Below are 53,951 nucleotides of genomic sequence, written 5' to 3' on the forward strand. Positions count from 1 at the left end.
CGGCGGGGAGGAAGGCGGCGAGTAGGGATTCGAGGTCGTCGCGGCGATTGAGCAGGTGGTCGGTTTGGGGGGAGTCGTTGCGGAGGGCGGCGCGGGCCAGGCGGGCCCGTACCAGGGCGAGGTCTTCGAGGATGGGTCTGCCTGAGCCGCGGAGGGCGCCTTCGCGTTCCAGGCGGAGTTGTTCCGAGTCCTGGCCCAGCCGGCGGACCAGCAGTTCCCAGGCCCGTGTGGCGTGTCCCGGCGTGGCCAGCGTCAGGTACGCGTCGACGGTGGTCCACAGCTTCGCGAAGAACCCGCCGCGTCGTCGCTCTGGCGTCGCGGCCGCCATGACGTCGCGGAGGGTCTCGTCCTCTCGCTGGATGAGCAGGTCGAGTAGGTCGAGCGCGGCCTCCCGGTTCCCTCGGGCGGCCTGGAAGTAGGCGTAGAGGCGCAGATTCTCGGTGCCCTCCGGGTGCAGAGTCAGCCCCCGCTCGAACAGCCGGGCCGCCTCGTCGAGGTCGCCGGCGACGGCCGTGCATCTGGCCAGCACGATCAGCGGTGCGGTCTGGAGGGGGCTGGCGGGGCCGTGGGCGGCTTCGGCGATCGTCAGTGCGCGCCGGGCGAAGGCGGTCGCCGTGTCGTCGGCTCCGATGCCCAGGTACAGGGTGGCCAGCGAGCAGAGGGGGCCGACCAGGCTGGGATGGTCGTCGCGGGCTGCCTCGATCGTCGTGATCGCGTTGCTCAGGGTGGTCGCCGCCGTCCAGTCCCCGGTCTTGAACCGCAGCCTTCCCAGGTGTCCGAGCGCCACGCCGTAGCGCGCCGAGTCGCGGCCCACCGACTCCTCCAGCAGGCCGAGCGCCTTGGTCACCAAGCTGATGGCGCGCTTGGCGTCGCCCAGTTCCTCATACCCGTGCGCTTGGTTGAGCAGCAGTGTCGTCTCCTCGACGACATCGCCGCGCGCGGTGGTCGCGGCCCGCCGGAACCAGGTTCCCGCCTCGGCGGACCTGCCCTGGCCGGACAGGCCGAGGCCGATTTCGTTCTCCGCGTCGGCGCGGCCGGAATCATCCACGCCCAGCAGGTGCAGGGCCGCGAGGGCGATCCGCTCGGCGTCGCGGAAGTCGCCGCGGTGGCGCTGGATCTTCGCGTGCGGCAGCAGGGCCCGGCCGATCCGGGGGTCGTCGGCGCCGTACCAGGTCAGGGTCAGGCCGATCGTCTCTTCCGCGAGGTCGTGGGCCTCGTCCAGGCGGCCGGCCTCGATCAGCAGCAGGGTGAGGTTCTTGCGGCTGATCAGCTGGTTGTCCTGGCTCTCGGCGAGGTCGAGGGCCGCACGGTAGTGCTGTTCCGCCGCCCCGAGGTCGCCGCGCCGCTGCGCGATGAGGCCGAGGGCGCTGCGCACCCGCCCGAGCACGTCACCGTCGCTGTCGTCGATGGCGTCCGCGAGCAGCGCCCGCGCCTCCTCGTCCCGGTGCTGCTCGACGAGGAACAGGCCCAGTTCGCGCCGGGCCGGGAGCAGTGCTTCTTCGCCCGGCGGGAGGATGTCGATCGCCTCCCTGATCAGCTCCTCGACCCCGGCGACGACGCCGTGGTCCCGGCGGACGGCCGCGAGGAACAGTTTGAGCCGCGCGGCGTCGATGCTGTCCGGGCCGGGGTCCAGTGAAACGATCCGCAACGCCTGCCCCAGCAGCCGCTCGGCCTCGTCGTAGTCTCGCGCCGCCCTGGCCGTCCTGGCCTGCTCGACCAGCAGCCGGTACGGCTCCGCCGCCGACCCGAGCCCCGGCACGTCCAGGCCGAACTCCGCCGCCACCGAGGCGGCTTTCGCCCGCAGCCGGGCGTCCAGGTGGGGCTCGGCCTCGGCGATCAGCTCCACTGCCCGGCCGGTGTCCCCGGTGGCCGCGATGATCCCGGCCACGTCGACGAGCGCGTGGAGCAGGTCCGGATCGTCAGCCGGTAACGCGGCGCGCATCTCGGTCAGCGCCCGCTCGTGCTGCCCGACCGCCTCGTCGATCCGGTCGAGGCTGTGCAGCGCGTTCGCCAGGTTGTGCCGGACCAGGAAGATCTTGTCGGGGGTCGCGCGGGCGAGCGCTTCGCCGTACCAGTGCGCGGCCTCGTCGAATCGGGCGGCGCGGTAGTGGATGTCGGCGAGGTTGTTCATTTCCGCGCCGTCGCGGTCGAACGCCGCCAGCCGCTGCTGGGCGGCCAGTTCGTTCTCCAGGTCGCCCAGGTCGTGGTAGGCCGCCCGGACCCGGGACAGGATCTCGGGTGCTTGCGGGTGCGTGTCGCCCGGTTCGAGGGATTCCAGTGCCCGGGTGGCCGCCTGCCGGGCGGTGCCGGTCGCGCCCGCGCGGGCGTAGAGCCCGGCCAGGTCGCTGTCCGTCAGAGCCGTTTCCATGGGGTTGTCGAGTGCGCGCCAGGTGTCGGCCGCGCTCAGCAGCCACCGTTCGGCCTCTTCGAGGTGCCCGGCGGCGGCGTGCACCCGGCCGAGGCCGCGGGCCGTGGCGGCGACCTTCGGGTGGGTGTCGCCCAAGGTCTCGCGGTAGAGGTCGAGCCCTCGTTCGCATAGCTGGGCGGCCTCGCCGTACTCCTCCTGGGCGAACAGCGACTCGGCGAGCGCGACCAGCAGGCGGGCCAGCGATGCGCCGGTGAACCGTCGTTCGTCCAGTGCGGCCCGGATGACCTGTTCCGCCTCCGTCGGCCGGTTCGCGGTGTTGAGCCGGGTGGCCAGGTCGGCGGCCACCCGCGCCGCGTCGAACTCCGGCACGTCGGCGTCGACGCGCTGCGACGCCAGCGTGAGCAGGGCCAGCGCCCGGTCAGGATCGGACTGGACGTTCGCGAAGCTGACCACCAATCCGGGCACCAGCTCCGGGGCGGCCTCGTCCAGGACCAGGACGGCGTCGGTGAACAGCTCCTCCTGGTTTTCGAGGACGGCCTGCTGGGCCAGCTGCTGTCCGAACTCGGCCGAACCCGCGCCGAAGACCCGGCGGGCCAGCTCGACCAGCTCGGCGGCCAGGCCGCGCGCGCCCTCGGTGTCGCCCTGCTGGTGCAGCAGGACCTGCTGGGCGGCCAGCCGCCGGTACTCGGCCTCGCCCGCCGTCTGCGGCTCGACGGCGGGCTCCCGCCCGGCCGCGAGGCGGCGCAGGTCGGCCAGCCGGTCGGGGGCGTCCGGCGGCAACTGCCCGGCGCTGTCGCGCAGCGTGCCGTCGAAGAGTTCGATCAGCTCGTCGGAGAGCAGGTAGGGGGCGGTGGCCACGAGCGTGGCCACCTCGGCGGGGGACCGGGCGTAGATGACGTCGGTGAGGGTTTCGACGATCTCGTCGCGTCCCGTCTGCGCGTAGTGCTCCAGGCGGGTGCGGCGCAGGGCGGTGACCGCGCCGGGGACGCGCTCCCTGGCCGCGACGGTGAGATGCTCGTGGGCTTCGACGTACTGGCCGGCGGCCAGCAGGGCCGAGCCCAGGTTGAGCCGGATCGTGGCCTCCGCCGGCGCGAGTTCGAGCGCGGCGCGCAGTTCCGCGACGGCTTCGTCCAGCCGCCGTTCGCGGACCAGCAGGCCGCCACGGTCGGAGCGGAGGTACCAGGCCCGGGGATCGTCGGCGATCAGCAGGTCCAGGTCGGCGAGGGCGGCCGGGGTCTGGCCGGTGTCGGCGTAGGCCAGCGCCCGGTTGTAGCGGGCGTCGGCTTCGTCAGGTCGCCGGTCCAGAACCCAGGTCAGCTCCCGGATCGCCGCCGCCGGGTCGCCCGTCCCGAGCAGAGCGAGCCCACGGCCGAGCCTGGCGGGGAGGTCGTCCGGATGCTGTGCTAGGTGCTCGTCGTAGGCCGCCTTCGCCTCGGCGAACCGGCCCATGCCCTGCAGCCTTCGTGCGCGCTCCAACGTCATGATTCATGGTGGGCGCACCCGTACGGGCGAGGGAAGAGCGGGCTTTCGCCCGGTAACGCAGCACCTGCCACACAGCGATCCCCCAGATCGGGTACTGCGCGGCCAGCGCCAGCCGGAAGTTCCCGTGCAGGTCGAGGCCGACGCCGATCAGCCCGAGCACCAGCACGGTGACCAGGAAGCCGCCGCCGTTGACGATCCCGGCGGCGACGCCGATCCGTTCCGCGGGGTTGAAGGTCCGCGCGTAGTCGAAGCCGACCACCGAGCCGGGGCCGTTGGCGGCCAGCACCGCCATGTGCGCGACCAGCAGCCAGCCCGGCGCGTGCCCCGGCCAGAGCAGCAGGACCGTCCAGGAGATCGCCGTGCTGCCGACGATCACCAGCACCATCCGGGACCGCCGGGTCGGGAAACGCCCGGCGATCCAGCCGAACAGCGGGTTGTACGCCAGGGACAGCACGGTCAGCGCGGTGATCATCCCGGCCGCCGCCTGCGGGCTCAGCCCCTGGTCCTTGACCAGGTACGGATGCCCCCACAACATCAGGAACGCCGCACCCGACGACTGGGTGGCGGCGTGCGCCCACATGCCCAGCCGGGTGCCGGGCTCCGCCCACGCGGCCCGTACGCCCCGGGCCTCCCCGGCGGCGGCCGGACGGGTCTCCCGCAGCCCCAGCAGCACGACGATCAGGGCGACCGCGCTGAGCCCGGCCGCGCCGAGGAAGGTGGGCGTCCAGCCGTACCGGTGCAGGGCGGTGATCAGGGGGACCGCGGCCGCGATGGCGCCGATGGCGCCGAGCAGGCCGGTGAGCTGGACCATGAGCGGGTTGCGGCGGGGCGGGAAGTAGAGGTTGATCATCCGGATCACGCTGATGAACGCCATCGCGTCGCCGCCGCCGACCAGCACCCGGGCCGCCACCGCGCCCACCAGGTCGGCGGCGAAGGCGAAGATCAGTTGCCCCGCGCCCATGATCAGGGCTCCGGCCAGCAGCATGCGCTTGGAGCCGTACCGGTCGACCAGGATGCCGACCGGGATCTGCATCGCCGCGTACACCAGCAGCTGGAGCATGGCCAGCATGGACAGGCCGGTCGCGCCGAGGGTGAAACGTTCGGCCGCGTCCAGGCCGCTCACGCTGAGGGTCTGGCGCTGGAAGACGGCCACGGCGTACCCGAGAACGCCGATCAGCCAGAAAATCAGCGCCTTCCATCCCCCCGCCATAGCGACAACTTTACCTTTAATATATTTTTTCGGGATAAACGGGGTGGCCGTTTGGCACTGTCGTGGGGAATCCAGCAGGATCGGGCAGATGAGAACCCGGATCCTGGCCGTCGTGGCGCTGCTGGCCCCGCTCGCCGTCCCCGCCACCGCGGCCGCCGCCACCGCCGCGCCCGTTTCCGGGGCGGTCTTCTACCGTTTCACCGACAAGGTCAACGTCTACCGCTACCTGGCGGGCAAGTTCACCAAGACCAGCGTCGGCGGCGCCGGCCAGTTCGCCGCCTCGCCCGACGGCAAGAAGGTCGCCTGGGTCGACTACAACAGCAAGCTGCACGTGACCTCCGGCCAGACCGACAAGATCGTCGCCAAGAACGTGATCTTCGGCGCGCCGTGCGCCACACCGGTCTGGTCCGCCGACTCCAAGCGCCTGGCCTTCCCGATGACCGGCACCGAGGGCATGGCCCCGATCGGAGTCGTCAACGCCGACGGCACCGGTGCCAGGAAAGCCGGCAAAACCTACGGCGTCTGCCACCTGGCCTGGTCCGCCAACGGCCGCTACCTGGCCGGCTACGCCGGCACCACCGAAGGCGTCTACCTACTCGATCTGACCAGCGGCAAAACCCGCAAATCCGCCGGCATCAAGCTCGCCAACCACGTCCAGAGCCTCTCCCCGGACGGCCGCAAAGTCGTCATCCACACCCTCAAGCCATCCGACCCCGGCGGCGACGGCGCCTGGCCGACCTGGTTCCCCCCGACCGTGGTCGACACCGTCACCGGCGCGAGGATCGCCCTCCCCGTCAAAGGCACCCTGATCGGCGCGATCTACCTCCGCGACGGCCGCCTGGCGGTCCGGGTCAAGGGCGCCACCCGCAACACGGTCGTCATCCTCAGCCCCGCGCTCAAGCAGCTCCAGCGCTTCGCCGAACCCGCCAACACCCGCACCATGGGCCTGCTTCAGCTGCTCTGAGCCGCACCCGACAGATAGACGCACTCACCGCTCCGCCGGGCCCGCTGCCCCGCCACTAACCTCTCCAGCAGGTAAGGCGGCAGCAACCCCGCCGCCTCCTCCGCCGTGAAGAACCCGTACGCGTCCAGTTCGTCCTCCTGCAGCACGATGCCATCCCCATCAGGCAACGTCCCACAGTCGAACAGAAAGTGCACCAACGCGTACGGCCGATCGCTCAACTCCGGCACCCAGTGCACGGTCAGCAACCGCCCCACCGCCAACTCCAGCCCGATCTCCTCCCTGATCTCCCGCCCACACCCGACCTCAGGGCTCTCCCCGTCATCCACATGCCCCCCCGGCCACCCCCAATGGTCCCGATAGTTCGGCTTGACCAGCAGGACCCGGTCGGCAGGATCGGTGATGAACGCCCCAGAGGCGGGGATCACGCGATACAGCCCGGCGTAGAACTCATCAGCGGGGATCACGCCCACGACTGTAGCCGGAGATTCGGTCCGTGCCCTATCTGGATAACTGGACCACCCGATACTCGAACGGATCCGCTCTGGCACACCCAGCGCCGGTACTTATTCGGTTTCGTCGCCATTTCCCATGCCGTGCCGCCGCCGTCGGATCCGGCCGGGGGTATCCCCTACTCCGATACTCGGGTTTACCCCTAGACCTCACGAATGAGGGATGTACCCCTCAGGCAGTACGGGGGATTTGGCTTTTGCGGTGGAGGTTTCTTGGGGTTCCGATTCCTAACGTTAAAGGAAACGTAAAGGGGATCGGATATGAGAATTCGTAGGAATCTCGCTGCGACGGTGGGTGGGTGGAGTGCCCGGCATCGGTGGTGGGCGTTGCTGATCTGGGTGGGGTTCGTGGCTGCCGCGACCTTCGCGGGGAGCGTGGTGGAGACGGGGGAGATGCGGGGGTACGAGGGCTCCAATGGGGATTCCCGGGTCGCGGAAGAGATTCTGGACGGGGCGAAGTACAAGGATGTGGCCAGCGAGATCGTGTTCGTGCAGAGCGACACGCTGGTGGTGGACGACCCCGAGTTCCGGGCGGCGGTGGAGGCGGTTACCGCGGCGGTGAACGGGACGGGGCAGGTGGAGCATGTGCGCACGCCGTACGACGCCGAGCCGTCGCCGGTCAGTGGGGACAAGCGGACCACGCTCGTGCAGTTCGATATGAAGGGCGCGGGGGAGAGCGCGGACGAGCGGGTGCAGCCGGTGCTGGACGCGGTCGCGGGGGTCGCCAAGGCGCATCCGGGGCTGCGGATCGAGCAGGCCGGCGGGGCGAGCGCGGACAAGTTGATCGGCGAGGCCATCGAGCAGGACTTCGTCCGGGCCGAGCAGCTGTCGCTGCCGATCACGATCGGTATTCTGCTGGCCGCGTTCGGGGCGCTGCTGGCGGCGCTGATCCCGGTCGCGCTGGCGATGACGGCGATCTTCTCGGCCACCGGCCTGCTCGCGTTGACCAGCCAGTTGCTGCACGTGGACAGCGCCACCACGAACGTGATGCTGCTGATCGGCCTGGCCGTCGGGGTGGACTACTCGCTCTTCTACATCATGCGGGAGCGCGAGGAACGGGCGAAGGGCCGGGACAAGCGGCGGGCCATCGAGATCGCGGCGGCCACCTCGGGGCGGGCGGTGCTGGTCTCCGGGATCACGGTCATCGTGGCCATGGCGGGGATGTTCCTGACCGGCAACGGCGTCTTCATGGGCTTCGCGGAGGGCACCATCCTGGTGGTGCTGACCGCGGTGGTCGGCTCGCTGACCGTGCTGCCCGCGCTGCTGTCCCTGATCGGCGACAAGATCGACGCTCGGGTCGTGCACGGAACCGTCCGGGTCGCGACGCGGGGGCGCGTGACATGGCGGCGAATCCTGGGCGTGCGCGGCGGCGAGAGCAGGTTCTGGCACGCGGTGCTGCGCCCGGTGCTCAAGCACCCGGTGATCGCCGTGGTGGTCTCCAGCGGCCTGCTGATCGCGCTGGCGATCCCGGCGCTCGGCCTCAAGCCGGGCCCGACCACCATCGACGACCTGCAGGGCGACTACGCCATCGCGGACACGTTCAAGTCGATCGACAAGGCGTTCCCCGGCGGTAACGAGCCGGCCGTGGTCGTGGTCAAGGCCGCCGACGTGACCAGCCCCGAGATGACCGCCAAGATCGAGGACTTCAAGCGCGAGGCGTTCGCCACCGGCGAGGCCAACGAACCCTTCAGTGTCTCGATAAATCCGGATAAGACGGTGGCGCGGATTGATATCGCGATCAAGGGCACCGGCACCGACGAGGTCTCCGAGCAGGCCATCCACACGCTGCGCGACAAGGTCATCCCGGCCACCCTGCCCGGCGCCCACGTCACCGGCAGCACGGCCGGCTCGATGGACTTCAACGACCAGATGGTCAAGACTCTCCCGCTGGTCTTCGGCTTCGTGCTGCTGCTCGCCTTCCTGCTCCTGCTGATGTCCTTCCGCTCCCTGGTGGTCGCGATCAAGGCCATCCTGCTCAACCTGCTCTCCGTCGCGGCCGCCTACGGCGTCCTCGTCCTGATCTTCCAGGACGGGTACGGTGAGAGCCTCCTCGGCTTCGAATCCACCGGAACCATCACCGACTGGCTCCCGCTGTTCCTGTTCGTGATCCTGTTCGGCCTCTCGATGGACTACCACGTCTTCATCCTGAGCCGGATCCGGGAGGCGTACGACAAGGGCATGCGCACCGAGGACGCGGTCACCCACGGCATCACCAGCACCGCTGGCGTGGTCACCAGCGCCGCGCTGATCATGGTGGCCGTCTTCGCGGTCTTCTCGACCCTGTCCCTGCTGTCCTTCATGCAGATGGGCGTCGGCCTGGCGGTGGCGATCCTGCTCGACGCCACCATCGTCCGCGCGGTCCTGCTCCCCGCCACCATGAAGCTGCTCGGCGACTGGAACTGGTATCTGCCGCGCTGGCTCAACTGGCTCCCGGAACTCTCCCACGGCGACGACGACGACCAGATCGCCCCGGCCCGGAAGGAACCCGCACTCGTCTGAGAAACGCCGAGAGCCCCGGAGCGATCCGGGGCTCTCGTGCTGTCTCAGGCCTCGACGGTGGCCGGGCGTTCGATCATGCTCTCCGGGATGACCACGATCGCCGTGGTGCCGCCGTACGGGGACGGGCGCAGGGTCACCGCGATCTTGTTGCGGTGGGCCAGCCGGCCGACCACGAACAGGCCGAGCCGGTCGCTGTCGGCCAGGTTGAACTCCATCGGCCCGGCCAGCCGCTCGTTCATGGCCGCGAACTCGCCCGCGTTCATGCCCAGACCCCGGTCCTCGACCTCGACGATGACCCCGCCCCGGCCGGGTTCGGCCCGCACGTAGACCTTCGTGTACGGCGGAGAGAAGATCGTCGCGTTCTCCAGCAGCTCCGCGATCAGGTGGGTGACGTCGGCGACGGCAGCCCCCGTCAGCGACACCGCCGGCATCGGGAGCACGTTCACCCGCCCGTAGTCCTCCACCTCGGCCAGCGCGCCGCGGACCACGTCCAGCATCGGGACCGGCTTGCGCCAGCCGCGGCCGGGCACCGCGTCGGAGAGGATGATCAGGTTCTCCGCGTGGCGGCGCATGCGGGTGGTCAGGTGGTCCAGGCGGAACAGGTCCTCCAGGGCCTCCGGGTTCTCCTCGCGGCGCTCCATCGTGTCCAGCTGGGTCAGCTGCTTGTGCAGCAGCGACTGGCTGCGCCTGGCCAGGTTGAGGAAGACCAGGCCGACGCCCTTGCGTAGCCGTACCTGGCCGGCGGCGGCCTCGATCGCGGTGCTCTGCACCGAGTTGAGGGCCTTGGCGACGTGCTCGATCTCCAGGATCGCGTCCGGCATGGCGGGCACCTCGCCGGGCTCCTCAAGCTCCTGGCCCTGCTGGAGCTGGTCGACCGCGCGCGGCAGCCGGACGTGCGCCAGGTTGAGGGCGGCGGTGCGGAGCTGGGTGAGCTCGCGGGTGAGGCGGCGGGTGAACCGGAGCGAGATGATCACCGTCATCACGATCGCGATCAGGCCGAGACCGCCGGTCAGGCCGATCCTGAGCAGCACGCCGATCGCGGCCGGGATGACCCGGGCGATCAGGCGCTCCACCGAGGCGACCTGGTTGCGCTCGACCTCGGTCCAGTAGAGGTCCACCACCACCTGTGCGTCGGGGGGCGCCTCGCCCTTGGCGACCTTGTCCTCCAGGGCCAGGAAGTTGGCCTGGGCCTGGGTCGGCGCGTACGGCGCGGCCAGTTCGGCGTCGAGTTCGGACAGGGCCTTGCCGTACTGGAACCTGCGGGTGGCGGCGGCGTCGGTGAAGGCGGCGCGGGCGGGCGGGTCGAAGCCGCCGACGATCAGGGCGCGCTGCCGGGCCAGCAGTTCCTTGGCCTGGCCGAGCGAGGTGACCGCGCGGGCCTGCCGGTAGATGGGGGTGTCGGGGACCAGGATCATCGTGTCGTACATCCGGAACGTGACGTCCACGATCCGGTTGTACGCCTCGATCACCCGGAGCCGGGTCGCGCCCTGGTCGGCCTCGGTCCTGATCGCGGGCAGGTCGTCGAGCTGGTCGAAGACGGCGGTCAGGTGCGGCCGGAGGTCCTCGTCGACGTCGATGTCACCGGCCAGGCCGCGGAAGGTGGCGACGGCCTTGTCGGTTTCGGCGCGCTGCACGTCGAGCGGGCTGCCGGCGACGGTGAGCAGCCGCTCGTGCTGGAGCTCGATGATCACTTGCTCGGACGGGTTGGCGATGGCGTTGGTGATGGCGTTGATCTGGAGCAACCGCAGGCCGTCCACGCCGGTCAGACCGGCGGCGAGCGCCCATAGGGCGATCAGTGCGATTAGCGGAGGAACGACCAGGGTCACAACCTGGAACCGGATGGGTCGAGTACGCATACCGTCCCTGACAGTTTGTGGTGGAATGCACCCCCAGAGATCATCGTTGAGGTTACACCCATTGGAGCTCCCGTGCCCCGGTCATCTTCGGGCTGGACCATCGCCGTTTTCGGCGTTCTCGCTTTCATCCTCGGTCTGGTGGGGCTTTTCTCCCCGTCAACCCTGCTCGGCATGCTGGGCTTCGAGGCGCTTGAGCAGCGCGCTCCCGGCGACTACACGCTTGTCTATATGGCGGCTTCCTCGATGGCCGCCATCAACATGGGGGTTTACTACGTTTTCGCAGCGGCCTCCGAATTCCGTTCCTTCTACCTTTGGACGGTTCCATTCCGTCTAGTCACCTTTAGCGTCTTCACCTTTCTGGTCGTCACCGAGGCCGCTCCGGCGGAGTTCATCGGCGTCGGCCTCTGGGAGGGCGTCGGCGCGCTGATCACCGGCGTGGCGCTGTGGATCGAGTCCCGCCGTGGGGTCACGACCCGGTGGATCCCCGAGAGACAACTGGTCGCCTAGCCCAGGTCTCGATGAGCGCGCGGTCGCGTGCGGGCAGCCGGAGCGTGGCGGGCAGGCTGTCCGGCGGCGGTGTGACCTCGAAGACGAAGCGGCGGCCGGTGACTCCGGTCGCGCTGGTGTAGTCGGCGGCCCCGGCGTAGGTCGGCGGACCGGGATGCAGGCGCGCGATCGCCTGTTCCAGGCTTTCGCCGGGGCCGACGATCGTGGCCGGCAGCCGGTCGGTCTCCGCGTCGGAGACCAGCAGCAGGCCGCCGCCGGCCGCCGCGAGCACGGCCACGGTGAGCTCTTCGCAGCTGGACCTGGCCGCTTCCGCGCGCAGTTCGTCGAGGCGGGGGCGTTCCCAGCCGTGCAGGGAGAAGAACGTGTCGCGCTGGGCCTCGATGGCCGCGGCCACCCGCGGGACGGTGTTCGAGGGGAGCTCCCCCACCGGAAACCATGCGATTTTTTCGCATTTATCGGGTTCTGTGTTGGTGGGGGTTCCGGACCAGGACCGGGCCACCAGGAAGAAGCCGATCCGGCCGGCGCAGCCCGGATTGCGGTGGTGCATGACGTGGACGACGTCGAGTTCGCCCACCTCGATCCCGAGTTCCTCGCTGGCCTCGCGGGCTCCGGCGTCGAGCACCGATTCGCCCTCGTCGAGATGGCCGGACGGCATCGCGATCCACTCGCCGTCCGCGTACCCGGTGTTCCGGCGCAGGCCGAGCAGCACCCGGTCGCCGTCGAACAGGAGCACGCTCACGTCCACCACCGGGCGGTAGCGCCGACGCGCGGTCAGCAGCTCCGGGAGCACGGCCGCGTTGCCGAGGATGAACTCCCGCAACTCCACCGGCACCAGGTTCACCGAGCCGACGTCGGCGGGACGGACGCGCTGGATCTCGTGGCCGCTCTGATCGTGGAATTCGGCGCCGGTGCGGCGGGACAGGTCCAGCTCGACCAGGCCGGCCACGTAGACCGTGCTCCGGTAGCCGGGTTCGACCAGCGTGAACACCGGCACGACCGGTCCTGCGGTCGCGCCGAGCTCTTCGGCGAGTTCCCGCCGGAGGGCGGCTTCTGGGGAGGCGTCCTCGGGCTCGATGCCGCCGCCGGGAGTGACCCAGTACGGCTCGCGTCCCGCCTTGTCCCGCCGGAAGAGGACGAGTTCGTCGCCGTCGAAGAGCAGGGCGCGGACGCTGTGCCGTACTGGGCTCATGGCCTGATTATCCGAGGCGGGCCAGTTCCTCCGGCGTGAGAGTCAGGTCCAGCGCGCCCAGGGAGTCCCTGATCGTGTCCGGGTGGCTGGAGCCGGGGATCGGGATCACCACCGGGCTGCGGGCCAGCAGCCAGGCCAGGCAGACCTGCTGCGGTGAGACGCCGCGCTCCTCGGCGACCTCGCCGAAGGCGGCGTGCGCGCTGCCCAGCTGCCGGGCCGAGCCCATGCCGCCCAGCGGCGACCAGGGCAGGAACGCCAGGCCCAGCTCCTCGCACACGTCGATCTCCGGCTCGCTGCTCCGGAACCGGGGCGAATACTCGTTCTGCACGCTGACCAGGCCGGGCCCGAGGATCTCCTTGGCCTCCCTGATCTGCGCCGGGTTGGCGTTCGAGATCCCGGCGGCCCGGATCTTCCCGGCCTCCAGGAGCTCCTTCAGCGCGCCGATGCTCTCCGCGTACGGCACCATGGTGTCGGGCCGGTGGTGCTGGTAGAGCGCGATGCTCTCCACGCCGAGCGCCTTCAGCGACTTCTCGCACGCCTCCCGCAGATACGCGAGGCTGCCGTTCAATCCCCAGCCGCCGCCGGCCACCCGGGTGTGCCCGCCCTTGGTGGCGACCAGCACGTCGTCCGAGTCGCCGTCCCAGGAGGCGAGCGCCTTCGCGATGAGCCGCTCGTTGTGCCCGACGTCGCGGTGGGACGGGGTGTACGCGTCCGCGGTGTCGATCAGCGTGACGCCCGCGTCCAGGGCGGCGTGCACGGTCCTGATCGACTGCTCCTCGTCCGGCATGTGCCCCAGAACCGACATGGGCATCCCGCCAAGACCGATGGCGCTGACGCTCGCGGTACCGATGTTTCGGGTTCTCATGCGCCCACCTTGCCGCCTGGAGTGGGCTCCAGGTCAAGCCCACCGCACGCGCCGCGGAGTGGCAGAGTGGCTGGTATGCGGGTGAACATCCTCGGACCACTCGAAGTGGTCGCCGGGGGCGAGGTGTCGACGATCGGCGGGGCTCGGCTGCGGGCGCTGCTGGTCCGGCTGGCCCTGGACGCCGGGCGGGTCGTGCCGCTGGATCAGCTCGCGGAGGCGCTGTGGGGGGACGCCGCGCCCGCCGACCGCGCCAACGCGCTCCAGTCGCTGGTGTCCCGGCTGCGGCGGGCGCTGCCGGGGGCAGAACCGCTGCGCTCCGCGCCGGGGGGCTACCGGCTGGACGTGCCACGCGACGAGGTGGACCTGTTCAGGTTCGAGCGGCTGGCGGGGGAAGGGCGGCGGGCGCTGGAAGCGGGCGATCCCGGGACGGCCGTGGAGCGGCTCGACGAGGCGCTCGGGCTGTGGCGGGGGCGTCCGCTGGCCGACATCGCCGAGGCGCCCTTCGCGGACGCGGCCGTCAGCCGGTTGGACGAAGCCTGGCTGTCGGCCACCGAGGACCGCATCGAAGCCCGGCTCTCGATCGGCTCCGCGCCCGGACTGGCGGCTGAGGTGGCCGAACTCGCCACCCGGCAGCCGCTGCGGGAACGCCTGCGCGGGCTGCTCATGCGGGCGCTCTGCGCGGAAGGGCGGCAGGCCGAGGCGCTGGCGGGTTACGAGGAGTTCCGGCGGCTGCTGGCCGACGAACTCGGCGTCGACCCCGGGCCGGCGCTCCAGCAGAGCTACCTCGCCGTGCTGCGCGCGCCCAGTGCTCCGGCGCGCAGGTCGCGGGGGAATCTCCGTACCCCGCTGACCAGCTTCGTCGGCCGGGACGACGAGATCGGCTGGATCGGCGCGCGGCTGCGGCAGGACCGGCTGGTCACGCTCGTCGGCCCCGGCGGCGCGGGCAAGACCCGGCTCGCCGTCACCCTCGCCGCCCGGCTGCCGCAGGCCGCCTGGCTGGTCGAACTCGCCCCCGTGACCAACCACGACGACGTGCTCCAGGCCGTGCTGGGCACGCTCGGGCCCGCGTTCGGCGGCGACTCCACCGACGACTCGATGAGCCGCCTGGTCGAGACGCTGTCCGGGGCGGAGACCGTGCTGCTGCTGGACAACTGCGAACACGTCGTGGACGCGGTGGCCCGGCTGGCCGACGAACTCCTCGGCCGCTGCCCCCGCCTGCGCGTCCTGGCCACCAGCAGGGAGCCGCTCGGCATCCTCGGCGAGACGCTCTACCCGATCCCGCCGTTGCGGCTGCCCGCCGCCGACGACCTCGGGCCTGCCGTCCGGCTCTTCGTGGACCGGGCCGCCGCCGTCTCGCCCGGGTTCGCGCTCACCCCGGGCAACACCCCGCACGTGATCGAGATCTGCCGCCGCCTCGACGGCCTGCCGCTGGCCATCGAACTGGCCGCCGCCCGGCTGCGCTCGCTCACCGTCGAACAGGTCGCCGCCCGCCTGGACGACCGGTTCCGGCTGCTGACTGGCGGCAGCCGTACCGCGATGGCCCGGCACCAGACGCTGCGCGCGGTCGTCGCCTGGAGCTGGGACCTGCTCACCGGCGCGGAACGGCGGCTGGTCGAACGGCTCGCGGTCTTCCCCGCCGGATTCACCGCCGCCGCCGGCGAACCGCTCGGCGGCTCACTCGACCTGCTCGCCGCGCTCGTCGACAAGTCGCTGCTCCAGCTCGTCGAAGGCCCCCGCTACCGGATGCTGGAGACCATCCGCGAGTACGCGCTGGAGCGCCTGGCCGAATCCGGCGGCCTGCTCGACGCGCGGGCCACCCACGCGGCCTACTTCCTCGACCTGGCCGAGGCCGCCGAGCCGCACCTGCGCGGCGGCGACCAGCTGACCTGGGTCACCGCCCTCGACACCGAACACGCCAACCTGCTCGCCGCCCTCCACTACGCCGCCGACCGGGGCGACGCCGACACGGCGGTACGGCTGGGCGCCGCGCTCAGCCAGTTCTGGGTGATCCGCGGTAAACGCAACGAAGCTGCGGGCTGGTTGCGCCTCGCCCTCGACGTGCCCGGCGAAGCCCCCGAGATCCCGCGCCTGGTCGCCACCGCCCTCTACCTGATCAACTCCGCGGCCACCAACAACTTCGCCAAGCTCGCCGACACCATCGCCGAACTCCAGGGCGTCGCCGCCCTCGCCCGCGTCGACGTCAGCCATCCCGTGCTCGCCCTGATCGAACCCTCCCTCGCCCTGTTCACCGACGACACCCCGCACGGCCTGCGGGTCATCGGCGAACGCCTGGATCACCCCGACCCCTGGGCCCGCGCCACCCTGCACATGATCCGTGCGTTCATGAGCGAGAACGACGGCGACCGCGTCGGCATGTACCGGGACCTGCGCGTGGCCGTCACCCTCTACCGGGAGATCGGCGAACGCTGGGGCCTGGCCCACGCGCTCACCTCCCTCGCCGACGTGCTCCTGGTCTCCGGCGACTTCGACGGCGCCATCGCCGCGCTGGAAGAGGGGATCATGCTGATCCGCCAGCTCAGCCCCGACGACGACGCCGGTCACCAGCGCATCTGGCTGGCCACCGTACGGGCCCAGAAAGGCGACGTGGACCGGGCTCGCGCCGAACTCAACGAGCTGGCCGAATGGGACGCCCAGGACTGGACGGTGCGCAACCTCGTCTTCGCCCGGCTGGGCCTGGGCGACCTCGCGCGCTGGCTGGGCGAACTGGACGAGGCCAGCCGGCACTACGAGATCGCGCTCACCGAGATGTCCCGATCGAGCGAGATGCCGCTGGTCGCCCCCCAGTTCCGGGGGCTGATCCTGACCTCCCGGGCGTATCTGGCGGTGGAGGTCGGCGACCCGGAGACGGCGGCCCGGCTGGTCGACGAGGCGGCCGAGCTGACCATGCGGGCCAAGGACATGCCCGTGCTCGCCAAGGTGGGGGTCGCCGCGGCGGCCGTCCACGCGATGCGCGGCGACCCGTGGCGGGGGGCGGTGACGATGGGGGCGACCCAGCAGCTGCGCGGGGCCCCCGACCGGTTCAACGCCGAGGTGGTCCGGGTCAGCGGGTCGCTGGCCACCCTGCTCGGCGAGACCGCGTACGGGCGGGCTTACGCGGAAGGCGCCGCGCTCGCCCGCCCTGACGCGATAGCGCAGGTGCACTGCGGTTCAGGACCTGCGACGGTAGGCGCGCACGGCCAGCGGCGCGAACACGGCCAGCAGCAGCGCTGAGAACCCCAGGCTCCAGGCGACGTGCGCGCCCGCCGCGCCGCCGGTCATCAACGCCCGGGACGCCTCCATCACGTGCGACACCGGGTTGACGTTCACCCAGGCCTGCAACCAGCTCGGCAGCGTCTCCTTGGGGGCGATCATGCTGGTGCCGAAGGTCAGCGGGAACAGCACCAGGAACGCGATGCCCTGGACGCCGCCCGGTTCCCGGACGAGCATGCCCACCAGCACGAAGATCCAGCTGAGGCAGAACGCGAACGTGATCACCAGCAGGCAGGCCAGCAGCGCCGACAGCGGGTCGGTCTGGATGCGGAAGCCCAGCACGAACCCGGTCGTCATCAGGGAGACGGTCGCCACCACATATCTGATCAGGTCGCCCAGGACCGAACCGATGAGCGGTGCGGACCGTCCGATCGGCAGGCTGCGGAAGCGGTCGAAGACGCCCTTGCCGATGTCGGTGTTCAGGTTGACTCCGGTGGCCATCCCGCCGAACAGGACCGTCTGGACCAGGATGGCGGGCAGCAGGAACTGCAGGTAGTCGTGGGTGGAGCCGGCGACGGCGCCGCCCAGCAGGTACACGTAGACCAGGGTGAAGATGATCGGCTGGAGGGTGACGTCGAGGAGTTGCTCGGGGGTCCGCAGCGTTTTGATCAGGCTTCGCCGGCCCAGCGCCAGGCTGTGCCGTACCAGGGCGAACGGGCGTTCCGGGGAGCGGGCCACGACGGATCGGGTCACCGTCGTCCTGGGCTGCTGAGATGTCTGGGTCATGCCGCGTCCTCCTCGGTGTGACGGCCGGTCAGGGTGAAGAAGACCTCGTCCAGGCTGGGGAGGCGCAGCGACAGTTCGGTGACGGCGACGCCGGTGTCGGCCAGTCGCCGGACGATCTCGGTGAACGCGGCGTCCCCGGTCACGGGCACGGCCACGACGCCGCGGCTCGGCGAGTCCGCCGGACGTCCGGCCACGGCCGCGAGAATGGCGGCGGCGTCGTCCAGCCGGGCCGGGTCCGCCGGTCTGGCCAGGACGGTCTGGCCGCCGACGATCCGCTTGAGCTCGGCCGGGCTGCCGTTCGCGATCACTTTGCCGTGGTCGATGACCGAGATGTCGTCGGCCAGGGCGTCGGCCTCCTCCAGGTACTGCGTGGTGAGCAGCACGGTCACTCCGTCCGCCACCAGAGAGCGGATGATCGTCCAGACGTCGTCGCGTTTGACCGGGTCCAGGCCGGTGGTCGGCTCGTCCAGGTAGATGACGTCGGGGCGGCCGACCAGGCTCGCGGCCAGGTCCAGGCGGCGCCGCATACCGCCCGAATACGTTTTCGCCGGACGTCCGCCGGCCTCGGCCAGGCCGAAGTCCGCCAGCAACTCGGTCGCCCTGGCTTTCGCGTCGGGGCGACGCAGGTCCAGCAGCTGCCCGATCAGGATCAGGTTCTCCAGGCCGGTCAGATCCTCGTCCACCGAGGCGTACTGGCCGGTCAGCCCGATCATCCGGCGCACTTTGGCGGCCTGCCGGACCACGTCCAGACCGCCGACGCTGGCTCTTCCCTCATCCGGGCGCAACAAGGTGGCCAGAATTCGCACGGCGGTCGTCTTGCCCGCGCCGTTGGGCCCGAGCACCCCCAGCACACTTCCCTGCCGTCCCGCCAGGTCGATCCCGGCCAGCGCGACGGTCTTCCCATACCGTTTGACGAGGCCTTCTGCCTCGAACGCGAATGTCATACCGCCACCATGCCGAGGCCCGCTGCCATAGCCCGCACAGATGCCTGACATACCGGTCTGATCCGGCTGTCTTCCGGGGGGATGAATCCTTCATCGAACCTGGGCCGCGCTGAGCCCGTATCTTCGCTCGTGGGTGGTGATCCCGGACGTGGTCAGCGAGCGGCTCTTGTCACTCTGATCATTTCTGTCGCCATTGGGGGCGTGGACAACGGTGGGCCCGTGTCACGCGCCTTGCGCGCCGCGGTGTTCGCCATGGTGTGCGTGCTGGCCTCGCTGGGGATGCACGTGCTCGCGGGAGGGGCCGGGGTCCGGCCAATCACTCTGCTGTGGGCGACCGGTCTGACCGGGGTCGGCGCGTATCTGCTGGCTCGTCGCCGTCGCGGCTTCGGCGTCCTGCTACCCGCTGCTTTCGCCGCTCAGTACGGCATGCACCGGCTGTTCGGGGCGGGTGCGGTGGTGGATGTGGAAGGCCACCACAGCGGCGGCCTTTCGACTGCGCTGGGCATGCTGCTCGCGCACGCGCTCGTGGCGAGCCTGTCGGCCTGGTGGCTGGAGCGCGGGGAGAACGCGCTCGCCACACTGGTGCGGCTGCTGGCCTGCTCGCTGTTCGACCTGTGGCGGCTGCTCGCCGCGACGCTGGCCGTCGTCCCTGTCCGGCCGGTGGTTCCGGTCGCCGGGCCGGCTCCGGTCATCACGGGCAGCCAGATTCTGAGCTGGACGCTCTGTCGCAGGGGCCCGCCACGCCGCTAGGCGCAATGCGGTCATCCCGTCATGGCGTGACGCCGTGGCGTTCCCCCCTGCCTTTCGCGCGCGCCTTTTGCGTGCGCTTCTCCGGATGGAGAACTTCATGACCTCGGTCGAGGTACGCCCGGAAATCGCTTCCGTGGCTTCCGCTGCGTGCCGGATCGCAGCAGCCGCGTGATCATGGAGGGGGCCGAGTCGGGGCCGTGGGCGCAGGGCGTGTCCGTGTACGTCGATCCGGCGAACGCCACCGTGCTCGGGCAGATCGACGACTCGGCCACGTTCATGCGGATCGTGCGAACCGTCCACGGGGAGCTCATGTCCGGCGTGGTCGGGGATCGGGTGGTCGAGACCGCCGCGTGCTGGGCGCTGATCCTGGTCGCCACCGGGACCTACCTGTGGTGGACGAGCAGGACCAGGAAACGGCAAGATCCTCCTGCCCGGCGGGCCAGAAGGCGTCTACACGGTCGTCACCGACCCGCGCCGCGACCCGGCCGCCGCCCAGACCCTGCACATCGACCAGTACAGCGCCGAAGTTCTCGTCTCCTTCGGCTGGAACGAGTACGGCCTGATGGCCAAAACCGTCGAACAGGGCATCGCCCTGCACGAGGGCCGCCGCTACGGCACCGCCAACCTGATCGTGATGCTGACCGCCTGCCTGGCCCTGATCACGCTCATCGTCACCGGCGTCTGGATGTGGTGGAAACGCCGCCCGCACGGCCGGGCGGGCGCACCGGCCCGGCCGACCAGCCGCCGCACCCCGTACACCGTGATCGCGATCATGGCGGGGCTCGGGCTGCTGTTCCCGCTCGCCGGGATCACCATGCTGGCCGTGCTCCTGCTCGACTGGCTGGTGATCCGCCGGGTCGCCCGCCTGAACCGGATCTTCGGCTGAACCCCGGCCGGGGGCGATCGTTTGCCACTCGCCCCCGGCTACCGAAACCGACATACTGAGGAACCGTTATGGCGGGATCTGACCCTTTTAGAGGACGTCGGCGATGACCACTCCGCGGGTACGCGGCGGAACGCCGGCTTTCGTCGGCGCGCTCGCGGCACTGGCCGTTCTCCTGCTGGCGCTGTGGTTCGGCGGCGGCACACCCACCCCGAGCATCGCCGGACTGCCCTCACCTGGCGCGCTGACCCGGTGGGGCCTGCCGATCGTGCGGCTGATCCACGACATCTGCGCGGTCGTCACCGTCGGCATCCTGGTCATCTCGGTCATCGCCGCGCAGGACGCCAAAGCGCGGGCGTCGCTGGCCCAGGCCGCCGGGCGGTGGGCGGTCATCTGGACGTTCTCCGCGTCGCTGACCGCGCTGCTCACGCTGTCGGACTTTCTCGGGCTGCCGCTCGGGGAGGCTGTGGAATCGGGCGTGCTGCCGACGTTCCTGTTCAACATTCCGCAGGGGCAGGCGTTCCTGATCGTCACGATTCTGGCGCTCGTCGTCTCGATCGGCGTTCTTTTGCCGCTCGGGACGTGGGGGCGGGTCGTGCTGCTGGTGGTCGCGGTCGTGGGGGTGTTGCCGCCGGCTTATGCCGGGCATTCCGCGTCGGCCGCCGATCACAACCTGGCCATCTCCAGCCTGATGTTGCACATCGCCGCCGTGACCGTCTGGGTGGGCGGGCTGGTGGCCCTGCTCTTCCTGCTGCGCGGTTCGACCGGCCTGGTCACCAGCGTGCAGCGGTTCAGTGCGCTCGCGCTGTGCTGCTACATCGCCGTCGGCGTCTCCGGCACGATCAACGCTTGGGTCCGGGTGGGTGGGCTCGAACCCATCTTCACCACTCGGTACGGATTACTCATCCTCGCCAAGATCGTGGCGCTGGCGGTGCTGGGCTGGTTCGGCTGGCGGCACCGCCGTACCACGATCGCGGCGATGGAATCCGGGGACACCCGCTCGCCCTTCCTCCGGTTGGCCACCGGTGAGATCGTCGTCATGCTCGCCACCGTCGGCCTGGCCGTGGGCCTGTCGCGGACCGCGCCGCCGCCGTCCGAAGTCGAGCTGACCACAGACAACACCGCGCTCGGCTACGTGCTCTCGCCGTTCACCCCCGGCGGCCTGCTCACCCAGTTCCGCCCCGACCCGATCCTGTTACTGCTCGTCGCCGGTCTCGCCGCCGCGTACCTGCTGGGAGTGCGCCGCCTCACCCGCCGCGGCCTGCCCTGGCCGCCCGCCCGCACCGCCACCTGGCTGCTCGGCCTCCTCATCCTGCTGTACGCGCTGACCGGCGGCCTGGCCGCCTACGGCCCCGCCATCTTCTCCATCCACGCGGTCCAGTACGGCCTGCTGGGCACCCTCGCCCCCGCCTTACTGGTCTTCGGCGCCCCATTGACCCTCTACCAGGAGGTCAACCCCGACGGCCGCGCTCGAATCGACAGCCCACTCGGCCGCGCCCTCTCCCACCCGTGGACCGCCCTCGCCCTGTACGGCGTCCCGCTCCTGGCCCTCTACCTGACCCCACTCTTCGACCTGGCCCAATCCAGCCTCGCCGCCCGCCTGGTCCTCCAGGTCCTCATGGTGTTCACCGGCTTCGTCTTCTTCGCCACCGCGATCGGCGAAGACCCGGTGCCCCGGCCGATCGTGGCCATCGTCCGAACCCGCATGCTGGCCGGCGCCCTCGCCATCAACGCCCTCGTCACGTTCTTCCTGCTCACCGGCTCTCCTCGGGGCGCCGACTGGTACATCTGGCTCGACGTCCTCTGGGCCCCCGACCGCGACAGCGACCAGCAACTGGGGGCGATGCTCGCCCTGGCCTTCCCGGCCCTGACGATCATCACCCTCATGCTGCTCCTGATGACCCGCTGGCGCACCCTCCGCTCGGTCAGGTGATCAGGCTTCGTTTCCCTTGCGGCCGGTGCTGAGCCAGACGACCACGCCCACGATCACGAGTACGCCGCCCGCGATCCACAGCCAGCCGGGGATCCCTTCTGAGGCTTCTTCTTCGCCGCTCGCTTCCGAGAAGGTGGGGACGGGTGTGGGCGCGGCCGACGTCGCCGGGGCTTGGGTCGTCGCAGCCTCGGTCGGTGTGGGGCTGGGGCTTGGGGCGGGGGCGGCTTTGACCGTGAAGGGGATCTCGCCCTCGATGGGGTGGCCGTCGATGGAGACCACGCGCCAGGCGATCGTGTACTTGCCGGAGGCCAGTGGTTCCGGGACCGCGGTCTTGACCTTGGTTCCGTCGAGTTTCGGTTTGCCGAGGGCGATTTTCTCCTCGCCCAGCATCAGGACGACGGCGGGGAAGCGCACCTTGGACGTGAAGTCCAGCAGGATCGTTTCCACGCTTTCGACCTTGGCGTTCTTGACGGGGTTGCTGCTCTTCAGGCGGTCGTGGGCGGCGGCGGGTGCGGCTGGAATGGCGAAAAACAGTCCGCAGGCGAGTGTGGCCGCCAGGGAATTACGAATGGATCGCGGCAGAGAAGCCAACGTGAACTCCAGAGGTGACGCCCGGACGTCTGCCGGGCACTGAGGGGGATGACCTACGACGTCCGCGCCAATTCAACCGGCGCAGATCGCCTCCGGTGGCCCTCTCCTGGCGATGCTTCCCACGAACTCCCGCGCCTTGCCCAGCCACGGCTCGTCGAACGGTAGGACCGCCCACAATGGTGCGACTGTTCTGACCGGGGCGACCCCCAGCATCCACCTGGGCACTGGAATCGAGGGCGCTCGCCACAGCCGCACCATCAGCCAGAACGCGCTTTCCCCGCGATAAAGCCACCAGCCGGTCAGCAGCCCTGCCACCAGGTGAACCACTCCCATCCCCACATTCAGATGAAGATGTTCACCCACGCGCTCCGGGCCCGGCGCCGCCCACCCGAAGAACAGATGCAGCGCCACCTGCGCCCCGACGGTCATCGCGACCACGGCCCCCGCGCGCAACTCCCGCCCGCCGACCAGATAAGCGAGCCCCAGCGCCCCGATCCCGCCGGCCACGGCCACACCCGGCCCGATCACCCCGCCCCCGGCGAAGGCATGACCGCCAGCAGTGATGCCCAAACACACCACCGCGAAGCAAACCGCCCGCACCGCTCGCAGCACGGGATCCTCAGGGGACACGCCCCCATCCTCCCAGCGACCGCAACCCGGCGAAACCCTAACCGCCCAAGGCCGCCGAGCCCCGCGAACCGGTTCGTAGCGCTCAGCTTATTTTGAATTATCCACATAAAGCGTTATTTGTTGTGGCGAATGGGAAATAATGGACTTCGCTTTGGCGTTTCTCGGGGCTATGTCAGAATAGAGTGAATGAATGGCCTGGCTTTTTGTTGTGTTGGATGTTGGGCGCCTGGAGAGTTTTGATCCAGATGGAATCATTCTGGCGAGCTGTTCAGAGGAGGCGTGGTCTCAGGGTTCGCCACCTGGTCTTTCTGGCGATGGTGACGACAGCGCTTATTTTCGCGACGCTGATCTTTGACTGGGCCACGTGGATTTTTCTGATGCTGGGCGGGATTCTCGCCATTCTGCTGATGTTGTTGCTGCGGCGTTCTTCGCTCAGCCCTCCGCCTGACTGAGTTCTGCCAGCAGGTCGCTCAGGTCGGCGCCGGTGTTCGCGGTGGCGTTGACGACCAGGCAGTGCAGGACGCCGGCGGTGAGAGGCAGGACTTCCTCGGTCGCTTTCGCGAGCTTCGGGCCCTGGCGGACACGGACATGGTGGCCGTGGCCCGGGAGGCGATGACGGGGGCGAGGGTCGCCAGGAAGCAGGCGGCCAGTTCACGGGCCCAGGGCCAGGTTTCTGGGATCTTGAGCTTGCGTTTGCGCTGGCCGCGCACGAGGCGTACGGCGGTGTGCAGGAGCCGGTAGCGCAGTGTTTTGGGTTCGGCTGCGGCCATGGTCCCACTCATTCAGAGCAGCCGTAGCCAGCACAGCAGGTCGGTGGCGATCGCGGCGGCGACACACCATGCGGTGTTGACCTGCATGGATGTGCTGGGCAGGTGCCCGAGCCCGGTGGATTTGCCATTCCGGATGCGGTCCTCGACGCGGGCGCCGGGCGGTCTCTCGCGAACGGCCGCACTCCACCGGCGTGGAATCGGCCACCCACACATCATCGCTCCACAGCGAGGTATCGGCGGCCAGCATCCGGATCACGGCCACCACCAGCTCCGATGCCTTCCGCGGCCGCCTGCCGTACCCCGATTGGCCAGGCAGATACGGGAACATCCCGGTCAGTTCGGCGTGGGCATAGCGCAGCCAGCGCCGTTCGGAGACGAAACCCAGCAACGTCGACATGACCGCCAAGGTCACCAGTTCGGCATCGCTGAGTATCGGCGCGATCCCTGTCTTCGGCCGCCACGGGGGCCAGGCCCGGACAGGCCTTCAGTAGATCATCGACCTTCACGTACAGTGCGGTTGCGAGGGTGTTGAGGTCTTTCGTCACACATCGATCCTGAGCACCCTCGCCCTATCTCCGCAGCCACGCCTTGGACTCACTCATCTAGGTCTGAGGTGGTCTACTCCTCCACCAGCCCCAAACCGGAATTTGGTTCAGCCAGTTGCGTCGTTGCGAGCAGCTTCCGCATTCTGGGATTCGCGCACGGCGAGTGATTGCCGCAATGACGTCTCCCAGTCCGACAGCGCGCCGGTACGGGTGAGAGACTCCGAGAGTGGGGATCTGATTTGCCAGGCCTTCCCATGTCATCGGAAGGCCTGGGATGGGCGGCGACTTCCTCAGATCGCCGGCACTGAGTGATCGCACATCCGGGTGGGCGAGGAGCTCCGTGATCATGGGCCCATCGGTGAGTCCGACGTACGCCGACTCATTCCGATACACGACAACCGCGCGACCAACCTCATACTTAGTCGCGGGTGAGGTGTTCGCTTCCGTTGGCGGCTGAATCGGGACTTCCAGCCACTGAACGCTGGTCACCATACCCTCCTCAGATCAGCCGTTGCAGCATCCGACGACGGGCCTGCACCACCAGGTGCAGTCACACGTGGCACAGGCTCCGCACTTCACGACGCACAATCCGCACCGTCCGGCGAGGCACACCAGGAACGCAGCCCAGTTGATCTTGGGGCACGTGAGGGCGGCGCTGAGACAGACACCGCCACAGCTCCTGCCGAGACACCCGACCAGCGCGTCCCACCAGCCATCTCGGACCGCCAGACGTCCATGGTTCGTCGAATCCGGGATGTACTCCTTAACTCCTTCTATGATGAAGTCCGAGGTCCGGAGGACGAATAGATCGACCTTCTCGTCGCCGACGTCTGGCTTCATGACGGTCGCGAACACGCCCACGTGCTCGCTTCCTGTGTTGTAGCTGTTGCAGATCAGGCTGGACTCGATCGTCTTCACTGCCCTGTCGCCCTCGTGGGCGTCGGCGGCCAAGTACGGCTCCTTGAGGTTCCACGTTGCGCCGAAGCCGACCGGCTCCTGTACGGCGGCCTCATCGATGCCGACACCGAGCAGGCTTGGTATGGCGTCTCGCAGGACAGCCAGGTCCGAGTAGCCCTGGTCCAGGCGAGTCATCTCCCGACGGGCCTGGTCGGGGCTGTAGATCGTCAACTTCTCCTCGACGAGCACAGGGGCGTTCGTCATGCTGTTCTCCTCTTGGTGTGCGCTGAGCCACGAACATGACTCCGCTACTTACAGTGTTCCCGTGACTACGATAGATACACATCGGCATAGTTCGCGGGGATTGTGTGATTACCCGCTGTCGCCGCCGCGAGCCAATCCGGGCGCACCACCCGTGTCAGCGGGTGGATCGGTGTCGCCTTTCGTCGTATCTATTCAGAAGTTCGTGATCATGCTGGCGTGAGCACCGCCCGGGCGGTGGGATGATCTTTGAGTGCCCAAGACCCCCGGAGCGTCGCCCGTCCTGTGACGAGCTGGCCGCGCTGGTGGTCCGGCAGATGGCGACCATCGAGGCCCAGCGGGAGACGATCGCGCAGCTGGAAGCGACAGTGGACCTGCTGAGCGCGCGGGTCGCCGAGGTGGAACGCAGACAGAACCGCAACTCGGGGAACTCCTCGTCACCGCCGTCCAGCGACACCTTCGTCCGGCCGGACAAGAAGCCGCCGGCCAAGAGCGGGCGCAAGCGGGGCCGCCAGCCCGGTGCGCCGGGAAACGGCCTGGCCATGGTCGAGGTCCCGGACGAGGTGGAAGAGTACGTCCCGGCCGCCTGCGGCGGATGCGGGAAGCAGCTGTCGAGCACTACTCGCGCCGCCAGGTCCGCGACATTCCCCTGGTCACCGTTACGGTGACCGAGCACCGGGCGCATCGCTGCCGGTGCGGCGGGTGCGGCCGGGTCACCAGCGCGGACATGCCCGGGAAGGTGGCAAGCGCGCCGTCGTCATACGGGCCGAATCTGCGCGCTCTGGCGACCTACCTGCTGCTGTTCCAGCACATACCGGTGGAACGCTGCGCCCAGCTGATCGCCGACCTCACCGGAGCACGGGTCTCGCCCGGCTGGGTGTCGTCCGTCCTGGTCTAGGTGACTGGCGTTTTTTATCTATCTCGCGTCGGTCTCTCCTCCTGTGCCATGGTGATCGATGTTGGTCACCGGGTGTGGGGAGAGATCGAGCGATGGCAGTGGGTCAGACTCCGACGCAGCCGGGGTTGCTGTCCTCCACGGTGAATTTCGTCGAGGATCGGCTGGCGCCGAACTCGATCTACGCGGTACTGCACCGCGAGTGCCGGGCGTTGTTCCCGGCTGAGATGTTCGCCGACTTGTTCGCCGAGGACGGCCGCAAGTCGGTGCCGCCGATGATCGTGGCCGTGGTCATGGTCCCGCAACGCCTGGAAGGGCTGTCGGACCGGGAAGCGGTCGATCGGTTCGCCATCGATGTGCGGTGGAAGTACGCCGCCGGCGGGCTGGACTCCGACCACCCCGGGTTCGTGCACACGGTGCTGGTGGACATGCGGGCCCGGCTGGCCGCCTCCGACCGGCCAACCGGATCTTCGAGCGGACGGTGGAGGTCGCTTCCCGGGCCGGGCTGATCGGCCGCAGGCGGGTGCTGGACAGCGCGCCGATCTATGACGCGGTGGCCACCCAGGACACCGTCACGCTGATCAGGTCGGCCATCCGGAGCCTGTCGCGGGCCGCCGATCGGGATCTGCGGGTGGAGTTGCGGGCGCTCATCTCCAGCGCGGACGCCTACACCGATCTGGCCAAACCGGTCATCGACTGGAGGGACGCGGCCGAGCGGGCAGCTCTCATCGACACGCGGGCGCGCGACGGGTTCGCGCTGCTGGCGGTGTTGGACGGGCGCAAGTTGGTGGAGGGGGTCAGGCAGGCGGCCCGGCTGCCTGGCCACCGTGCTGGGCCAGGACTTGGAGCAGGGCACCTGGCCCGTGGGCGGGCCAACAACGCCGATCCGGTTTGGCTGGCCCGTTACCGGGCCACCCGGCCGAAGGTGGAACGGAAGATCGCGCACCTGATGCGGCGGCGGCACGGTGGTCGCCGGGCTCGTGTCCGCCGCACCGTCAAGATCGACGCTGATTTCTCGCTTCTGGTCGCCGCCGTCAACCTCGCGCGGCTGGCCGTGTTGGGCATCGTCTCGGCTGCCGGTGGAGCATGGATGACCGCAGCACCGTGACCAGCGGGAACGCTCGGGCAGGGGTGCCGGGCAGGGTCGTGACGCCTCTGGCGGGCCTGTGGATAACGTGACAGGCCCGCCCATCCGGTGATCGCCGTCGCGAATCCGCGACCGTGGTGCTCACCGCTGCGCTGTTTCGGCGAGCTCACCCCGAATCGGTCAGTCAGGATGACCCGCTTAACACCAGTCACCTAGGCCGCCGCTCTGGTCGCCGACAGCATTAAAGTGATCCGCGCGCTGCTGACGCTCACGCACGTGCTGCACGTCGATGAGACCACCACCCGGATCGGGGCCGGACACCGCTGGCCGCACGTGGCCTGCACCAGCACCTTGACCCTGCTCGGCCTGGGCGAACCTCCCGCGTCGGCGCCGACTCCCTCGGTGTCCTGCCACAGTTCCGGGGGTAGCTACCCAGGCTGTTCCTGACCAGGAGACGATTCCCGCAGGTCAAAACCCATGCGGGGACACCGAGAAACGGGAACAGCCTGTTGCGCTCTATCCCCACGGGGATGGTTGTTCCGACAGATAGACTTATGGCACCAGCCTCAGGAAAGCTGTGCATGCTGCAACCGAGTTATTACTTAAACCGAAAGAACCTCCATGGGGTCGTCTTGCGCTCGTACGTTCCGGGGGCAGCCACTCGGATGCACGTTTACATCGTGGTTTCCTGCTCGCGGAGGCACGTACGCATGCTCGTGATTCCTGATAGGGGGATGCGCTGCCAACTACACCAGCAACCGCCAGAGAGACTCGAAGACACGAGAGCGTCTTGGATTTCAAGAACATAGAAACCATCTGCTTGCACCTCTTCCAAAGGCCACGGAGTTCCGGAACCAGCAACAGAGACGCAGCAACGAAAGCCCCTATCGGGAGCCACGGAATCGAACCGAGACTTTCCCCTATCAGGAACCACGAACAAGCTCATTTTAGAGCACGCGGTGATCCTGTGCGCTTCCTCGTTCACATCGCATCTGGATTGCTGCGGCACCTTGATCAGGACCTATGGTCACGCAATTAGTTGCTCAACAAAGCAGAAAGGCCCGGTCCGCTTCGCGGATCAGGCCCTCTACCTCGGGAAACTGCAACGTCGGGGTGACAGGATTTGAACCTGCGACCTCTTCGTCCCGAACGAAGCGCGCTACCAAGCTGCGCCACACCCCGGTGCCCTGGGCTTTGCGGCCCTGAGCTTCGGCAAGTCTAGCGGACTTTGGGGATGCTTGCGTCACCGTTAACGGGCGGGCCGGGCCGGGACCAGCGTGAGCAGGGTCGCCTCGGGGGGGCAGGCGAAGCGGGCGGGCGCGTACGGAGAGGTGCCCAGGCCGGCCGAGACGTGCAGGTACGCGGAGTCGTGCCGGGAGAGCCCGCGCACCCGGGCCCGGTCGATGCCGCAGTTGGTGACCAGGGCGCCGTAGAACGGGACGCAGAGCTGGCCGCCGTGGGTGTGGCCGGCCAGCAGCAACTGGTAGCCGTCGGCGGCGAACTTGGTCATGTTGCGGGGCTCGGGCGAGTGCATGACGCCGAGGCGGAGGTCGGCGTCGGCGGGAGCGGGGCCGGCGATCCGGTCGTAGCGGTCCAGGTCGATGTGGGAGTCGTTGATGCCGCCGACGTGGATGTCCAGGTGGCCGACCTTCAGGCGGGCGGTGGAATTGTTCAGGTCCAGCCAGCCGGCCGAGGTCATCGCGGTGCCGAGCTCCTCCCAGGGCAGGTTGGGCAGGGCCCGGCGGGTCTCGCCCTTGGAGGTGCGCCACAGGTAGCGGGCGGGGTTCTTGAAATGCGGCGCGTACATGTCGTTCGAGCCGTACACGAACAGGCCGGGGCGGTCCAGGAAGGGCTCGACGGCCCGCATGTACGCGGGGATGGCGTCGGGGTGCGAGATGGTGTCGCCGGTGTTGACGATCAGGTCGGGGTCGAGCGCGGCCAGGGAGCGGACCCAGTTGATCAGGCGGGTGCGGCCGGGGGTCAGGTGCAGGTCGGAGATCTGCAGGATCCTGATCGGGCGGGCGCCGGGCGGCAGGACGGGCACGTCGAAGCGCCGGAGGCGGAACCAGTTGCGCTCGATGACAGTGGCGTACCCGAGCCCGGCGACGCCGAGGCCGAGCAGGGACAGGGGTACCGCGACGACTTTCCGCACTCACTCATCATGCCCGAACCTGGGAGCGGCTCAGGAATAAGTGCGCGAGAAGCGGACGTGCGACACGGCAAGATAGAGCCATGAGTGCGTTGAAGGACAAGCTGAAGGCCGATCTCGCGGCCTCGATGAAGGCTCGGGACGAGGTCCGGTTGCGGACGGTCCGGATGGCTCTGGCCGCGATCGGAGTCGAGGAGGTGGCGGGGAAGACGGCCCGCGAGCTCTCCGACGAGGAGGTCGTCAAGGTGCTCGGCAAGGAAGCCAAGAAGCGCAAGGAGGCGTCGGAGGCGTTCGCGAGCGCCGGGCGGGCCGCGCAGGCTCAGGCCGAGCTGGACGAGCAGGCGGTCCTGGAGGAGTATCTGCCGGCGCAGCTGCCGGACGAGGAGCTCTACCGGCTGGTGGACGAGGCGATCGCGGAGAGCGGGGCCTCGGGGCCGCAGGCGATGGGTCAGGTCATGAAGGTGGTGAACCCGAAGGTGGCGGGTCGCGCCGAGGGTGGCCGGGTGGCCGCCGCGGTCCGGGCCCGGCTGGCCGGCTGAGCCGTACCGACGGAAGGGCCCAAGGGCTGAGCCGTACCGACGGAAAAGGGCCCTCCCGCGCCAGGAGGGCCCTTTTCGTTTGGTCAGCGGTTGATGGGGACGACCACGTCGGGGTCGTCGCCACCGCCACCGCCGGGGCCGCCGTTGTCTCCGCCGGGGCCGTCTCCGCCGCCGCCGGGGCCGCGGTCGTCTCCGCCGGGGCCGTTTCCGTCGCCGTCAGGCTTCGGCTTGGGCTTGGGGGCGCAGAAACCGGGTGAGCAGCCGCCGAACTCGGACATGTCGATGTTGACGAAGTTGGTGGGCTCGACCTTCTTGAGTGCGGCCATCATGGACTGCTTCCAGATCTCGCCGGCGATGGAGGAGCCGTACACGTAGCCGTAGGGGCGGTCGCCGATCACGACGTTGGTGAGGTCGTAGCGGAAGGCGCCGCGGGGGTCGCCGATGCTGATCGCCGAGGAGAGGTCGGGGGTGTAGCCGGCGAACCAGGCGGCGGTGTAGCCGTCGGTGGTGCCGGTCTTGCCCGCCGCGTCCCGGCCGATGCCGCCGACCCCGGACATGGTGCCCTTGGTGAAGACGCCGGACAGGATGTGGCTGGCCGCGTCCGCGACCTTCTCCTCCAGCACCTGCTTGCAGTCCGGCTCGTACGGCGTCGCCTTCCCGTTCCGGTCCACGATCTCGGTGATCACCATGGGCGCGCAGTACTTGCCCCGGGCCCCGATCGTGGCGTACGCGTTGGCGACCGTCACCGGGTCCATCTCGTTGACGCCGAGCGTGAACGTCGGCACCTCGCGGAGCTTGGTCCCGTCCGCCCGCTGGATGCCCAGCTTGCTGGCCATCTTGACGACCTTGCAGAGCCCGACGTGCTCTTCCAGCTTCATGAAGAAGGTGTTGACCGAACCCCAGGTCCCGGTCTCCAGCGTCTTGAAGCCGCCGCCGCCCTCACTGGAGTTGCGCACCTCGTGCGGCTCGCCGGAGCGCAGGCCCTTGCAGTCGCGGAACGGCGTCCGGCTGTTCTCCGGGATCGTGTAGGCGGCTCCCGTGCCGAACCCGTCGCCCAGCCTCATGCCCTCGTCCAGGGCGGTGACCAGGGTGAACACCTTGAAGGTCGAGCCGGCCTGGAAGCCGCTGCCGCCGCCGTGCAGCCCGTCGGCGGCCAGGTTGTAGCTGATCTCGTTCTTCTTCTTGTTGTCGCCGAACTTGCGGCTGGCGGCCAGCGCCCGGATCGCGCCGGTGCCGGGTTCGACCATGGCCTGCGCGGCGACCTGCTTGTCGGACGGGAAGACCCAGTTCTTGATCGCCTTGTCGGCGGCCTTCTGCATGTCCCGGTTGAGGGTGGTGCGGATGGTCAGCCCGCCCCGGTTGAGGAATTCGGCGCGGGCTTTGGCGGTCTTGCCGAATTCCTTGTTGTTGAGTATGTCCTGCTGCACGTACATGCAGAAGTACGGGAACTCGCTCTCCTCGCAGCCGCCGGGGATCTTCTCGCCCTTGTAGCCGAGCTTCTCCGCCTTGCCCGCGGCGGCCTCCACCGGAGTGATGATCTTCAGCTGGGCCATCCGGTCGAGCACCACGTTGCGGCGGGAGAGCAGGGCGGCGCGGAACTCCTTGCCCCGGTTCGGGTCGGTCGCGCTGGGGTTCTGCACGGCGCCGGCCAGCGTGGCCGCCTCGGAGAGGTCCAGTTCGGAGGCGTGCTTGTCGAAGAACCGCTTGGCGGCGGCCTCGATGCCGTACGCGCTGGCCCCGAAGTAGGAGATGTTCAGGTACCGGTTGAGGATCTCGTCCTTGGAGTACTTGTTCTCGATCGCCATCGCGTAGCGGATCTCGTTGAGCTTGCGCCCGTAGGTCGCCTCGATGGCCTTGAGCTGGTCCTCCTCGGTCTCGGCCGAGTTGAAGATGACCAGCTTGACGTACTGCTGGGTGATCGAGGAGCCGCCCTGGACGACGCCGCCGCCGAAGAAGTTCTTGGTGAAGGCGCGGATGGTGCCTTCGACGTCGAGGGCGCCGTGCTCCTTGAAGCGGAAGTCCTCGATCGCGACGATCGCCTGCTGCATGATCGGGGCGATCTTGGTGAGCGGCACCGATTCGCGGTTCTCGAAGTAGAACTGGGCGATCTGGCGGCCGGAGGAGTCCAGCAGCCGGGTCTTCTCCGGGAGCGGAGGCTCGTTGAGCTCCTCCGCCTCGATCCGGAGCGCCGCGACGCCGGACTTGGCGCTGATGCCGGCCCCGCCGACGGCGGGCAACGCTATGGCCGCGACGAGCACGCCTCCGGCGCACGCGGCGGCGAGCAGTCGCACGAGGTTCGCGATCTGGCGGCCGACCCGGCGCGGGCGCGCCCCCGATGGCTGAGCTTTGCCTTGTCCTTGCACAAAGCCAAGGGTACGTCGAATCAGGGAGTCAATCGGTACCAAAACCACCACCCGGCATTACCCCGCGCGGGGATGACTAGTCATTCCCGGACATCCTTAGGTCGTAAATTTGGTCCCTGCGGGTCTGTCACTCCGACAGGCTCGTTGCGTACGTTCTCCTCTGCGGCAACTGAATAAGGAGGCTCGGCGACCGCGCCCGTCGGCCCCAGAAGTCACGACTGACCACCTAAGGGGAGTGGGGTCGAAATGTGGATCACGGATTGGACCTCCCGTGCCGCCTGTCGAGGTGCGGATCCTGACGCCCTGTTCGTACAGGGCGCCGCACAGAACCGGGCGAAGCTGATCTGTCGAGGGTGCCCTGTCCGTACCGAATGCCTCGCCGATGCGCTGGACAATCGCATCGAGTTCGGGGTATGGGGCGGAATGACCGAGCGGGAACGGCGCGCGCTACTGCGGCGTCGTCCGGATGTCGACTCATGGCGCGACCTGCTGGAGTTGGCCAAAGAAGAGTACGAGCGCACCAACGAGCTGATCGCAGGCTGAGGCGCTCTGAACGCGGCGCTCTAACGAGCGGTGAGGAGTTCTCCGATCTGGCGCAGACCAGCCAGATCGTGAACATCCTCTGACATCGCGGGCACCTGGGAAATCGGCACTGTGGGGTGGGCCGAGGTGAAGTGTTCCTGTTCCCGGTGCTCGCGGGCGGCGAGCTGCATCCGTCCGGCGTGCAGGCGAAGCACGGCGGCGGTCAGTTCATGCTCGCCACGAGACTCCAGGTCCTCCGCGGCGGCGGTGCTCCGTGCCGCGGACAGGGCCGGAGCCGGGGAGCGGTGCACACGGTTGACCACCAGGCCGGCCAGGGGCATCCGCTCCTCGGCCAGCCGCTCCACGAAGTACGAGGCTTCCCGCATCGCGTCCCGTTCCGGCGTGGCGACGACGACGAATGCGGTGCCCGGCTGCTGGAGCAGCCGGTAGGTCTGCTCGGCGCGCTGCCGGAAACCTCCGAACAGCGCGTCCAGAGCGCCCACGAACGTCTGGATGTCCTTGAGCACCTGGGCGCCGAGCACTTTGGTGAGCGCTCCGGCGATCAGGCCGAATCCGGCGTTGAGGATTTTGAACGCGCTCCGGCCCCCGGCTTTGGCGGGGGCCATCAGGATGCGGATGAGCCGCCCGTCCAGGAACCGGCCGAGGCGTTCCGGCGCGTCCAGGAAGTCCAGCGCGGACCGGGACGGCGGGGTGTCGACGATGATCAGATCCCAGTCGCCGGAGCGGCGCAGCTGCCCCAGTTTCTCCATCGCCATGTACTCCTGGGTGCCGGAGAAGCTGGACGACAGCGACTGGTAGAAGGGGTTCGTCAGGATCTGCTGGGCCCGCTCCGGGTCCGCGTGCGCCTCGATGATCTCGTCGAAGGTGCGCTTCATGTCGAGCATCATGGCGTGCAGCTGGCCGTCGCCGTCGACCTCGGTGATCCGGCGCGGGGTGTTGTCGAGCGAGTTCAGGCCCATCGACTGGGCCAGCCGCCTGGCCGGGTCGACGGTGAGCACGACCACGTTGCGGCCGCGTTCGGCGGCGCGCAGGCCGAGCGCGGCGGCCGTGGTGGTCTTGCCGACGCCGCCGGAGCCGCAGCACACCACGATCCGGGTGTTCGGGTCGTCCAGGATGGCGTCCAGGTCCAGCTGGGGGGCTTTCACGGCTCTCTTTCCGCTCGTCATGCCGCGCCTTGGCTTCTGATCGCCTCGGCCAGTTCGTACAGCCCGGCCAGGTCGGCGCCGTCGGCGAGGAACGGCAGCTCATACCGGCGGGCCCCGGTCTTGACCAGCTCCTCCAGCTCGCGCCGCTCCAGGCCGGTACGGCTGGCGTGCTCGGCCACCTCCCGCGCCAGCGCCTCCGCGATGGCGGTGGCGTCCTTGCCGTCGGTCAGCCCGGCCGCCTTGAGCCCGAGCGCGAGCTCGGCGTGGTCGACCTCGCCGATCAGCGCCGGGTCGGTGCTCCGCACCATGTTCACGAAGATCCCGCCGACCGGCAGCTTGACGGAGCGCAGTTCGGCCATGCCGTCCAGCGTCTCCTGAACCGGCATCTCCTCCAGCAGCGTGACGAAGTGCACGGCCGTCTCCGGCGAGCCCATCACGCTGCGGACCATGTCGGCGTGCGCCTTCACCGGCCCGACCCGGGCCAGCCCGGCCACCTCCTGGGTGACGTTGAGGAAGCGGGCGATCCGCCCGGTGGGCGGCGCGTCCATCACCACCGCGTCGTACACCCGCCGCCCGGCCTTGGTCTTGCGCCGGACCGCCTCGCTGGTCTTCCCGGTGACCAGGACGTCGCGCATGCCGGGCGCGATGGTGGTGGCGAAGTCGACCACGCCCATCTTGGTGAGCGTCTTGCCCATCCGCTTGAGCCCGTAGAACATGTCCAGGTAGTCGAGCATGGCCTCTTCTGGATCGATGGCCAGCGCGAACACGTCACCGCCGCCGGGGGCGACGGCGATCTTCCGTTCCTCGTACGGCAACGGCGGCAGATCGAACACCTGGGCGATCCCCTGCCGGCCCTCCACCTCGACCAGGAGCACCTTCCGGCCGCCGGCGGCGAGCGCCAGGGCCAGGGCGGCGGCGACGGTGGTCTTCCCCGTGCCACCTTTGCCGGTGACGACGTGGAGACGGACCCCATCCCAGTCGGTGTCGCGAGAACTCACATCTCGAAGGCTACCCAACGGTTAATTTCTGATTCGCCGCAGGGAACCCTGTCGGGTGTTCCCGGTAAAGGAATGGTGCGCGTCTCGATAGCCTTGGCCGCATGACCAAGTGGGAGTACGTGACCGTGCCGCTGCTGACGCACGCGACCAAGCAGATTCTGGACAACTGGGGCGAGGACGGCTGGGAGCTGGTGGCCGTCATTCCCGGGCCGAACCCCGAGCAGCTCGTCGCGTACATGAAGCGGGCCAAGGCGTGACGCCGGAGCAGCGGCTGGCCGAGCTGGGCTTGACGCTGCCGGCGGTGGTGGCGCCGCTGGCGGCGTACGTGCCCGCCGTCCGGACCGGTGACTACGTGTTCACCTCCGGGCAGCTGCCGATGGTGAACGGGCAGCTGCCCGCCACCGGCAAGGTCGGCGGCGAGGTCTCCACCGAGCAGGCCGTCGAGCTGGCCCGGATCTGCGCGCTGAACGCGCTGGCCGCGATCGCCTCGGTGGTGGACGACCTGTCGGCCGTGGTGCGGATCGTGAAGGTGGTCGCGTTCGTGGCCAGCACGCCGGACTTCACCGACCAGCCGGTCGTGGTGGACGGCGCGAGCAACCTGCTCGGCGAGGTGCTGGGCGAGGCCGGGCGGCATGCCCGCAGCGCCGTGGGCGTGGCCGTGCTGCCCAGGAACGCGCCGGTGGAAGTGGAAGTCATCGTCCAGGTGCGTTGATCTCGGGGTCCGGCGTCGGCGAGACTGCTGAAACCGAGGGGAGAGCCGATGGGGATTCCATTGCCGGGCGAGTTCGGGGAACGCGCCCGCGCCATCCTCGCCGGTCGGCTCGCCCCGGTGGCCGCCAGGGACGCGGCCACGGTGATCGTCCTGCGGGACGATCCGCTGGAGGTGTACCTGCTCCGCCGCAAGGCCACGATGGCCTTCGCGGCGGGCGCGTACGTGTTTCCCGGCGGCTCGGTGGATCCGCGGGACGATAGTCATGCGGTGGCCTGGGCGGGGCCTTCTCCGGCCGAATGGGGGGAGCTGCTGCGGGCGGAGGAGAAGACCGCCAGGGGGCTGGTGTGCGCCGCTGTCCGGGAGACCTTCGAGGAGTCCGGGGTGCTGCTGGCGGGCCCTACGGAGGACACCATCGCGGCCGACACCACCGGGTGGGACGCCGAGCGGGAGGCGTTGATCGATCGCTCGCTGTCGTTCGTGGACTTCCTGAACGGCAAGGGTCTGGTGCTGCGGTCGGATCTGCTCAAACCGTGGGGGCACTGGATCACGCCGGAGGTGGAATACCGGCGGTTCGACACGCGGTTCTTCGTGGCGGCGTTGCCGTACGGGCAGCGGACGAGGGATGTCGGCGGGGAGGCGGATTCGGTGGCGTGGATGCGCCCGCAGGAGGCATTGGATCTCGCGAAATCGGGAGAAATCGCGATGTTGCCGCCGACTTTACATACGCTGAGGGAAATGGCGGGTTTTGAGGCGATCGCTGCGGTTTTCGCAAACGATCGGAAGATTGTCACTGTTATGCCCCGGGTGGTGGAGGTCGACGGCGAGATGCGGCTGGATGTGTCCGGATGAGCGGCCTCTACCTGCCGATCGACGGGTCCGGGACGGCGAACGCCCGCAACGTGCTGGCCCCCAACGCGTCCCCGATGACGCTGGACGGCACGAACACGTGGGTGATCGGCCAGGGTGAGACCGTGCTGGTCGTGGATCCGGGGCCGGACGACGAGGGCCATCTGCGGCGGGTCGCCGACCTTCTGGGCGAACGACGGGTGGCCACCATCCTGCTCACCCACGGACATCCCGACCACAGCGGCGGCGCGGCCAGGTTCGCCGAGCTGACCCGGGCGCCGGTCCGCGCGCTCGACCAGCGGCACCGCCTGGGCGCGGAGGGCCTCGGCGACGGCGACGTGATCACCCTCGGCGACCTGGAACTCCGGGTCATCGGCACGCCCGGCCACTCGCACGACTCGCTCTGCTTCTGGCTGCCCGCCGACGGCGCGCTGCTCACCGGCGACACCATCCTCGGCCGGGGCACCACCGTGATCGCCCCCGACGGCGACCTCGCCGACTACCTCCGCAGCCTGGACCGGCTCCGCGCCGCCGCCGAACTCGCCGACGCGCGGACCCTGCTGCCCGGCCACGGCCCGATGCTCCCCGACCCGATCGGCGTGCTCGACGAGTACCTCACGCACCGCCGCCGTCGCCTCGACCAGATCAGCGAGGCCATCCGCGCGGGCGCGAAGGACGTGCCGGAGATCGTGGCGATGGTCTACACCGATGTGGACCGCAGCCTCTGGCCGGCCGCCGAGATGTCGGTGGCCGCCCAGCTCAACTACCTCAAGAACCGCTAACGGGAGCGGTTGTACAGCCGCTCGATGTCCATGATCACGACAGCCTTGGCCTCGATCCGCAGCCAGCCGCGGCCGGCGAAGTCGGCCAGCGCCTTGTTGACGGTCTCCCGGGAGGCCCCGACCAGCTGGGCCAGCTCCTCCTGGGTGAGGTCGTGGTGCACGCGCACGCCGTCCTCGACCTTCTGGCCGAACCGGTCCGCCAGGTCGAGCAGGGCCTTGGCCACCCGGCCGGGGACGTCGGTGAAGACCAGGTCGGCCAGCACGTCGTTGGTCCGGCGCAGCCGCTGGGCCAGGGCGCGGAGCAGGTGCAGGGCCACCTCGGGGCGGCCGGTCAGCCAGGGCCGCAGGTCGTCGTGGCCGAGGCCGGCCAGCTTGACGTCGGTGAGGGCGATGGCGGAAGCCGTACGCGGCCGGGGGTCGAACAGGGAGAGCTCGCCGAACATCTCGCTCGGGCCGAGCACGCTGAGCAGGTTCTCCCGGCCGTCCGGCGCGGTCCTGGCCAGCTTGATCTTGCCTTCCAGCACCACGTAGAGGGTGGAGCCGGTGTCGTTCTCGCTGAACAGCGTCTGACCCTTGGTCAGGGACACCTCGGCGATACTCGTCCGCAGAGCCGCGGCGCTCTCCCGATCCAGCGCGGCGAAAAGGGGCGCCCTGCTCAGTACGTCTTCAGTGCTCACGGTGCCTCCCTTGCCATGGTCGCACTCGTCGGGTTTGCGGAGGTCCCCGGGGATCTCCGTGCTAGCCATTGTGACCTACGGCATCCGCGTAGGCTTACGGGGTGCCCCAGAAGGAGTCCCGGCTCGCCCTCGTACGCCGTGCCCGGCGGATCAACCGCATCTTGGCGGAAACATATCCTGACGCCCACTGCGAACTCGACTTCGCCGACCCGCTGGAACTCCTGGTCGCGACGATCCTCTCGGCGCAGTGTACGGACAAAAGGGTAAATATGGTTACTCCGGTACTTTTTGCAAAGTATCGGACAGCGGCCGACTATGCCGCCGCTGACCGCGACGAGGTGGAACAGATCATCAAATCCACCGGCTTCTTCCGCGCCAAGACCAACAGCATCCTGGGCATGGCCCAAGCCCTCTGCGACCGGTACGGCGGCGAGGTCCCCGGCAAACTCAAGGACCTGGTCACCCTGCCAGGCGTCGGCCGCAAGACCGCCAACGTGGTCCTCGGCAACGCGTTCGGCGTGCCCGGCCTGACCGTCGACACCCACTTCCAGCGCCTCACCCGCCGCTTCGGCTGGCTGGACGAGACCGACCCCGTCAAGATCGAGCACGAGGTCGGCACACTGATCCCCAAAGCCCAGTGGACGGTGTTCTCGCACCGGATCATCTGGCACGGCCGCCGCATCTGCAACGCCCGCAAACCGGCCTGCGGGGCCTGCCCGCTGACCGCCCTCTGCCCGTCGTACGGCGCCGGCCCCACCGACCCGGTCGAAGCACGCAAACTAGTCAAGACCGGTCCGTTCTCCTAGCGGGAAGCTCTGGGACGGCCCGAGGGTTGATACCCGGGGGAGGTGGCATGAACGAAACGCCGGAGTGGCTCACGGGATTAGCGACCAGCACGACACCGGTTCCGATGGGATTACGCCCACCGGCCGAAGGCGGACGCCCCGCCGCGGTGCTGGCGCTGTTCGGCGAAGGACCGCTCGGCCCGGACGTGCTGCTGATCCAGCGCAGCTCCAACGGCCGCAACCACGCCGGCCAGCCGGCCTTCCCCGGCGGCGGCCTGGAACCCCAGGACGCGGGCCCGATCGAGGCCGCCCTCCGCGAGTCGGCCGAGGAGACCGGCCTCGACCCCACCGGCGTCACCGTCGTCGGCACCATGCCCGAGCTGTACGTCTGGCGCAGCAACTACCGCGTCACCCCCGTGCTGGGCTGGTGGCACACCCCGTGCGTGGTGCACGCCGCCTCACCCGACGAGGTCGCCTCCGTCGAACGCGTCCCCATCGCCGAACTCGTCGACCCCGCCAACCGGCTCAAACTCCGCCACCCCAGCGGCTTCGCCGGGCCCGCGTTCCGGGTCCGCGGCCTGCTCGTCTGGGGATTCACCGCCGGCGTGCTGGACGGCCTGCTCACCGCAGGCGGCTTCGCGCTCCCCTGGGACACCTCACGGGTCGAGGACCTGCCGCCTGACGTCGTCAGCATGGCCGCTCGTTAGCGAGATCCCCAGCGACGCCCAGTCGGCCACGTCCTCGTCCTGGTCCCGCGCCAGGCGGCGCAGGGCGGCCAGGCCGGCCGGGTCGGCGGGGCGGCCCAGGAGGTTGGGCAGCGCGTAGGCGGCGCCGTACCGGACGGTGGCCTCGGCGTGGGTGGAGAGTTCGATCACCGAAGGGAGGGCGCGCGGGTCGCGCAGGTGGCCGAAGGCGATCAGCACCGAGTACAGCACCCGGGTGTCGTCCTCGCTGGCCGCCAGATAGCGCAGCACCGGGATGGTCTTGTCGGTGAACGGGCGATCACGCCCGAGTTCCCCGAGAATGTCGACGCCGAGCACCCGCTCGGCGGACGTCGCGGCCGCACAGAGCCGCCGGGCCGCGGTGAAGGTCTCCAGGTCGCCGCGCTGCTGCAGGGCGGCGATGGCCTGCCAGCGGCTCGGCCCGTCCGGATCCTCGTCGGCTAGTGCGGCCTGGATCAGATGATCAACTGGTGCCCCCATGACGTCACGATATAGGGGAGACCTCGGGGAACACGTGCACGCGCGCGGGTGGCGCTGGATACCGTAAAGGGGGGCACCGGGCTCAGGGTCGATAGGGGTGTAATTCAGGCGTGCAAGGCGACGTGCTCGATCTCATCCTGATTGGCCTGGTGCTGGCGTTCGCCGTGTCCGGCTATCGGCAGGGCTTCATCATCGGAGTGTTCAGCTTCGTGGGGTTCTGCGGGGGCGCGCTCGTCGGTATCTTCATCGCCCCGCCGATCGCGGGCGCCCTGGTCGGCGGCGACACCGAGAAGGCGCTGCTGGCGATCGTGATCGTGTTCCTCTGCGCGACCGTCGGGCAGTTCGCCTCCTCCACCATCGGCGCGGTCGTCCGCAGCCACGTGACCTGGGATTCGGCCAGGACCGCGGACTCCTTCGGCGGCTCACTGGCCAGCGGGATCACGGTGCTGGTGTTCGCCTGGCTGATCGGCTCGCTGATGATCTCCACCAGCCTGTCGTTACCGCGCCAGCAGATCAACGACTCGCTGCTGCTCAAGTCCGTCGACTCGGCGATGCCGCAGGCCGCCAAAGACCTCACCCGGCGATTCCGGGACTTCGTCGACGCCTCCGACTTTCCGGAAGTGTTCAGCGCGATCGGCGGCAGCCGCTTCGTGGACGTGCCCGCCCCCGACGAGAGCATCATCAAGGACCCCACGATCGCCCGCGCCCGGCGCGCCATCGTGAAGGTCCAGGGCACCGCCCCCGACTGCAAGAAGCGCATCGAAGGCACCGGCTTCGTCTACGCCCCGCACCGCATCATGACCAACGCCCACGTCGTCCAGGGCGTCACCCAGGAGCTCAGGGTCACCGACTACACCGGCGCCGTCCACGACGCCCGCGTGGTCCTGTTCAACCCCGACCGCGACATCGCCATCCTCTACGTCGCCTCCCTCGACGTCACCGCCCTCCGCTTCGACACGACCGCGGAAACCAAGGACGACGCGATCATCGCCGGCTTCCCGAAGGGCCACGGCTTCACCATCAAACCCGCCCGCATCCGCGTCAAACAGCACGCGGAATCCTCCGACATCTACAACGACCACAAGGTCGACCGCGAGGTCTACGCCATCCGCGGCGTCGTCCAGCCCGGCAACTCCGGCGGCCCCCTGCTCACCCCCGAAGGCCGCGTCTACGGCGTCATCTTCGCCGCCGCCACCGACCAGGAAGACACCGGCTACGCCTTGACCGCCGACGAGGTCCGCACCGACGCAGAAGACGGCAGCGCCGCCATCGCCCGAGTGGACACCCAGACCTGCGACTAGGCCCTGACGAGCGGAAGCGTTCGCAGCCTCGCATCGATGTGCGCCGACACGAAATCAGGGACGGGACAATTGGCGGAGATCTCTGCCCATGAGTCGGCCAACGCGGCCACGGTGGCGCGGACGGTCTCCGCGACCACTTCCGGGTCTGCGCCGATGGTTTCCGCGAACCTTCGGAAGTGATCCACGGTCAGATAGCGCGTGTCCTGCTGCCCGTCGAGCGACAAGGTCAGGGTGTCGGACCTGAACAGTTCGTACGCGGTGACGCAGACGATGTCGTACGCGGGCGAGAGCCGGGGCGCTCTTCCGTCCAGGTATCGGAGCGACCAGTTCTTCATGTGCTCGTCGGTGTTGCCGACGATGACGCATGCGGTCACCCGCCGGACGAACTCACCGAGGTCCTGCGGGCACTCGCGCTGGATCACCTGGCCGATGTCCTCGGCGTGGCCTCGATCCTTCTCCTGCGGGAGCAGACCGAAGATCTGGGCGAAGTCCTCCTGGTGAATCCGGGCACCGGCCTCCCGGTCGAATCGTTTGATGGCGAATGCTCGCTCGCTCGGTTCGATGAGTCCCGCGGGAATGTTCTTCAGGTCGGCGGGCGCCACCAGGCGGTGCTCGGGTACGTCCACGCCCGCCAGCTTGAGCCAGGTCATGATCGCGTGTTCGTTCTCAGGAAGCGAGCGCAGCCGCCCGCTGGGGAACTTCACGATCCAGTCGCCGCCGACGCCCTCGTACGCGAATCCGTCGCCATGCCGCGCCATGGACAGCTTGACCTGCATGCCGGACAGGGAGAAGCTCAGCTTCCTGGCGGCCGGGACGGTCGGTGCGTGCTCGATATCGGGCTCGTCTGTGTCGGGGCCGTCAGGGCGCACTATGACCGCGCCGGGAAGGTCTTCGCCGAGGTGGGTCAGCAGGTGGAAGTCATTGATCCACGGCACGCCCAATTGAGTGATGATCATTCGACGAAGGCCGGACCCCTTCTCCGGCAGGAGATTGGCGAACCAGATGGGCACCCCGCCGCCCATGCCCTTCTCGGTGGTCAGCGGCTCGTACTCGTAGCGCAGGCCGAGTACCGGGCGATCGGCGGCACGATCGGTGTACCTGAACGAGACCCGGCCGGCCCGCTGAGTGAGCCGGCCGACTTCGCGTTCGTTCAGCAGGACACGCGCGGAGGTGGGTTTCTTCATTCGTCGCCACCCAGCTGAGGGAGTCCGGGTCCGTCCCTGAAACCGAACAGCGCGTTCTCCTGTACGTGCCCTTCGATCAACTCCCGGATCTGTGCCGCTCGTCTGGTGAAGAATTCGTCGTAGCGGCCGGCCCGCCACAGATTTACGCCCGGCTCGTCGATGACGTGACTGTGGAGTGTTCGTTCCCATTGCGGAAAGGAACCGGAATTCATCAGCAGTGAGAGTGAATCGGATGGGGAATCCGGTAGCTGTACGAAGCGGTTGGCGAGAGTGTCAGTCAAATTTCCGTCGAGTGGTGAGATCCGGGGCAGGGGATTTCTCCCGCTTTCCATTAGCGTGTGGGCATCGATGATGCCATCGCTGATGTCGGCAAGCCCGCGGGGGCGGCGGGACAGCAGGCCGAGGAGATTCACCTTAGCCTGTGCCATATCGATTTGTACTGCCTTCAGATCGGCAGCCCATTCACCGCCCTGGAGGAGGTCGAGGAGACGGCCGGCGCCGGCGACCGGGTCGTCGTTGATCGCCAGTTCGTTCTGCCGCAGGGCCTCCGTGTCGCCGTGCGGGGCGAAACCCGTCACCGAGCCCCGCCACACCCAGCGTCGCAACAACTCGGCCGCTCGCCCCTCCGGAGCACCGAAAACAGCCGAGAACCGGGCGATGATTACCAGGAACAGCATGTGGGGCAATAGTCGGACATGTGGAATTCCGGCGACATCGCGAAGGAACTCCACCGCAGTGCCCAGCGCCTGTTCGGTCTTCCTGAGCGCCGCGTGCCGCTCGGCGTCATCCTTGGACTCTTCACTGAAGTCGATCCGCCCTCCGCGAACTGCCAGAACCGACTCCACCAGCACTCGCTCGGGGATTTCACCGAAGCCGAACCCCCGAACCGAGGCTGCCAGCGCGGCAAGGCCTGAGGGCTCCATCTGAACGGAGAGCGTGTGCAACGCGCCGAAGATTTCAGACCTGGTCAGTCGTTTACCGGAGTCGTTGGTGCGGTCGAAGATTGTTTGGATGGCCTTCTCGTCGTTGCTCTCGACCACGTACATCGGAATGGCGTAATTCCGGATCGCGGTGACCACAGAATCGCATCGGACTGATTCGTCCTCGGACAGCCATGGGCGTTCCCGCTGCCAGGCGAGCAGGCGTACGTTACTGAGTGCGACCGGAACCGGCAGCCAGTCGTCAGGAATACGATCTCGCCGGCTCGCCGAAGCGAACTCGTCGTTGGCCGGGTCGTAGAAGATACGGAACCGGGGGTCGACGGTGTCGGGCGGTGCCGTTAGAGCACCCACCAGGCTGGTGATTCGCTGTTGTCCGTCCACGATCCAGAGCGCGTCGGGGGTTTCTGGCGCGTTGATGACCAGTGGGCCGACCTCAAGCGTGGCCGGTGCCGCAGGACGCTGCCACATGAGCAGATTGCCGATGGGGAATCCGCGCAGGACGCTGTCGAAGAGCTTGATGACGTCGTCGCGTTCCCACCGGAAGGAGCGTTGGAAAGCGGGGATGCGGACGCGCCCGGCCAGGACCCAGTCCACGAGTTGGCTTGGCCTTGTCTGCTCGACTCTGGGCCGGGTTACCGTGGCCATTCCGCCTCCCTTCACGCACGCGCGCCATCGTATGCCGGAAAGGATCTCTCATTCATCCAGTTCAGCGCGCGGCGGCGCGGCTATTGGGGCAGGGCCGCGTGGAGGGCTTCGATGGTGGCGGCGGTGATGATTGATTCGATGTTCATGCCGTAGGCGGGGCGGGAGCCGTACAGGCGGATTCTGGCTCGGCCGCGTTCGAGGAGGGCTGCGGCGCCGCGGGGGTTGTCGCGTTGGAGGTGGGTGAGGCCGACGCAGATCTGGGCCAGGCCCTGCCAGAGGTCGCGCTCTTCCGGGGGGCAGCATTTCCAGCGGCCCTCGAAGACCTCGTGGGCGTGGAAGGGGCGGTCGGCGGCGAGGAGGAGGGCGGCTTCGCGGATGGCCTCCTCGGCGCTGGGGGCGTAGTCGTCGGGGACGCGGGGGGTGCCCTGGGCGCCGCGGGGGAGGGGGCGGCCGTACTGGTCTCGGGGGCGGGCACTGCGGGCCCGGCCGGATTCGTCGCGGTCGCGGGGGGTCATCGGTCCGGTTCCGGGTCGGCGAGCCAGGAGGTCAGCTCGGCGTCGAACTGGGCGGGGAGTTCCTCGTGCGGGAAGTGGCCGGCGCCCTCGATCAGCCGCCACTGGTAGGGGGCCGCGACGTAGCGGCTGGAGCCCTGGGCGGTTCTGGGCAGGATGCAGGTGTCGAGTGAGCCGTGCAGTTGCAGGGTGGGGGCCTCGATCCGGGTGCGCATCTGGCGGGCGAAACGCAGGCCGTCCGGGCGGAACTGGGATCTGGCGAACCAGCGGTGGTATTCCAGGGCGCAGTGCGCGGTCCCCGGGATCTGGAACACGTCCCGATATTTCCGGGCTACTTCCTCGGTGGGCCAGTCCGGGCCCGACCAGTCGTCCAGCAGGCGGCCCACCCGGGAGCCGTCATGGGCGACCAGGCGGCGTTCCGGCAGCACCGGGAGCTGGAACCCGAGGCTGTAGCCGCTGGCCCGCAGCTGGCCGAACGGGTCGGTCAGCAGGGCGGAGCGGAGCCGGAGCGGGTGCGGGGCGGAGACGGCGACCAGGCGGCGCAGCACCTTGGGGTCGTGCACGCCCATCGTCCAGGCCAGCAGGCCGCCCCAGTCGTGGCCGACCACGATCGCGCCGGTCTCGCCGAGCGAGCGGATCAGCCCGGCGGCGTCGCCGGCCAGGGTCCGCAGGTCGTAGCCGCGCGGGGGCTTGTCGCTCGCGCCGTACCCCCGCAGATCCACCGCGACGGCACGGTAACCGGCCGCCGGCAGGGACTCCAGCTGGTGCCGCCAGGTCCACCAGAACTGCGGGAACCCGTGCAGCAGCAGGACCAGCGGCCCCTCGCCCGCCTCCACGATGTGGAAGCGGGTGCCCCCGGCGTGCACGGTCCTGTGGTTCCACGGCCCTTCGACCAGGACCAGCGACTCGTCCCTGGACGGTTTCACCTCAACGCACGGTCTCGGGCATCGACTCGCGCCGCGCGCCGACCTCGCCCGCGGTCGGCGGGGCCAGCTCGGCCGCCTCGGAGCCCTTCAGCGTCTGGAACGACCTCCTGGTACGGCGGAAGCCCGCCAGCCCCTTCAACCGCCGGTAACCGACGAAACCGAGCCCCCCCGCGAGCACCAGATAGAACACGGTGACGATCAGGAACGCCAGCCACTGCGCCAGCCCCACCACGTCCACCAGCACGTACGCGATGGTGAAAGACGCCAGGATCAGGCACAAATGCAGAATGAACGCGGCGGCGGCGAACAGCCCCGCGGCGGTCCCGATCCGGCGCGCGTCGAACTTGAGCTCCGACTTGGCCAGTTCGATCTCGGACCGCATGAGCGTGGATATGTGGTTGCTCGCCTGGGCGACCAGCGCACCGAGCGATTCGTCCTCGGGCATCGGGATCTCCTATCTGCGACTATCAAACATCATCTCGCGCCTGGACGCGCACCCGCAGCCGCAGCAGCGCCGCCGCCAGCGCGGACGCGACCACGCTGGCGATCAGCACGGCCGTGGTGATCCGCGCGTCGCCGGGGAACGCTTTGTCGCCGATGAGCAGGGAGACCGTGAACCCGATTCCAGCCAATACCGACACGGCCGCGATGTCACGCCAGTCCAGCTCCGTACTGATCCTTGCGAATCCCAGCCGCACCGACAACCAGGCGCCTCCGAACACTCCCAGGAACTTGCCCAGCACCAGGGCGATCATCACCGCGATGGCGACCCGATCCACGAAGACGGAGCCGAGCGCCTGGATGGTCAGCGGCACTCCGGCCGCGAAGAACGCGAAGACCGGCACGCAGAACCCGGCGGAGATCGGCCGGAGGTAGAAGTCGGCGCGTTCGGCCGGGGACGGGTCGCCCCTGACGCTGGTGAGCAGGCCGCAGACGATGCCGGCGACGGTGGCGTGCACGCCGCTCTCGTGCATCAGGACCCAGGCGGCGACGCCGAGCACGATGAAGACCAGGGGCGACCGGACGCCGGCCCGCATCAGCAGCCAGTAGATGGCGAACACCACGCCCGCGGCGATCAGGGAGATGAGGCGCAGCTGGTCGGTGAAGAAGACGGCGATCACGGTGATCGCGCCCAGGTCGTCGACGACGGCGAGGGTGAGCAGGAAGGCGCGCAGGGCGTCCGGCAGGGTCGAGGCGGTGACCGCGAGGACGGCGAGCGCGAACGCGATGTCGGTCGCGGTGGGGATGGCCCAGCCCCGGCTGACCCCGTCGGCGCCCCAGGCGATGGCCACGAAGAGCAGGGCCGGGACGACCATGCCGCAGACGGCGGCGACGATCGGCAGGACCGCGTCCTTGCGGCGGGAGAGCTCGCCGTGCGTGAACTCGTGCTTGACCTCCAGTCCCGCGACGAAGAAGAAGATCGTCAGGAGGCCGTTGGCTGACCATTCGTACAGCGAGAAGCCGAATGGGCCGGGGACCGCGTCCCGGAGGGCCAGATAGCCGTTGGTCCAGGCGGAGTTCGCCCAGATCAGGGCGAATCCAGTAGCGATTAGCATGATCACGCCGCCGATCGTTTCGGCTCGCAACGCCTCGGCGATCTGGCGTGCGTACCGGACGGTCGGCCGCAACGGCCACAACTCGGCGGCGCGCGGCATGTCCCCCCTCGGTTGCTCTACGTCACGGTTCGTACCTGACTGTACACAATCGCCGATGGGACAAATAAGGCGCGGGTGCACAAATGCACCCGCGCCCGGCATTTCAGGACAAATCAGTCTTCGCTGGCCGCGCTGGGCAGCTTCTCGGAGATCAGCTTCATCACCGAGCTGTCCGCCAGGGTGGTGACGTCGCCGATGCTCCGGTTCTCCGCCACGTCACGCAGCAGCCGCCGCATGATCTTGCCGGAGCGGGTCTTCGGCAGTTCGGGGACGATCAGGATCTGGCGCGGCTTCGCGATCGGGCCGAGCGTCTTGGAGACGTGGTCGCGCAGCTCCTTGGCGATGTCCTCGCCCTCCTCGGCCGCGCCGCGCAGGATCACGAACGACACGATCGCCTGCGTGGTCACCGGGTCGGTCGCGCCGACCACCGCGGCCTCGGCCACCTTCGGGTGGCTGACCAGCGCGCTCTCCACCTCGGTGGTCGAGATGTTGTGCCCGGAGACGAGCATGACGTCGTCCACCCGGCCGAGCAGCCAGAGATCGCCGTCCTCGTCCTTCTTCGCGCCGTCCCCGGGGAAGTAGAACCCTTCGAACCGGGACCAGTAGGTGTCGATGTAGCGCTGGTCGTCGCCCCAGATCGTGCGGAGCATCGACGGCCAGGGCTCCCGTACCACCAGGAAACCGCCGCCGCCGTTGGGCACCGACTGGGCCTGGTCGTCGACCACGTCCGCGACGATGCCCGGCAGCGGCTTCATGGCCGCGCCAGGCTTGGCCGCCGTGACCCCCGGCAGCGGGCTGATCATGATCGCGCCGGTCTCGGTCTGCCACCAGGTGTCCACCACGGGGGTGCGGTCGCCGCCGATGTGCTCGCGATACCAGACGTACGCCTCCGGGTTGATCGGCTCGCCGACCGAGCCGAGGACGCGCAGGGACGACATGTCGAACTTGGCGGGGATGTCGTCACCCCACTTCATGAAGGTACGGATCGCGGTGGGCGCGGTGTAGAGGATGGTTACGCGGTACTTCTGGATGATCTCCCAGAACCGGCCGCGGTGCGGGGTGTCCGGAGTGCCCTCGTAGATGACGCTGGTCGCGCCGTTGGCGAGCGGGCCGTACACGATGTAGGAGTGGCCGGTCACCCAGCCGATGTCGGCCGTGCACCAGTAGATGTCGGATTCCGGCTTGAGGTCGAAGACGGCGTGATGCGTCCAGGCGGACTGGGTGAGGTATCCGCCGGTCGTGTGAAGAATGCCCTTCGGCTTCCCGGTCGTCCCGCTGGTGTACAGGATGAACAGCGGGTCCTCCGCGTCGTGCGCCACCGGCGTGTGCTCGGCGCTCTGCCGCTCGACGATGTCGTGCCACCAGACGTCCTTGTCGGTCTGCGCCACCTCCTGGCCGGTCCGCCGGACCACCAGCACGTGCTCGATGCTCGGGCAGTCCGCGACCGCCTCGTCCACCGTCGGCTTCAGCGCGCTCGGCGCGCCCCGCCGGAAACCGCCGTCCGCCGTGATCACCAGTTTGGCGTCCGCGTCGTCGATCCGGCTCTTCAGCGCCGTCGCCGAGAACCCGCCGAACACGACCGAGTGGATGGCCCCGATCCGCGCGCAGGCCAGCAACGACACCGGCAGCTCCGGGATCATCGGCATGTAGATGGCCACCCGGTCGCCCTTCCCGACCCCCAGCTCGGTTAGCGCGTTCGCCGCCTTCGAGACCTCTTTCTGCAGGTCCGCGTAGGTGATGGTACGGCTGTCGCCCGGCTCGCCCTCCCAGAAGTAGGCGACCTTGTCCCCGTGGCCGGCCTCGACATGGCGGTCCACGCAGTTGTAGGCGACGTTCAGCTTGCCGTCCACGAACCACTTGGCGAACGGCGGCTTCCAGTCCAGCGCGGTCTCCCAGCGCTGCTCCCAGGTCAGCCGTTCGGCGGCGCGCTCCCAGAAGGCCAGGCGGTCCTGAGCCGCCTCCTCGTACGCCTCCGCCGTGACGTTCGCGGCCGCGGCCAGGTCGGCTGGTGGCTCGAACCGCCGGTCCTCGCGCAGCAGGTTCGACAGCGTCTCCTGGGTCTCACGACCCGGTGTCTCGGGGGCCACTAGGCACTCCTTCACCGTGTTTGTTCTTATCTGGATCTACTTGTGAGGTCCACTTCACCAGCCCGGTGCGGTCAGCGACAAGCTCCCTCACATCGTGCTGTTCATGACATGTGACCATGTGCCAGGGCGTCAAACTGGGATGCGGTCAACGGTGGCAGGTCATCGTTGAATGGTTCGTACGCGTCGGTAGGGTCGGGGCGTGACTGATCCACTGGCGGTTGTCGCCGAGATGGTGCCGGAGGCCGTGCAGGAGGCCCGGGAGGCTGTCGACCGGCTTTACCGGCATCGGGTGCTGCGGCGGCGCGGTCCCGAAGTGTCGGCGGAGTCGGCTTTGCGGGGGGCGCGGGCTTCCGCGGCGCTGGAAGGGGTCGAGGTGCCGCTGGGGTCGCTCCGGCATGGCGACGTGGACGATCCGGTGGCGCAGGGGGCACTGCGGGTTTCCGCTGAACTGGGGCGGTTGGGGGCGTTGTGGCGTGGGGCGCCACGGCAGGCTCTGGCGCGGCTGCACACGGTCGCGGCGGCCGGGCTGACCGCGGAGCCCGGGCGGCCTCGCGGGGGCGAGACGGCGGCGGATCCGCTGGGGATCGGGCCGGCGCCCGGGGCCGCGGAGGTGGCGGTGCGGCTGGGGGCCCTGGCCGAGCTGCTGGCCTCGTCGAAGGCGCCGGCGGTGGTGCTGGGGGCGATCGTGCACGCGGAGTTGCTGGTGCTGCGGCCGTTCGGGGTGGCGGACGGGGTGGTGGCCCGGGCGGCGGAGCGGTTGACGCTGATCGAGCACGGGCTGGATCCGAAGAGCCTGGTGGTGGTGGAGGTCGGGCATCTGGAACTGGGGGACGGGTACGCGGAGGCGGTTCGGGGGTATCTGCGGGGGACCAGGGACGGGGTTGGGGGGTGGGTGGGGCACTGCGCGCGGGCGATCGTGCTCGGTGCCCGTGAGACGACGGCGATCTGCGAGGCGCTGTCGCGGTGACCAAGTGACCCGGGCGGCTCAGGCTGCCGGGGGATTCGGACAAAAGCTGACGGCGTCCCTGGAATGGGACGCCGTCGCCAGTACGTCATACCGGGTTACCAAGCGTGCACCTTTATCTGTCTAGCGGGGCAAGCCCGTGTCGACACGCCTCCCGCGGCTGGTCGCGCGTGGGTACCCGGAAGCCGTACCCGGACACTCGGTCCGTGTCACCTTTCTACGTCGGATTCCTGCAGTTGGGAACCCCTTGGAGCAAGAGCTTTACTGAGCCGGGGATGACGACCTCGAGACATCTGATCTGTTTTGTCACCCGTTGAGGCAATAGATCGGTATAGTGAGCAATGATCACGGACTGTGATTGATTGACAGCGATTGAACTTCTGACAACCGGCTTGGCCCCGCGAAAAAATCTGGCGCAAATTGCAGATTGCTCCTCGACGAAACTCGCGTGGATCGGGCAGCATACGGTGGTATCTCCCAATGTGGGAGTGACTGCGTACCGGGCACCTATGCAAGTCTCTTGCCAGGCCCTGGTTGCCTGATGAAAGCTTTCTTCTGAAACGGCCCGGCTCTACCCCCCCGGAGCCGGACCGGTCGGCGACCCCCGCTCTCCCCCCCCGGCGGGGGTCGCCATTTTTTCTTGACGCGACCGCACACGCTCGGTCGGACTTAGAAGTCGGCCCGATGCTAAATCGTTACCAATTGTCGTGATGCCCGCGCGCGTGGTTTTCCACAGGGGGCGGGTTATCCACAGTGCGGGGTTCGGTCGCTCGGGGGGTACGGGTTTTCTCGCATGGTGGTCTCCCTCGACGGGATGGAGACCTCGATGCATCGGCCGTTGGCCATCACAGACGACCAGGACCTGCTCGACGATCTGCTGCGGGTGGCAGCGGCGGCCGGGGTCGAACTCGACGTGGCGCATGTCGCCTCACGGGCCCGGCCCCAGTGGCGTACGGCTCCGCTGATCGTGGTCGGCGCCGACCTCGCCGACGAACTGGCCGCCACTGGGCCGCCGGCCAGGCAGAACGTCCTGCTGGTGACCCGCAGCCGGGAAGATCCTTCCAGTTGGCGGCGATGCGTCGCGGTGGGCGCCCAGACCGTGCTCGAACTCCCGGCTGAGGAGCGCCTTCTGGTCGCGGAATTCGCGGAAGCCGCGGAGCCGTCCACCCGAGCCGGGACCGTCGTGTGCGTGACCGGCGGCCAGGGTGGCGCGGGAGCGACCGTGCTCGCCGCGTCGCTGGCGCTTTCCGCCGCCCGTGCCGGCCTGCGCACGCTGCTGGTGGACGCCGACCCCCTCGGCGGCGGCATCGACGTCGTCCTGGGCGAGGAGGACGCGATCGGCGCCCGCTGGCCCGACATCGTGGGCCGCGAAGGCCGGGTCAGCTACGGCGCCCTCCAGAGCGCGCTCCCCACCTTCGGCGAACTCGCCGTCCTGTCCTGGCACCGCGGCGAACCGATGCGCATCCCTCGCGAAGCCATGCGCGCCGTCCTGGACGCGGCCCGCCGCGGCTGCGACCTCGTCATCGTCGACCTGCCCCGACACCTCGACGAAGCCATCGCCGAGGCACTGGCCCGCGCGACGGCCACCCTCGTCCTGATCCACGCCGACGTCAGAGGCGTCCTGGCCGCCGCCCAGACCCTCGCCGCCCTCCGCCCCCACACCGGCGACCTCCGCGCCGTCATCCGCCCCGGCACCCTCGCCCCCGACGTCGTGGCCACCTCCCTCGGCGTCCCCGGCGGCCTCATCTGCCCCCAACAACGCGGCCTGACCCAGGCCCTGGACCGAGGCTTCGCCCCACCCCTGGGCCGAACCCCCCTCGGCAAGTTCTGCACAACCCTCCTCGCCACCCTCGGAGCCACCCGTGCCGAAGCCCACTAGGCCCGCCACGGTTGCGTACGGGCAGCCATCCCAGAGCTCGCTCGGGGCCGGATCGCGGGCGCCGGAGAGGCTTGTCGGCTCGGTCGTCCCGTGTGGGCAGCCACCTGAGAGCTCGCCCGCCGCCGGATCTCGGGCACCTGAGAAGGTTGTCGGCTCGGTTGTTCCGTCTGGGCAGTCACGCGAGAGCGCGTCCCAGGCCGGATCCAGGGCACCCGACAGGCTTGTCTTGCCCCGAGGCCATCAAGGACAGGCACGATGAGGACGTCATCCGCTGGGCCGACGCCCATCGCTTCCCGGGCTGTTCCCCGATCGGGCGATCCCGAGCTTGCACAAGGACGAGCTACCGCGCCGATGGCCAGCGAACTGGTTGGGGCGTCCAAGGCCGCGCCCGAACTTGTGGAAGCGGTCCGGGTTCGTCTTGCCAAAACCGGCGAGGAAGCCACCCCCGCGAGAGTCGCGGCAGCGCTACGCGCCGAGCGTGCCATGTTCGGCGACGCCGAGGTGCTGGCCATCGCCCGTACCCTCCGGGCCGATCTCATCGGCGCCGGCCCGCTGGAAGCGCTCCTGGCGGCTCCGGGAGTAACCGACGTACTCGTCAACGGCCCGCACGAGGTGTGGGTCGACGACGGCACCGGTCTACGCCGGACCACCGTCACCTTCCCGTCCGACGACGACGTTCGCCGACTGGCCCAACGCCTGGCCGCCGCCGCGGGCCGCCGCCTTGATGACGCTTCCCCCTACGTGGACGCCCGCCTGGCCGGAGGAGTGCGCCTACACGCCGTCCTCCCGCCGATCGCCGCGGAAGCGACCTGCCTCTCCCTCCGCCTCCCCCCGCGCCACTCCTTCACCCTGGAGGAACTGGTCCCCGGCCCCGCCGCCACCGCCCTACGCGCGATCATGTCCGCCCGCCTCGCCTTCCTGATCACCGGCGGCACCGGAACCGGCAAGACCACCCTCCTGTCCGCCATGCTCTCCCTGGCCACCCCCGGCGAACGCCTCCTCCTCGTCGAGGACTCCGCCGAACTCCGCCCCCGACACCCACACGTGGTCCGCCTCGAAGCCCGCCCACCCAACCTCGAAGGCGTCGGCGGCGTCACCCTCCGGGACCTCGTCCGCCAAGCACTCCGCATGCGCCCCGACCGCCTCGTCGTAGGCGAGGTAAGGGGCTCCGAGGTAGTTGATCTCCTGGCCGCCCTGAACACCGGCCACGAGGGCGGCTGCGGCACCCTCCACGCCAACACCGCCGCCGACGTCCCACCCCGCCTGGAAGCACTCGCCTGCGCCGCAGGACTCACCAGAGAAGCCGTCCACAGCCAACTCTCAGCCGCCCTCGACGCCGTAATCCACCTCACCCGAAACCCCCGAACCGGCACCCGCCAAGTCTCCGAAATCTGCCTCCTCCACCGCACCCCCACCGGCTACGTCACCGCCACCCCCGCCCTGACCTTCACGACCCCCACCCCCACACCAGGCCCAGCCCTCCCC

General features: G+C 69.2%; 50 protein-coding genes, 1 tRNA gene and 3 pseudogenes. 26 read left to right on the plus strand and 28 right to left on the minus strand.

The genetic code is table 11. The features are described 5' to 3' along the window. The coding region (locus Acor_RS45665) for a tetratricopeptide repeat protein (protein WP_155340728.1) at positions 1–3,817 on the minus strand (3,817 nt) is incomplete at its 3' end. A gap of 205 nt (positions 3,818–4,022) precedes the next feature. Further along, positions 4,023–5,060: pseudogene (locus Acor_RS43560) on the minus strand (MFS transporter); the annotation flags it as partial. Between the two features lie 88 nt (positions 5,061–5,148). Here Acor_RS43560 and Acor_RS33185 point away from each other — a divergent pair. Then, positions 5,149–6,024: a TolB family protein gene (locus Acor_RS33185; RefSeq protein ID WP_155340729.1), complete on the plus strand. Its 876-nt coding sequence runs from the start codon at positions 5,149–5,151 to the stop codon at positions 6,022–6,024. On the opposite strand, the gene Acor_RS33190 is transcribed toward Acor_RS33185, so the two are convergent. Then, entirely contained in the window at positions 6,012–6,488 is a 477-nt protein-coding gene (locus Acor_RS33190) for an NUDIX domain-containing protein (protein ID WP_218034631.1), read from the minus strand. The genes Acor_RS33185 and Acor_RS33190 overlap by 13 nt on opposite strands. Positions 6,489–6,794: 306 nt before the next feature. On the opposite strand from Acor_RS33190, the gene Acor_RS33195 reads away from it, so the two are divergent. Further along, complete coding sequence (locus tag Acor_RS33195; RefSeq protein WP_155340731.1) at positions 6,795–9,032, plus strand: MMPL family transporter; 2,238 nt, start codon at positions 6,795–6,797, stop codon at positions 9,030–9,032. Between the two features lie 44 nt (positions 9,033–9,076). Here the strand turns inward: Acor_RS33195 and Acor_RS33200 are convergent, their stop codons facing one another. Next, on the minus strand, positions 9,077–10,888 hold the full coding sequence (locus Acor_RS33200) for a sensor histidine kinase (RefSeq protein ID WP_155340732.1): 1,812 nt from the start codon (positions 10,886–10,888) through the stop codon (positions 9,077–9,079). A 72-nt stretch (positions 10,889–10,960) separates the two neighbouring features. Here Acor_RS33200 and Acor_RS33205 point away from each other — a divergent pair, with 72 nt between their 5' ends. Then, positions 10,961–11,395, plus strand: a complete 435-nt coding sequence (locus Acor_RS33205) for a hypothetical protein (RefSeq protein ID WP_246239482.1) — start codon at positions 10,961–10,963, stop codon at positions 11,393–11,395. Here the strand turns inward: Acor_RS33205 and Acor_RS43565 are convergent. Together Acor_RS43565 and Acor_RS33220 are read right to left on the minus strand one after the other, a co-directional pair. Next, positions 11,355–12,584 carry an NUDIX hydrolase gene (locus Acor_RS43565; RefSeq protein WP_218034632.1) on the minus strand — a complete coding sequence of 410 codons (1,230 nt, stop codon included), beginning with the start codon at positions 12,582–12,584 and terminating at the stop codon, positions 11,355–11,357. The genes Acor_RS33205 and Acor_RS43565 overlap by 41 nt on opposite strands. A 7-nt stretch (positions 12,585–12,591) precedes the next feature. Further along, the gene (locus Acor_RS33220) at positions 12,592–13,449 is read right to left on the minus strand and encodes an aldo/keto reductase (protein ID WP_155340733.1); all 858 of its coding nucleotides are present in this window, start codon (positions 13,447–13,449) and stop codon (positions 12,592–12,594) included. A gap of 75 nt (positions 13,450–13,524) precedes the next feature. Here Acor_RS33220 and Acor_RS33225 point away from each other — a divergent pair, with 75 nt between their 5' ends. Next, positions 13,525–16,680: an AfsR/SARP family transcriptional regulator gene (locus Acor_RS33225; RefSeq protein ID WP_155340734.1), complete on the plus strand. Its 3,156-nt coding sequence runs from the start codon at positions 13,525–13,527 to the stop codon at positions 16,678–16,680. On the opposite strand, the gene Acor_RS33230 is transcribed toward Acor_RS33225, so the two are convergent. Then, positions 16,618–17,445, minus strand: a complete 828-nt coding sequence (locus Acor_RS33230) for an ABC transporter permease (RefSeq protein ID WP_155340735.1) — start codon at positions 17,443–17,445, stop codon at positions 16,618–16,620. The two genes, Acor_RS33225 and Acor_RS33230, sit on opposite strands and share 63 nt — an antisense overlap. Beyond that, positions 17,442–18,389, minus strand: a complete 948-nt coding sequence (locus Acor_RS33235; RefSeq protein WP_155340736.1) for an ATP-binding cassette domain-containing protein — start codon at positions 18,387–18,389, stop codon at positions 17,442–17,444. The genes Acor_RS33230 and Acor_RS33235 overlap by 4 nt, the downstream gene beginning before the upstream one ends. 219 nt (positions 18,390–18,608) lie before the next feature. On the opposite strand from Acor_RS33235, the gene Acor_RS33240 reads away from it, so the two are divergent. From Acor_RS33240 to Acor_RS33255, 4 genes and pseudogenes are all read left to right on the plus strand, one after another. Beyond that, positions 18,609–19,139 (plus strand): hypothetical protein, encoded by a 531-nt coding sequence (locus tag Acor_RS33240; RefSeq protein ID WP_155340737.1) that lies wholly within the window; start codon positions 18,609–18,611, stop codon positions 19,137–19,139. 174 nt (positions 19,140–19,313) lie between these two features. Then, positions 19,314–19,535 (plus strand): annotated as a pseudogene (locus tag Acor_RS46470) (PepSY domain-containing protein); the annotation flags it as partial. Between the two features lie 109 nt (positions 19,536–19,644). Further along, the gene (locus tag Acor_RS45675; RefSeq protein ID WP_340163130.1) at positions 19,645–20,025 is read left to right on the plus strand and encodes a PepSY domain-containing protein; all 381 of its coding nucleotides are present in this window, start codon (positions 19,645–19,647) and stop codon (positions 20,023–20,025) included. Between the two features lie 103 nt (positions 20,026–20,128). Further along, positions 20,129–21,955, plus strand: coding sequence for a bifunctional copper resistance protein CopD/cytochrome c oxidase assembly protein (locus tag Acor_RS33255; protein WP_155340739.1), 1,827 nt, complete (start codon positions 20,129–20,131; stop codon positions 21,953–21,955). On the opposite strand, the gene Acor_RS33260 is transcribed toward Acor_RS33255, so the two are convergent. Next, a complete protein-coding gene (locus tag Acor_RS33260; RefSeq protein ID WP_170317199.1) occupies positions 21,956–22,546 on the minus strand; it encodes a copper resistance CopC family protein in 591 nt (196 codons plus the stop codon). It lies immediately after the preceding gene. 72 nt (positions 22,547–22,618) lie between these two features. Beyond that, on the minus strand, positions 22,619–23,176 hold the full coding sequence (locus Acor_RS33265) for a hypothetical protein (protein WP_155340741.1): 558 nt from the start codon (positions 23,174–23,176) through the stop codon (positions 22,619–22,621). Between the two features lie 236 nt (positions 23,177–23,412). Here Acor_RS33265 and Acor_RS33270 point away from each other — a divergent pair, with 236 nt between their 5' ends. Beyond that, the gene (locus tag Acor_RS33270; protein ID WP_155340742.1) at positions 23,413–23,628 is read left to right on the plus strand and encodes a hypothetical protein; all 216 of its coding nucleotides are present in this window, start codon (positions 23,413–23,415) and stop codon (positions 23,626–23,628) included. Positions 23,629–23,646: 18 nt separating this feature from the next. Here the strand turns inward: Acor_RS33270 and Acor_RS33275 are convergent, their stop codons facing one another. The 4 genes and pseudogenes from Acor_RS33275 to Acor_RS33285 form a co-directional block, all read right to left on the minus strand. Then, the gene (locus tag Acor_RS33275) at positions 23,647–23,946 is read right to left on the minus strand and encodes a hypothetical protein (protein ID WP_170317200.1); all 300 of its coding nucleotides are present in this window, start codon (positions 23,944–23,946) and stop codon (positions 23,647–23,649) included. Between the two features lie 12 nt (positions 23,947–23,958). Beyond that, positions 23,959–24,162, minus strand: coding sequence for a hypothetical protein (locus Acor_RS33280; protein WP_155340744.1), 204 nt, complete (start codon positions 24,160–24,162; stop codon positions 23,959–23,961). Continuing rightward, positions 24,098–24,491 (minus strand): annotated as a pseudogene (locus Acor_RS46475) (IS982 family transposase); the annotation flags it as partial. The gene Acor_RS33280 and the pseudogene Acor_RS46475, both read right to left, overlap by 65 nt. Positions 24,492–24,995: 504 nt before the next feature. Further along, on the minus strand, positions 24,996–25,652 hold the full coding sequence (locus tag Acor_RS33285) for a hypothetical protein (RefSeq protein WP_155340745.1): 657 nt from the start codon (positions 25,650–25,652) through the stop codon (positions 24,996–24,998). Between the two features lie 239 nt (positions 25,653–25,891). Between Acor_RS33285 and Acor_RS33290 the strand changes: the two genes are divergently transcribed. The 5 genes from Acor_RS33290 (at position 25,892) to Acor_RS33305 (ending at position 28,078) form a co-directional block, all read left to right on the plus strand. Further along, on the plus strand, positions 25,892–26,317 hold the full coding sequence (locus Acor_RS33290) for a DUF6444 domain-containing protein (protein ID WP_155340746.1): 426 nt from the start codon (positions 25,892–25,894) through the stop codon (positions 26,315–26,317). Beyond that, entirely contained in the window at positions 26,314–26,547 is a 234-nt protein-coding gene (locus tag Acor_RS33295) for a hypothetical protein (RefSeq protein WP_155340747.1), read from the plus strand. The genes Acor_RS33290 and Acor_RS33295 overlap by 4 nt, the downstream gene beginning before the upstream one ends. Before the next feature lie 92 nt (positions 26,548–26,639). After that, on the plus strand, positions 26,640–27,053 hold the full coding sequence (locus Acor_RS43570) for a transposase (protein ID WP_218034633.1): 414 nt from the start codon (positions 26,640–26,642) through the stop codon (positions 27,051–27,053). Then, positions 27,026–27,652, plus strand: a complete 627-nt coding sequence (locus Acor_RS43575; RefSeq protein WP_218034634.1) for a transposase — start codon at positions 27,026–27,028, stop codon at positions 27,650–27,652. The genes Acor_RS43570 and Acor_RS43575 overlap by 28 nt, the downstream gene beginning before the upstream one ends. A gap of 225 nt (positions 27,653–27,877) precedes the next feature. After that, positions 27,878–28,078 (plus strand): hypothetical protein, encoded by a 201-nt coding sequence (locus Acor_RS33305; protein ID WP_155340748.1) that lies wholly within the window; start codon positions 27,878–27,880, stop codon positions 28,076–28,078. A 661-nt stretch (positions 28,079–28,739) separates the two neighbouring features. On the opposite strand, the gene Acor_RS33310 is transcribed toward Acor_RS33305, so the two are convergent. Both Acor_RS33310 and Acor_RS33315 read right to left on the minus strand, forming a co-directional pair. Beyond that, positions 28,740–28,813, minus strand: a tRNA-Pro gene (locus Acor_RS33310). A gap of 67 nt (positions 28,814–28,880) precedes the next feature. Beyond that, positions 28,881–29,783 carry a metallophosphoesterase gene (locus tag Acor_RS33315; protein ID WP_155340749.1) on the minus strand — a complete coding sequence of 301 codons (903 nt, stop codon included), beginning with the start codon at positions 29,781–29,783 and terminating at the stop codon, positions 28,881–28,883. A gap of 80 nt (positions 29,784–29,863) precedes the next feature. On the opposite strand from Acor_RS33315, the gene Acor_RS33320 reads away from it, so the two are divergent. Then, complete coding sequence (locus tag Acor_RS33320; RefSeq protein ID WP_155340750.1) at positions 29,864–30,319, plus strand: GatB/YqeY domain-containing protein; 456 nt, start codon at positions 29,864–29,866, stop codon at positions 30,317–30,319. An 83-nt stretch (positions 30,320–30,402) separates the two neighbouring features. On the opposite strand, the gene Acor_RS33325 is transcribed toward Acor_RS33320, so the two are convergent. Continuing rightward, on the minus strand, positions 30,403–32,610 hold the full coding sequence (locus Acor_RS33325) for a transglycosylase domain-containing protein (protein ID WP_246239484.1): 2,208 nt from the start codon (positions 32,608–32,610) through the stop codon (positions 30,403–30,405). A gap of 318 nt (positions 32,611–32,928) precedes the next feature. Between Acor_RS33325 and Acor_RS33330 the strand changes: the two genes are divergently transcribed. Next, positions 32,929–33,225: a WhiB family transcriptional regulator gene (locus tag Acor_RS33330; RefSeq protein WP_061296783.1), complete on the plus strand. Its 297-nt coding sequence runs from the start codon at positions 32,929–32,931 to the stop codon at positions 33,223–33,225. 20 nt (positions 33,226–33,245) lie between these two features. Here Acor_RS33330 and bagB read toward each other — a convergent pair whose 3' ends face one another. Together bagB and bagA are read right to left on the minus strand one after the other, a co-directional pair. Next, positions 33,246–34,391, minus strand: coding sequence for an ATPase BagB (gene bagB, locus Acor_RS33335; RefSeq protein ID WP_155340751.1), 1,146 nt, complete (start codon positions 34,389–34,391; stop codon positions 33,246–33,248). Further along, positions 34,388–35,368 (minus strand): ATPase BagA, encoded by a 981-nt coding sequence (gene bagA, locus Acor_RS33340; protein WP_155340752.1) that lies wholly within the window; start codon positions 35,366–35,368, stop codon positions 34,388–34,390. The genes bagB and bagA overlap by 4 nt, the downstream gene beginning before the upstream one ends. A gap of 101 nt (positions 35,369–35,469) precedes the next feature. Between bagA and Acor_RS33345 the strand changes: the two genes are divergently transcribed. From Acor_RS33345 to Acor_RS33360, 4 genes are read left to right on the plus strand one after another with little or no spacing between them, the layout of a single operon-like run. Next, positions 35,470–35,625 carry a Sp36 family protein gene (locus Acor_RS33345; RefSeq protein WP_155340753.1) on the plus strand — a complete coding sequence of 52 codons (156 nt, stop codon included), beginning with the start codon at positions 35,470–35,472 and terminating at the stop codon, positions 35,623–35,625. Beyond that, positions 35,622–36,080 carry a RidA family protein gene (locus Acor_RS33350; RefSeq protein WP_155340754.1) on the plus strand — a complete coding sequence of 153 codons (459 nt, stop codon included), beginning with the start codon at positions 35,622–35,624 and terminating at the stop codon, positions 36,078–36,080. The genes Acor_RS33345 and Acor_RS33350 overlap by 4 nt, the downstream gene beginning before the upstream one ends. Positions 36,081–36,128: 48 nt before the next feature. Continuing rightward, complete coding sequence (locus tag Acor_RS33355; RefSeq protein ID WP_155340755.1) at positions 36,129–36,929, plus strand: NUDIX hydrolase; 801 nt, start codon at positions 36,129–36,131, stop codon at positions 36,927–36,929. Then, positions 36,926–37,708 carry an MBL fold metallo-hydrolase gene (locus Acor_RS33360; protein WP_155340756.1) on the plus strand — a complete coding sequence of 261 codons (783 nt, stop codon included), beginning with the start codon at positions 36,926–36,928 and terminating at the stop codon, positions 37,706–37,708. The genes Acor_RS33355 and Acor_RS33360 overlap by 4 nt, the downstream gene beginning before the upstream one ends. Here the strand turns inward: Acor_RS33360 and Acor_RS33365 are convergent. Next, positions 37,705–38,385 (minus strand): Crp/Fnr family transcriptional regulator, encoded by a 681-nt coding sequence (locus Acor_RS33365; RefSeq protein ID WP_246239486.1) that lies wholly within the window; start codon positions 38,383–38,385, stop codon positions 37,705–37,707. The genes Acor_RS33360 and Acor_RS33365 overlap by 4 nt on opposite strands. Positions 38,386–38,486: 101 nt before the next feature. Here Acor_RS33365 and nth point away from each other — a divergent pair, with 101 nt between their 5' ends. Both nth and Acor_RS33375 read left to right on the plus strand, forming a co-directional pair. Further along, positions 38,487–39,191: an endonuclease III gene (gene nth, locus Acor_RS33370; RefSeq protein WP_155340758.1), complete on the plus strand. Its 705-nt coding sequence runs from the start codon at positions 38,487–38,489 to the stop codon at positions 39,189–39,191. Between the two features lie 47 nt (positions 39,192–39,238). After that, positions 39,239–39,877 carry an NUDIX hydrolase gene (locus Acor_RS33375; RefSeq protein ID WP_155340759.1) on the plus strand — a complete coding sequence of 213 codons (639 nt, stop codon included), beginning with the start codon at positions 39,239–39,241 and terminating at the stop codon, positions 39,875–39,877. Here the strand turns inward: Acor_RS33375 and Acor_RS33380 are convergent. Then, the gene (locus tag Acor_RS33380; RefSeq protein ID WP_155340760.1) at positions 39,827–40,372 is read right to left on the minus strand and encodes a HEAT repeat domain-containing protein; all 546 of its coding nucleotides are present in this window, start codon (positions 40,370–40,372) and stop codon (positions 39,827–39,829) included. The genes Acor_RS33375 and Acor_RS33380 overlap by 51 nt on opposite strands. A 110-nt stretch (positions 40,373–40,482) precedes the next feature. Here Acor_RS33380 and Acor_RS33385 point away from each other — a divergent pair, with 110 nt between their 5' ends. Beyond that, a complete protein-coding gene (locus Acor_RS33385) occupies positions 40,483–41,673 on the plus strand; it encodes a MarP family serine protease (protein ID WP_246239489.1) in 1,191 nt (396 codons plus the stop codon). Here the strand turns inward: Acor_RS33385 and Acor_RS33390 are convergent. The 7 genes from Acor_RS33390 to acs form a co-directional block, all read right to left on the minus strand. Beyond that, a complete protein-coding gene (locus Acor_RS33390; RefSeq protein ID WP_155340761.1) occupies positions 41,670–42,857 on the minus strand; it encodes a type II toxin-antitoxin system HipA family toxin in 1,188 nt (395 codons plus the stop codon). The genes Acor_RS33385 and Acor_RS33390 overlap by 4 nt on opposite strands. Further along, positions 42,854–44,443, minus strand: coding sequence for a GmrSD restriction endonuclease domain-containing protein (locus Acor_RS33395; protein WP_155340762.1), 1,590 nt, complete (start codon positions 44,441–44,443; stop codon positions 42,854–42,856). The genes Acor_RS33390 and Acor_RS33395 overlap by 4 nt, the downstream gene beginning before the upstream one ends. 80 nt (positions 44,444–44,523) lie before the next feature. Next, positions 44,524–44,958, minus strand: a complete 435-nt coding sequence (locus tag Acor_RS33400; protein WP_155340763.1) for a DUF309 domain-containing protein — start codon at positions 44,956–44,958, stop codon at positions 44,524–44,526. Continuing rightward, on the minus strand, positions 44,955–45,881 hold the full coding sequence (locus tag Acor_RS33405; protein ID WP_155340764.1) for an alpha/beta fold hydrolase: 927 nt from the start codon (positions 45,879–45,881) through the stop codon (positions 44,955–44,957). The genes Acor_RS33400 and Acor_RS33405 overlap by 4 nt, the downstream gene beginning before the upstream one ends. 1 nt (position 45,882) lies before the next feature. Then, positions 45,883–46,326 (minus strand): phage holin family protein, encoded by a 444-nt coding sequence (locus Acor_RS33410; protein ID WP_155340765.1) that lies wholly within the window; start codon positions 46,324–46,326, stop codon positions 45,883–45,885. 22 nt (positions 46,327–46,348) lie between these two features. Then, complete coding sequence (gene nhaA / locus Acor_RS33415) at positions 46,349–47,536, minus strand: Na+/H+ antiporter NhaA (RefSeq protein WP_155340766.1); 1,188 nt, start codon at positions 47,534–47,536, stop codon at positions 46,349–46,351. A 113-nt stretch (positions 47,537–47,649) separates the two neighbouring features. Continuing rightward, positions 47,650–49,623, minus strand: coding sequence for an acetate--CoA ligase (gene acs / locus Acor_RS33420; RefSeq protein ID WP_155340767.1), 1,974 nt, complete (start codon positions 49,621–49,623; stop codon positions 47,650–47,652). Between the two features lie 199 nt (positions 49,624–49,822). Here acs and Acor_RS33425 point away from each other — a divergent pair, with 199 nt between their 5' ends. The 3 genes from Acor_RS33425 to Acor_RS33435 form a co-directional block, all read left to right on the plus strand. Beyond that, the gene (locus Acor_RS33425; RefSeq protein WP_174876232.1) at positions 49,823–50,590 is read left to right on the plus strand and encodes a Fic family protein; all 768 of its coding nucleotides are present in this window, start codon (positions 49,823–49,825) and stop codon (positions 50,588–50,590) included. A gap of 823 nt (positions 50,591–51,413) precedes the next feature. After that, complete coding sequence (gene ssd / locus Acor_RS33430; protein WP_155340768.1) at positions 51,414–52,466, plus strand: septum site-determining protein Ssd; 1,053 nt, start codon at positions 51,414–51,416, stop codon at positions 52,464–52,466. Between the two features lie 351 nt (positions 52,467–52,817). Then, positions 52,818–53,951, plus strand: a 1,134-nt coding sequence (locus tag Acor_RS33435) for a TadA family conjugal transfer-associated ATPase (RefSeq protein ID WP_155340769.1), incomplete at its 3' end; no start/stop codon positions are given.

The organism is Acrocarpospora corrugata (assembly GCF_009687845.1).
GTDB lineage: Bacteria > Actinomycetota > Actinomycetes > Streptosporangiales > Streptosporangiaceae > Acrocarpospora > Acrocarpospora corrugata.

What these genes read in the sequence shown, in the direction of transcription:
- Acor_RS33255 (WP_155340739.1), top strand. Translation starts at nt 20,129, where the DNA reads ATGACCACTCCGCGGGTACGCGGCGGAACGCCGGCTTTCGTCGGCGCG.
- Acor_RS33195 (WP_155340731.1), top strand. Translation starts at nt 6,795, where the DNA reads ATGAGAATTCGTAGGAATCTCGCTGCGACGGTGGGTGGGTGGAGTGCC.
- Acor_RS33285 (WP_155340745.1), bottom strand. Translation starts at nt 25,652, where the DNA reads ATGACGAACGCCCCTGTGCTCGTCGAGGAGAAGTTGACGATCTACAGC.
- Acor_RS33330 (WP_061296783.1), top strand. Translation starts at nt 32,929, where the DNA reads ATGTGGATCACGGATTGGACCTCCCGTGCCGCCTGTCGAGGTGCGGAT.
- Acor_RS33395 (WP_155340762.1), bottom strand. Translation starts at nt 44,443, where the DNA reads ATGGCCACGGTAACCCGGCCCAGAGTCGAGCAGACAAGGCCAAGCCAA.
- ssd (WP_155340768.1), top strand. Translation starts at nt 51,414, where the DNA reads ATGCATCGGCCGTTGGCCATCACAGACGACCAGGACCTGCTCGACGAT.
- Acor_RS33235 (WP_155340736.1), bottom strand. Translation starts at nt 18,389, where the DNA reads ATGACATTCGCGTTCGAGGCAGAAGGCCTCGTCAAACGGTATGGGAAG.
- Acor_RS33275 (WP_170317200.1), bottom strand. Translation starts at nt 23,946, where the DNA reads ATGGCCGCAGCCGAACCCAAAACACTGCGCTACCGGCTCCTGCACACC.
- Acor_RS33400 (WP_155340763.1), bottom strand. Translation starts at nt 44,958, where the DNA reads ATGACCCCCCGCGACCGCGACGAATCCGGCCGGGCCCGCAGTGCCCGC.
- Acor_RS33355 (WP_155340755.1), top strand. Translation starts at nt 36,129, where the DNA reads ATGGGGATTCCATTGCCGGGCGAGTTCGGGGAACGCGCCCGCGCCATC.
- Acor_RS33360 (WP_155340756.1), top strand. Translation starts at nt 36,926, where the DNA reads ATGAGCGGCCTCTACCTGCCGATCGACGGGTCCGGGACGGCGAACGCC.
- Acor_RS33280 (WP_155340744.1), bottom strand. Translation starts at nt 24,162, where the DNA reads ATGATGTGTGGGTGGCCGATTCCACGCCGGTGGAGTGCGGCCGTTCGC.
- Acor_RS33320 (WP_155340750.1), top strand. Translation starts at nt 29,864, where the DNA reads ATGAGTGCGTTGAAGGACAAGCTGAAGGCCGATCTCGCGGCCTCGATG.
- Acor_RS43565 (WP_218034632.1), bottom strand. Translation starts at nt 12,584, where the DNA reads ATGAGCCCAGTACGGCACAGCGTCCGCGCCCTGCTCTTCGACGGCGAC.
- Acor_RS33185 (WP_155340729.1), top strand. Translation starts at nt 5,149, where the DNA reads ATGAGAACCCGGATCCTGGCCGTCGTGGCGCTGCTGGCCCCGCTCGCC.
- Acor_RS33290 (WP_155340746.1), top strand. Translation starts at nt 25,892, where the DNA reads ATGATCTTTGAGTGCCCAAGACCCCCGGAGCGTCGCCCGTCCTGTGAC.
- Acor_RS43570 (WP_218034633.1), top strand. Translation starts at nt 26,640, where the DNA reads ATGGCAGTGGGTCAGACTCCGACGCAGCCGGGGTTGCTGTCCTCCACG.
- Acor_RS33380 (WP_155340760.1), bottom strand. Translation starts at nt 40,372, where the DNA reads ATGGGGGCACCAGTTGATCATCTGATCCAGGCCGCACTAGCCGACGAG.
- Acor_RS33375 (WP_155340759.1), top strand. Translation starts at nt 39,239, where the DNA reads ATGAACGAAACGCCGGAGTGGCTCACGGGATTAGCGACCAGCACGACA.
- Acor_RS33225 (WP_155340734.1), top strand. Translation starts at nt 13,525, where the DNA reads ATGCGGGTGAACATCCTCGGACCACTCGAAGTGGTCGCCGGGGGCGAG.
- Acor_RS33220 (WP_155340733.1), bottom strand. Translation starts at nt 13,449, where the DNA reads ATGAGAACCCGAAACATCGGTACCGCGAGCGTCAGCGCCATCGGTCTT.
- Acor_RS33345 (WP_155340753.1), top strand. Translation starts at nt 35,470, where the DNA reads ATGACCAAGTGGGAGTACGTGACCGTGCCGCTGCTGACGCACGCGACC.
- nhaA (WP_155340766.1), bottom strand. Translation starts at nt 47,536, where the DNA reads ATGCCGCGCGCCGCCGAGTTGTGGCCGTTGCGGCCGACCGTCCGGTAC.
- Acor_RS33390 (WP_155340761.1), bottom strand. Translation starts at nt 42,857, where the DNA reads ATGAAGAAACCCACCTCCGCGCGTGTCCTGCTGAACGAACGCGAAGTC.
- bagB (WP_155340751.1), bottom strand. Translation starts at nt 34,391, where the DNA reads ATGACGAGCGGAAAGAGAGCCGTGAAAGCCCCCCAGCTGGACCTGGAC.
- Acor_RS33200 (WP_155340732.1), bottom strand. Translation starts at nt 10,888, where the DNA reads ATGCGTACTCGACCCATCCGGTTCCAGGTTGTGACCCTGGTCGTTCCT.
- Acor_RS33410 (WP_155340765.1), bottom strand. Translation starts at nt 46,326, where the DNA reads ATGCCCGAGGACGAATCGCTCGGTGCGCTGGTCGCCCAGGCGAGCAAC.
- Acor_RS33230 (WP_155340735.1), bottom strand. Translation starts at nt 17,445, where the DNA reads ATGACCCAGACATCTCAGCAGCCCAGGACGACGGTGACCCGATCCGTC.